This window comes from Streptomyces sp. NPDC058985, from assembly GCF_042740985.1.
Lineage (GTDB): Bacteria > Actinomycetota > Actinomycetes > Streptomycetales > Streptomycetaceae > Streptomyces.
Genome location: NZ_JBHYJX010000022.1, coordinates 56,596 through 113,126, shown reverse-complemented (window position 1 = coordinate 113,126; position 56,531 = coordinate 56,596). Strand labels below are relative to the sequence as shown.

General features: G+C 72.2%; 48 protein-coding genes and 1 pseudogene (2 of these 49 only partly in view). 25 read left to right on the top strand and 24 right to left on the bottom strand.

The window, feature by feature from the left end; all coding sequences use genetic code 11:
* A protein-coding gene (locus ACFW01_RS20790; RefSeq protein ID WP_234958177.1) for a lysophospholipid acyltransferase family protein crosses the window boundary here: on the top strand, window positions 1-903 show its 3' portion. Its footprint begins 162 nt before the window's first position; only the last 903 of its 1,065 coding nucleotides appear in the window; its start codon lies beyond the left edge, outside the window; its stop codon occupies window positions 901-903.
* A gap of 75 nt (window positions 904-978) precedes the next feature.
* Here the strand turns inward: ACFW01_RS20790 and ACFW01_RS20785 are convergent, their stop codons facing one another.
* From ACFW01_RS20785 to ACFW01_RS20775, 3 genes are all read right to left on the bottom strand, one after another.
* The gene (locus tag ACFW01_RS20785; protein ID WP_234958176.1) at window positions 979-2,223 is read right to left on the bottom strand and encodes a DUF5667 domain-containing protein; all 1,245 of its coding nucleotides are present in this window, start codon (window positions 2,221-2,223) and stop codon (window positions 979-981) included.
* Window positions 2,224-2,455: 232 nt separating this feature from the next.
* On the bottom strand, window positions 2,456-3,250 hold the full coding sequence (locus ACFW01_RS20780; protein ID WP_161329793.1) for an ECF subfamily RNA polymerase sigma factor, BldN family: 795 nt from the start codon (window positions 3,248-3,250) through the stop codon (window positions 2,456-2,458).
* Between the two features lie 329 nt (window positions 3,251-3,579).
* Window positions 3,580-4,509 carry an HAD family phosphatase gene (locus tag ACFW01_RS20775; RefSeq protein ID WP_234958175.1) on the bottom strand — a complete coding sequence of 310 codons (930 nt, stop codon included), beginning with the start codon at window positions 4,507-4,509 and terminating at the stop codon, window positions 3,580-3,582.
* A 105-nt stretch (window positions 4,510-4,614) separates the two neighbouring features.
* Here ACFW01_RS20775 and ACFW01_RS20770 point away from each other — a divergent pair, with 105 nt between their 5' ends.
* The 5 genes from ACFW01_RS20770 (at window position 4,615) to ACFW01_RS20750 (ending at window position 10,363) form a co-directional block, all read left to right on the top strand.
* Window positions 4,615-4,965: a glutaredoxin family protein gene (locus tag ACFW01_RS20770; RefSeq protein WP_384505371.1), complete on the top strand. Its 351-nt coding sequence runs from the start codon at window positions 4,615-4,617 to the stop codon at window positions 4,963-4,965.
* A gap of 274 nt (window positions 4,966-5,239) precedes the next feature.
* Window positions 5,240-6,004 (top strand): redox-sensing transcriptional repressor Rex, encoded by a 765-nt coding sequence (locus ACFW01_RS20765; protein WP_234958173.1) that lies wholly within the window; start codon window positions 5,240-5,242, stop codon window positions 6,002-6,004.
* On the top strand, window positions 6,001-7,713 hold the full coding sequence (locus tag ACFW01_RS20760; protein ID WP_234958172.1) for a glutamyl-tRNA reductase: 1,713 nt from the start codon (window positions 6,001-6,003) through the stop codon (window positions 7,711-7,713). Before ACFW01_RS20765 ends, ACFW01_RS20760 begins: the two co-directional genes overlap by 4 nt.
* The gene (gene hemC, locus ACFW01_RS20755; protein ID WP_234958171.1) at window positions 7,710-8,669 is read left to right on the top strand and encodes a hydroxymethylbilane synthase; all 960 of its coding nucleotides are present in this window, start codon (window positions 7,710-7,712) and stop codon (window positions 8,667-8,669) included. The genes ACFW01_RS20760 and hemC overlap by 4 nt, the downstream gene beginning before the upstream one ends.
* Complete coding sequence (locus ACFW01_RS20750) at window positions 8,666-10,363, top strand: uroporphyrinogen-III synthase (RefSeq protein ID WP_384505365.1); 1,698 nt, start codon at window positions 8,666-8,668, stop codon at window positions 10,361-10,363. Before hemC ends, ACFW01_RS20750 begins: the two co-directional genes overlap by 4 nt.
* A gap of 47 nt (window positions 10,364-10,410) precedes the next feature.
* Here the strand turns inward: ACFW01_RS20750 and ACFW01_RS20745 are convergent, their stop codons facing one another.
* Together ACFW01_RS20745 and ACFW01_RS20740 are read right to left on the bottom strand one after the other, a co-directional pair.
* Window positions 10,411-10,620 (bottom strand): DUF397 domain-containing protein, encoded by a 210-nt coding sequence (locus tag ACFW01_RS20745; RefSeq protein ID WP_234958169.1) that lies wholly within the window; start codon window positions 10,618-10,620, stop codon window positions 10,411-10,413.
* A complete protein-coding gene (locus tag ACFW01_RS20740) occupies window positions 10,617-11,450 on the bottom strand; it encodes a helix-turn-helix transcriptional regulator (RefSeq protein ID WP_384505362.1) in 834 nt (277 codons plus the stop codon). Before ACFW01_RS20740 ends, ACFW01_RS20745 begins: the two co-directional genes overlap by 4 nt.
* Before the next feature lie 162 nt (window positions 11,451-11,612).
* Here ACFW01_RS20740 and ACFW01_RS20735 point away from each other — a divergent pair.
* Together ACFW01_RS20735 and ACFW01_RS20730 are read left to right on the top strand one after the other, a co-directional pair.
* Window positions 11,613-12,049: pseudogene (locus ACFW01_RS20735) on the top strand (ATP-binding protein).
* Between the two features lie 65 nt (window positions 12,050-12,114).
* Window positions 12,115-12,720 (top strand): hypothetical protein, encoded by a 606-nt coding sequence (locus ACFW01_RS20730; protein ID WP_384505359.1) that lies wholly within the window; start codon window positions 12,115-12,117, stop codon window positions 12,718-12,720.
* A 94-nt stretch (window positions 12,721-12,814) separates the two neighbouring features.
* On the opposite strand, the gene ACFW01_RS20725 is transcribed toward ACFW01_RS20730, so the two are convergent.
* Window positions 12,815-13,240, bottom strand: a complete 426-nt coding sequence (locus ACFW01_RS20725) for a hypothetical protein (RefSeq protein WP_234958166.1) — start codon at window positions 13,238-13,240, stop codon at window positions 12,815-12,817.
* Window positions 13,241-13,597: 357 nt separating this feature from the next.
* Here ACFW01_RS20725 and ACFW01_RS20720 point away from each other — a divergent pair, with 357 nt between their 5' ends.
* A complete protein-coding gene (locus tag ACFW01_RS20720) occupies window positions 13,598-14,449 on the top strand; it encodes a nitroreductase/quinone reductase family protein (protein ID WP_384505355.1) in 852 nt (283 codons plus the stop codon).
* Here the strand turns inward: ACFW01_RS20720 and ACFW01_RS20715 are convergent.
* Both ACFW01_RS20715 and ACFW01_RS20710 read right to left on the bottom strand, forming a co-directional pair.
* Complete coding sequence (locus ACFW01_RS20715; protein ID WP_234958164.1) at window positions 14,446-14,865, bottom strand: SRPBCC family protein; 420 nt, start codon at window positions 14,863-14,865, stop codon at window positions 14,446-14,448. The genes ACFW01_RS20720 and ACFW01_RS20715 overlap by 4 nt on opposite strands.
* A gap of 55 nt (window positions 14,866-14,920) precedes the next feature.
* Window positions 14,921-15,379 carry a MarR family winged helix-turn-helix transcriptional regulator gene (locus tag ACFW01_RS20710; protein WP_384505351.1) on the bottom strand — a complete coding sequence of 153 codons (459 nt, stop codon included), beginning with the start codon at window positions 15,377-15,379 and terminating at the stop codon, window positions 14,921-14,923.
* A 130-nt stretch (window positions 15,380-15,509) separates the two neighbouring features.
* Between ACFW01_RS20710 and hemB the strand changes: the two genes are divergently transcribed.
* A complete protein-coding gene (gene hemB, locus ACFW01_RS20705) occupies window positions 15,510-16,502 on the top strand; it encodes a porphobilinogen synthase (protein WP_234958162.1) in 993 nt (330 codons plus the stop codon).
* A 49-nt stretch (window positions 16,503-16,551) separates the two neighbouring features.
* Here the strand turns inward: hemB and ACFW01_RS20700 are convergent, their stop codons facing one another.
* Complete coding sequence (locus tag ACFW01_RS20700; RefSeq protein WP_384505346.1) at window positions 16,552-17,253, bottom strand: DUF4232 domain-containing protein; 702 nt, start codon at window positions 17,251-17,253, stop codon at window positions 16,552-16,554.
* Between the two features lie 209 nt (window positions 17,254-17,462).
* Between ACFW01_RS20700 and ACFW01_RS20695 the strand changes: the two genes are divergently transcribed.
* The 4 genes from ACFW01_RS20695 (at window position 17,463) to ACFW01_RS20680 (ending at window position 22,329) form a co-directional block, all read left to right on the top strand.
* A complete protein-coding gene (locus ACFW01_RS20695) occupies window positions 17,463-18,884 on the top strand; it encodes a helix-turn-helix domain-containing protein (RefSeq protein WP_384505343.1) in 1,422 nt (473 codons plus the stop codon).
* A gap of 205 nt (window positions 18,885-19,089) precedes the next feature.
* On the top strand, window positions 19,090-20,322 hold the full coding sequence (locus tag ACFW01_RS20690) for a PLP-dependent aminotransferase family protein (RefSeq protein ID WP_234958159.1): 1,233 nt from the start codon (window positions 19,090-19,092) through the stop codon (window positions 20,320-20,322).
* Window positions 20,323-20,394: 72 nt separating this feature from the next.
* Entirely contained in the window at window positions 20,395-21,234 is an 840-nt protein-coding gene (locus ACFW01_RS20685) for an arylamine N-acetyltransferase (RefSeq protein ID WP_234958158.1), read from the top strand.
* Between the two features lie 135 nt (window positions 21,235-21,369).
* The gene (locus tag ACFW01_RS20680; RefSeq protein WP_384505340.1) at window positions 21,370-22,329 is read left to right on the top strand and encodes a hypothetical protein; all 960 of its coding nucleotides are present in this window, start codon (window positions 21,370-21,372) and stop codon (window positions 22,327-22,329) included.
* 12 nt (window positions 22,330-22,341) lie between these two features.
* Here the strand turns inward: ACFW01_RS20680 and argS are convergent, their stop codons facing one another.
* Window positions 22,342-24,099: an arginine--tRNA ligase gene (gene argS, locus ACFW01_RS20675; RefSeq protein ID WP_234958156.1), complete on the bottom strand. Its 1,758-nt coding sequence runs from the start codon at window positions 24,097-24,099 to the stop codon at window positions 22,342-22,344.
* A 161-nt stretch (window positions 24,100-24,260) separates the two neighbouring features.
* Here argS and lysS point away from each other — a divergent pair, with 161 nt between their 5' ends.
* The gene (gene lysS, locus ACFW01_RS20670) at window positions 24,261-26,009 is read left to right on the top strand and encodes a lysine--tRNA ligase (protein WP_384505335.1); all 1,749 of its coding nucleotides are present in this window, start codon (window positions 24,261-24,263) and stop codon (window positions 26,007-26,009) included.
* Between the two features lie 490 nt (window positions 26,010-26,499).
* Here lysS and ACFW01_RS20665 read toward each other — a convergent pair whose 3' ends face one another.
* The 5 genes from ACFW01_RS20665 to ACFW01_RS20645 all read right to left on the bottom strand — a co-directional run bounded on the left by ACFW01_RS20665 (window position 26,500) and on the right by ACFW01_RS20645 (window position 33,978).
* Complete coding sequence (locus ACFW01_RS20665) at window positions 26,500-26,883, bottom strand: hypothetical protein (protein ID WP_234958154.1); 384 nt, start codon at window positions 26,881-26,883, stop codon at window positions 26,500-26,502.
* Between the two features lie 107 nt (window positions 26,884-26,990).
* The gene (locus tag ACFW01_RS20660; RefSeq protein ID WP_234958153.1) at window positions 26,991-30,374 is read right to left on the bottom strand and encodes an ALF repeat-containing protein; all 3,384 of its coding nucleotides are present in this window, start codon (window positions 30,372-30,374) and stop codon (window positions 26,991-26,993) included.
* A gap of 327 nt (window positions 30,375-30,701) precedes the next feature.
* Window positions 30,702-32,009, bottom strand: a complete 1,308-nt coding sequence (locus ACFW01_RS20655) for a DUF2637 domain-containing protein (RefSeq protein ID WP_234958152.1) — start codon at window positions 32,007-32,009, stop codon at window positions 30,702-30,704.
* Between the two features lie 103 nt (window positions 32,010-32,112).
* Window positions 32,113-33,000: a DUF3558 family protein gene (locus ACFW01_RS20650; RefSeq protein WP_384505331.1), complete on the bottom strand. Its 888-nt coding sequence runs from the start codon at window positions 32,998-33,000 to the stop codon at window positions 32,113-32,115.
* 117 nt (window positions 33,001-33,117) lie between these two features.
* Window positions 33,118-33,978 (bottom strand): DUF3558 domain-containing protein, encoded by an 861-nt coding sequence (locus ACFW01_RS20645; RefSeq protein WP_384505328.1) that lies wholly within the window; start codon window positions 33,976-33,978, stop codon window positions 33,118-33,120.
* A gap of 224 nt (window positions 33,979-34,202) precedes the next feature.
* On the opposite strand from ACFW01_RS20645, the gene ACFW01_RS20640 reads away from it, so the two are divergent.
* A complete protein-coding gene (locus tag ACFW01_RS20640; protein WP_384505325.1) occupies window positions 34,203-35,396 on the top strand; it encodes an RtcB family protein in 1,194 nt (397 codons plus the stop codon).
* A gap of 24 nt (window positions 35,397-35,420) precedes the next feature.
* Here the strand turns inward: ACFW01_RS20640 and ACFW01_RS20635 are convergent, their stop codons facing one another.
* From ACFW01_RS20635 to ACFW01_RS20625, 3 genes are read right to left on the bottom strand one after another with little or no spacing between them, the layout of a single operon-like run.
* Entirely contained in the window at window positions 35,421-36,200 is a 780-nt protein-coding gene (locus tag ACFW01_RS20635) for an SDR family NAD(P)-dependent oxidoreductase (RefSeq protein ID WP_384505322.1), read from the bottom strand.
* 43 nt (window positions 36,201-36,243) lie between these two features.
* Entirely contained in the window at window positions 36,244-36,582 is a 339-nt protein-coding gene (locus ACFW01_RS20630) for a YnfA family protein (protein ID WP_234958147.1), read from the bottom strand.
* Between the two features lie 5 nt (window positions 36,583-36,587).
* On the bottom strand, window positions 36,588-37,442 hold the full coding sequence (locus ACFW01_RS20625) for a DUF6597 domain-containing transcriptional factor (RefSeq protein WP_384505319.1): 855 nt from the start codon (window positions 37,440-37,442) through the stop codon (window positions 36,588-36,590).
* Between the two features lie 79 nt (window positions 37,443-37,521).
* On the opposite strand from ACFW01_RS20625, the gene ACFW01_RS20620 reads away from it, so the two are divergent.
* The 5 genes from ACFW01_RS20620 (at window position 37,522) to ACFW01_RS20600 (ending at window position 42,222) form a co-directional block, all read left to right on the top strand.
* Window positions 37,522-38,112: a TIGR03086 family metal-binding protein gene (locus ACFW01_RS20620; protein ID WP_234958145.1), complete on the top strand. Its 591-nt coding sequence runs from the start codon at window positions 37,522-37,524 to the stop codon at window positions 38,110-38,112.
* 105 nt (window positions 38,113-38,217) lie between these two features.
* Window positions 38,218-39,357, top strand: a complete 1,140-nt coding sequence (locus ACFW01_RS20615) for an LLM class flavin-dependent oxidoreductase (RefSeq protein ID WP_234958144.1) — start codon at window positions 38,218-38,220, stop codon at window positions 39,355-39,357.
* Complete coding sequence (locus ACFW01_RS20610) at window positions 39,354-39,965, top strand: FMN reductase (RefSeq protein ID WP_234958143.1); 612 nt, start codon at window positions 39,354-39,356, stop codon at window positions 39,963-39,965. Before ACFW01_RS20615 ends, ACFW01_RS20610 begins: the two co-directional genes overlap by 4 nt.
* A gap of 61 nt (window positions 39,966-40,026) precedes the next feature.
* Window positions 40,027-40,767 (top strand): response regulator transcription factor, encoded by a 741-nt coding sequence (locus tag ACFW01_RS20605; protein WP_234958142.1) that lies wholly within the window; start codon window positions 40,027-40,029, stop codon window positions 40,765-40,767.
* Complete coding sequence (locus ACFW01_RS20600; protein WP_384505314.1) at window positions 40,768-42,222, top strand: ATP-binding protein; 1,455 nt, start codon at window positions 40,768-40,770, stop codon at window positions 42,220-42,222. It begins immediately after the preceding gene.
* Between the two features lie 82 nt (window positions 42,223-42,304).
* Here the strand turns inward: ACFW01_RS20600 and ACFW01_RS20595 are convergent, their stop codons facing one another.
* The 4 genes from ACFW01_RS20595 to ACFW01_RS20580 form a co-directional block, all read right to left on the bottom strand.
* Complete coding sequence (locus tag ACFW01_RS20595) at window positions 42,305-43,738, bottom strand: macro domain-containing protein (protein ID WP_384505307.1); 1,434 nt, start codon at window positions 43,736-43,738, stop codon at window positions 42,305-42,307.
* A 262-nt stretch (window positions 43,739-44,000) separates the two neighbouring features.
* Window positions 44,001-44,729 (bottom strand): nucleotide-binding protein, encoded by a 729-nt coding sequence (locus tag ACFW01_RS20590; protein ID WP_234958139.1) that lies wholly within the window; start codon window positions 44,727-44,729, stop codon window positions 44,001-44,003.
* Window positions 44,726-46,306, bottom strand: a complete 1,581-nt coding sequence (locus ACFW01_RS20585) for a hypothetical protein (protein WP_234958138.1) — start codon at window positions 46,304-46,306, stop codon at window positions 44,726-44,728. Before ACFW01_RS20585 ends, ACFW01_RS20590 begins: the two co-directional genes overlap by 4 nt.
* 5 nt (window positions 46,307-46,311) lie before the next feature.
* Window positions 46,312-47,061: a hypothetical protein gene (locus ACFW01_RS20580; RefSeq protein ID WP_234958137.1), complete on the bottom strand. Its 750-nt coding sequence runs from the start codon at window positions 47,059-47,061 to the stop codon at window positions 46,312-46,314.
* Between the two features lie 250 nt (window positions 47,062-47,311).
* Here ACFW01_RS20580 and ACFW01_RS20575 point away from each other — a divergent pair, with 250 nt between their 5' ends.
* Window positions 47,312-47,770, top strand: a complete 459-nt coding sequence (locus ACFW01_RS20575) for a DUF4396 domain-containing protein (RefSeq protein WP_234958136.1) — start codon at window positions 47,312-47,314, stop codon at window positions 47,768-47,770.
* Window positions 47,771-47,797: 27 nt separating this feature from the next.
* Here the strand turns inward: ACFW01_RS20575 and ACFW01_RS20570 are convergent, their stop codons facing one another.
* Both ACFW01_RS20570 and ACFW01_RS20565 read right to left on the bottom strand, forming a co-directional pair.
* Window positions 47,798-49,039, bottom strand: a complete 1,242-nt coding sequence (locus ACFW01_RS20570) for a cation:proton antiporter (protein ID WP_234958135.1) — start codon at window positions 49,037-49,039, stop codon at window positions 47,798-47,800.
* Window positions 49,040-49,118: 79 nt separating this feature from the next.
* Window positions 49,119-49,601, bottom strand: coding sequence for a MerR family transcriptional regulator (locus ACFW01_RS20565; protein WP_384505301.1), 483 nt, complete (start codon window positions 49,599-49,601; stop codon window positions 49,119-49,121).
* A gap of 244 nt (window positions 49,602-49,845) precedes the next feature.
* Here ACFW01_RS20565 and ACFW01_RS20560 point away from each other — a divergent pair, with 244 nt between their 5' ends.
* The 3 genes from ACFW01_RS20560 to ACFW01_RS20550 all read left to right on the top strand — a co-directional run.
* Window positions 49,846-51,351, top strand: coding sequence for a SulP family inorganic anion transporter (locus ACFW01_RS20560; protein ID WP_234958133.1), 1,506 nt, complete (start codon window positions 49,846-49,848; stop codon window positions 51,349-51,351).
* A 475-nt stretch (window positions 51,352-51,826) separates the two neighbouring features.
* Window positions 51,827-53,866, top strand: a complete 2,040-nt coding sequence (locus ACFW01_RS20555) for an SPFH domain-containing protein (protein ID WP_234958131.1) — start codon at window positions 51,827-51,829, stop codon at window positions 53,864-53,866.
* A gap of 150 nt (window positions 53,867-54,016) precedes the next feature.
* A protein-coding gene (locus ACFW01_RS20550) for a DNA repair ATPase (protein ID WP_384505297.1) crosses the window boundary here: on the top strand, window positions 54,017-56,531 show its 5' portion. Its footprint extends 2,363 nt past the window's final position; only the first 2,515 of its 4,878 coding nucleotides appear in the window; its start codon is at window positions 54,017-54,019; its stop codon lies off the right edge, out of view.

The following is a 56,531-nucleotide window of genomic DNA, read 5'->3' as shown; positions in this document are numbered from 1 at the left end:
CTGCCCGTGCGGGGGGCCGCGGAGCAGGACGGCGACGTCCCCGTGGAGCCGGAGGACGCGGACGGCGGCCTGGAGCAGCGGATCGCGGGTGGGCTGGCCTTCCTGCGCCGTCGTCTCACCGGGGAGTACGAGGTCGACGACTTCGGGTACGACGCCGAACTGACCGACCAGGTGCTGATGTCGCTGCTGCGGCCGGTGTACGAGAAGTACTTCCGGGTCGAGGTGAAGGGCGTCGAGAACATCCCGGCCGAGGGCGGTGCGCTGATCGTCGCCAACCACTCCGGGACGCTGCCGCTGGACGGGCTGATGATGCAGGTCGCCGTGCACGACCACCATCCGGCGGACCGGCATCTGCGGCTGCTGGCGGCGGACCTGGTGTTCGTGCTGCCGGTGGTCAACGAGCTGGCGCGGAAACTCGGGCACACGCTGGCCTGCGCGGAGGACGCCGAGCGGCTGCTGGCGCAGGGCGAGCTGGTCGGGGTGATGCCGGAGGGCTTCAAGGGCATCGGCAAGCCGTTCGGCGAGCGCTACAAGCTGCAGCGGTTCGGGCGGGGCGGTTTCGTCTCCACGGCCCTGCGGCAGGGGGCGCCGATCATTCCGTGCTCGATCGTCGGGGCGGAGGAGATCTACCCGATGATCGGCAACTCCAAGACCCTGGCGCGGCTGCTGGGCTTCCCGTACTTCCCGCTGACGCCGACGTTCCCGTGGCTGGGCCCGTTGGGCGCGGTCCCGCTGCCGACGAAGTGGACGATCCAGTTCGGCGAGCCGATCCCGACGGACGGGTACGCGCCGGAGGCGGCGGAGGATCCGATGCTGATGTTCAACCTGACGGACCAGGTCAGGGAGCAGATCCAGCACACGCTCTACAAGCTGCTCGTGCAGCGGCGGTCGGTGTTCTTCTGAGCGGAGTTCTCCCGAGCGGAGTTCCTCCGAGCGGCGGTGGGGTGCCCCCTGTTTCCAGGGAGCACCCCACTCGTGTCAGTCCGCGTCCTCCGCCTCGATGCCCAGGCCGGGCAGGAGGCCCGGGAGGAGAGGCGGGAGGGTGACGTCCGGCTCGGCGGGCGGGGTGTTGTCGCCCGTCGACGGGGAGGCGGGGCGGGAGTCCTCCTTGGGCGGGTCGAGCAGGCCGCCGGTGCCGCCGCCGAGGAGTCCGTCGTCCTCGCGGCCGGAGTCGGACGACTCGCTGGGACCGCGGCTGTCGGTGCGGCCGCGGTCGGACGTCCCGGAGTCGCCGGTGCCGGGGGCCGGCGAGCGGTCGGTGCCGGGCGGGTCCGTGGTCGCCGGGCCGGAGCCGCCTGGGCGGCCGTCGGTGCCGCGGTCCTCGTCCGGGGAGGGCGGCCGGGGCAGCATCGACTGCAGCGGGGCCACGTCGTCGTCTATGGCGTCGAACACCGACGACACCTGCTCACTGACGTCCCCCAGCTGCACGGGCAGCCGCTCGCGCAGCGCTCCCCAGGCCTCCCGGTGGGAACGGGAGAAGGAGGAGAGGGCCTGCATGGGGGCCAGCGAGTCGGGGTCGTGGGCGTAGGCCGCGCTGAGCAGGCGGTGTCCCTCGGAGGCGTCGTGCCGCATGCCGGAGAGGGCACGGCGGATCTCGTTGAGCGACTCGTGGTCGAGGGGGCCGCTGCGGCCGCGCTCCATCAGCCGTCGCGCCTCGCTGAGCCGGGTCGACGCCCGGTCCAGGTAGGCGCGGCCGCGCTCGTCGTTGCCGTCGGCCAGGCCGAGGCGGAAGTCCTCTATGCCGCGCTTGAGGCCGTACAGCGAGTCGCCGGGCAGGGCGTCCGAACTGGCGGCGGCGACTCCGCCGAAGGCACCCGCGGCCACGCTCACGCTCAGTCCGCCCGCGGTGAGGCCCTTGGCCAGCCGCGAACGGGGCCGGAACCTGCTCAGCGGGGCCGCCCGGTGGCTGCCGCGCGCCCGGCGTTGCTCCGGGACCGATGTGTCCCCCGCCCCAGCGCCCGCGGTGCCCTCCTGCAGCATGGCCTCGAACGCGGCCACCAGCTGGGCCCGCTGGACGACCTTGACCTCGGGGTCCAGCTGCGGCCGGGGCAGTGTCTCCAGACCCTGCGCGAGGGTCACCAGACGACCCTGCTCGGTCGGATCCGCGGTGGCCCCGGCGGTCGCCGGTCCTCCGGGCTGCTCGGCCGCCCCGGGATCGGACTGCTCCTCCAGAGCCTGGGCGAAGGCGTTCGCCCGCCGGTGTGCCGATACGTTCGCGATCACTGGCGGCACCTCCTCTCGCTCTCGTCATGACGGTCGACTCCCCAGGGGGTCCTGAGGGTTGCACGCCCCGATCGGAACCATCCGATCGGGTGATCGGAGTCGGCCGGGGAGTGACCACAGGGAGCCTGCATCCCGCACAACGAGCGGCGCGGCACTTGGGTTACGGACGGTGGATGATCTGACCGCTGTCCCAACCGACTTTCACCGATGGTGATTTGGAAAACGCGGAGGGTCAGCGGGCGTCGTCCGGGAGCAGCCGGGCGAGGGTGCGCACGGCGCGGTACTGGAGCGTCTTGATGGCGCCCTCGTTCTTGCCCATGACACGGGCGGTCTCGGCGACCGAGAGACCCTGGAGGAATCGCAGCGTGACGCACTCCTGCTGCTGCGGGTTGAGCCGTCGTACCGCCTCCAGCAGGGCGGCGTTGGAGAGCGATTCGAGGACGGAGTCCTCGGGGGACCGCTCGACCTCGTTGGCGTCGAGCATCTCGCCGGTGGTGACCTCCAGCCGGAAGCGGCTGGACTTGAAGTGGTCGGCGACGAGGTTGCGGGCGATGGTCACCAGCCAGGCGCCGAAGTCACGGCCCTGCCACGTGAAGGTGCCGATGCGCCTGAGGGCCCGCAGAAAGGTCTCGCTGGTGAGGTCCTCGGCGGTCGCCTTGCCGCCCACGCGGTAGTAGATGTAGCGGTAGACGGTGTCGCTGTACTGGTCGTAGAGCCGGCCGAAGGCGTCGGCCTCACCGGCCTGGGCGCGTTCGACCAGGTCCATCATGCGGGCGCTGTCGCTGTCCGCGGCGGGGCGGCGGTGGGTGGTGGCGGCGGTCCCGGACGAGGACGACCGCGCGCGTCTGCCGACGGCGGCGCTTCCTTCGGCCAGTGCGTAGCACGGACCGGCGGGCGCGGCGGCGGCGGCGAGGGCGGGGACGGTGTACGCGGTGGGGACGAGGCCGCGCAGGAGGTCTTGGGCCGATTTGACCGTTGCGCGCAGCGTAGCCAGGCCCGAGGCGTCAACCCCGACGTGTGGGTACACGGGACTCCCAGAGGCAGAGCTTGCATCACGTGCAGTTCGGAACCTGTCACCCGTCGTAGCGAAGGTGGGGTACCGGAATGCGTCTGAGGAGAATAACGCTTCGTACAGGCACTGCTACGCCCAGTTGCTCAAATCATCGATTACGTCGCTTCTGTGCCCGATTGACGCTCGATCAGATGCAGCAAAGTGATCAGTGAATGACCGAAACGGTTCGGGTTCCTTGTTGCTACAGAGCGTGTTGTGGCCGATGTGAGGAAGTGTGGGGAACCGGGACTGGAGAGGGCGTCCCGCGGGTACGTCACATGGCTCGGGTCATCACATGACTCGGGTCAGCGGCGGCGGCGGTGCAGCGCGATGGCCGCCGCGGTGCCGCCCGCCACCGCGCCGACGCCCGCGGCCGCGGGGATGCCGACCTTCGCCGCCTTGCGGCCGGTGCGGTAGTCGCGCAGGCGCCACTCCAGATCCCGGGCGTGCTTGCGCAGCTTGGAGTCGGGGTTGATCGCGTACGGGTGTCCGACCAGCGACAGCATCGGGATGTCGTTGTGCGAGTCGCTGTAGGCGGCGCAGCGGGAGAGGTCCAGGTGCTCGGCCGTGGCCAGCGCCCGTACCGCCTCGGCCTTCGCCGGGCCGTGCAGGGGCTCGCCGACCAGCTTGCCGGTGTAGACGCCGCCGATGGACTCGGCCACCGTGCCGAGCGCGCCGGTCAGGCCGAGGCGGCGGGCGATCACCTGGGCGATCTCCACCGGGGCCGCCGTGACCAGCCAGACCTTCTGTCCGGCGTCCAGGTGGGCCTGGGCGAGGGCGCGGGTGCCGGGCCAGATCCGCTCGGCCATGTACTCGTCGTAGATCTCCTCGCCGATCGACTTCAGCTCGGAGACGCGGTGGCCCTTGACGATCGACAGCGCGGAGTCGCGGGCGTCCTGCATGTGCTCCGGGTCCTCGAGCCCGGCCAGCCGGAAGTACGCCTGCTGCCAGGCGAACCGGGCGAGGTCGCGGGTCTCGAAGAACTTCCGCTTGTACAGGCCCCGGCCGAAGTGGAAGATCGCGGCGCCCTGCATCACGGTGTTGTCGAGGTCGAAGAAGGCCGCCGCGCGGTCGTCGCCGTGGACCGGGAACTCCGGTTCCGCGCCGGAGCCGGTCGCGGTCTCCGGTGTGGCCTCGGCGGACTTGCGGGCTGCCTCCGCCGAGGCCTCGCCTGCCAACACGCTCCGCGCCGTGGCGGAGCGCCTACGGGGAGAGAGCCATCCGAGAGCGGCCATGCCCGTGAGCATAGCCATTTTGTTCGGAGGCTTCGGAGTCGAGAGGTTCGCAGGCTGTGAACTCTGGACGACCGGGTCGTTAAAGGGCGCGGGAGAATGGCCGGCATGAGTCCCCTCTTCCGCCGAAAGCCCGCGCAGGCATCGCAGCCCCCGCAGCCCCCGCAGACCCCGGGGGCCCCGCACTCCGCCCAGTCCCCTGAGCATTCCGAGAACCATCTCGTCACCCTCATCCGCAAACCCGGCTGTCACCTGTGTGATGACGCACAGCTCGTCGTGGAGAAGGTCTGTGCCGACCTGGGTGTCCCCTGGGAGGGGAAGGACATCACCCAGGACCGCCGACTGCACGACCAGTACTGGGAGCAGATTCCGGTCGTCCTGGTCGACGGCAGGCAGCACACCTTCTGGCGTGTGAACGAGGAACGGCTGCGCAAGGCACTGACCGACCAGTCCAAGTAGTCCGTATGGTCGCTTAGGATCGATGGTGACCAGGTCTCGGGGGCGTTGATCGTGAGGAGCGTGTACGGCTTTGCCCCCGATGAGTGAGGAACGAGGGTGCGTGTGCGCCGGTTCCCGTCCCGTGCGCCGGGGGCGCGTGACCCCGGTCACGTTGGCCGGGCAAATCGGACACCATCTTTGTGCACGCGTTCACAAAGACATAGCCTGCATTCGACGGGGCGGTCATGTAGGGACGTATGACCGCCTACAGCCCCGCTCTACCCGCAGGAGCACCGTGGCAACTGGCCGAACACACCGACCGGCGACCCGCAGCCGAGGGATTCCCGAGGCCACCGTCGCCAGGCTTCCGCTGTACCTCCGCGCCCTCACCGCGCTCTCCGAGCGCTCGGTGCCCACGGTCTCCTCCGAGGAGCTGGCGGCCGCGGCCGGGGTCAACTCCGCGAAGCTCCGCAAGGACTTCTCCTACCTCGGCTCCTACGGGACCCGGGGCGTCGGGTACGACGTCGAGTATCTCGTCTACCAGATCTCCCGTGAACTCGGCCTCACCCAGGACTGGCCGGTTGTGATCGTCGGAATCGGTAACCTCGGTGCCGCCCTCGCCAACTACGGCGGGTTCGCCTCCCGCGGATTCCGGGTCGCCGCGCTCATCGACGCCGATCCGGGGATGGCCGGAAAGCCCGTGGCCGGCATCCCGGTGCAGCACACGGACGAGCTGGAGAAGATCATCGACGACGACGGTGTGTCGATCGGCGTGATCGCGACCCCCGCCGGCGCCGCCCAGCAGGTCTGCGACCGGCTCGTGGCCGCCGGTGTCACCTCCATCCTGAACTTCGCGCCGACCGTGCTGAACGTCCCCGAGGGCGTCGACGTGCGCAAGGTCGACCTCTCCATCGAGCTGCAGATCCTCGCCTTCCACGAGCAGCGCAAGGCCGGCGAGGAGGCCGTGGCCGACGGCGTCGTACCGCCCGCCGTCGCCCGCAAGCAGCGCCCCACCGACCAGGGACCCGACGGGGACGTACCCGCCGTGATGCCGGCATGAGCCTCCTCGTCGTCGGTCTGAGCCACCGCAGCGCCCCCGTCAGCGTCCTGGAGCGGGCGTCGCTCGGCGAGGACGCGCAGCTCAAGCTGGTGCAGGACACGGTCGCCGCCGAACCGGCCGCCGAGGCCGCGGTGCTGGCCACCTGCAACCGCATCGAGCTGTACGCCGACGTGGACAAGTTCCACGCCGGTGTCGCCGAGCTGTCCACGCTGCTCGCCCAGCACAGCGGGGTCGGCCTGGAGGAGCTCACTCCCCATCTCTACGTGCACTACGAGGACCGCGCCGTCCACCACCTGTTCTCGGTGGCCTGCGGGCTCGACTCGATGGTGGTCGGCGAGGGGCAGATCCTCGGCCAGATAAAGGACTCCCTGGCCCGCGCCCAGGACCTGCACACCGCCGGCCGGCTCCTGAACGACCTGTTCCAGCAGGCGCTCAGGGTCGGCAAGCGCGCCCACTCCGAGACCGGCATCGACCGCGCCGGGCAGTCCCTGGTCACCTTCGGCCTGGAGCAGCTGTCCGCGGGTGCCGACCCGCAGACCTGGGCGCAGGGCAAGAAGGCCCTGGTCATCGGCGCCGGCTCGATGTCGTCGCTGGCCGCCGCGACGCTGGCCCGGGCCGGGGTCGCCGAGATCGTGGTCGCCAACCGCACCTTCGCGCGCGCCGAGCGCCTCGCACAGATCCTCTCCGAGGGCGACGACACGGACGTGCTGGCCCGCGCGGTACCGATGGACGCGGTGCCGTTCGAGCTGACACGTGCGGACGTGGCCGTCTCCTGCACCGGTGCGACCGGTCTCGTCCTCACGGCCGACTCCGTCGCCGCGACGGTGGAGGCCCGTACCGGCGCCCCCGCGGCCGCGGCCGGCCCCATCGGCGTACGGGACGAGCCGGAGGCCGCCGCCACTCCGCTGCCGTCCCCGGGTGCCGCCGCCGACGAGAACTGCCCGCTCGACCTGTCCGCCGTGCCGACCGGTTTCTCCGTCATGGGGGAGGCCGCCGTGGCCGGGATGGACGCGGCGACGCTGGAGCAGCACGGGGCCTGGGCCGCGGGCGGTGCGGCGGTGGACCGGCCGCGCGAGACCGGGCGGCCGGGGCCCGAGGCGGACGCCGAGCTGATCGGCGCGCTGGCCGCGACCGCCGCGAGCGTCGGCCGGATCCCCGAGCGCCGCCGGCCCGAGCCGGTCGCCGAGGTGCCGCGCCCGCAGCCCGTGCTCTTCCTCCTCGACCTCGCCATGCCGCGCGACATCGACGCCGCCGTGCACCGGCTGGCCGGGGTGCGCCTGGTCGACATCGAGTCCCTCGCCGACGCCTCCGCCGACGCGCCGATGGCCGCCGACGTCGACACGGTCCGCCGCATCGTCGGCGACGAGGTCGCGGCCTTCGGCGCCGCCCAGCGCGCCGCGCACATCACGCCCACCGTGGTCGCGCTGCGCAGCATGGCCGCCGAGGTGGTGGCCGGTGAGATCGCCCGCCTCGAAGGGCGGCTGCCCGGCCTCGACGGCAAGCACCGCGCCGAGATCACCCAGACCGTCAAGCGTGTGGTCGACAAGCTGCTGCACGCGCCGACGGTACGGGTCAAGCAGCTCGCGGCCGAGCCCGGCGGCGCCGGGTACGCGGACGCGCTGCGCACCCTGTTCGACCTCGACCAGGAGACGGTGGCCTCCGTCTCCCGCGCCGAGAACAGCACTGAGAAGAACCGAGGGCCGGCATGACTGAGAAGGCACTGAGGCTGGGGACGAGGCGGAGCAAGCTCGCCATGGCCCAGTCCGGGCAGGTGGCGGACGCCGTGAGCCAGGTGACCGGTCGGCCCGTTGAGCTGGTCGAGATCACCACGTACGGGGACGTCTCGCGGGAACAGCTGGCGCAGATCGGCGGCACGGGCGTGTTCGTCGCCGCGCTGCGCGAGGCGCTGCTGCGAGGCGAGGTGGACTTCGCGGTTCACTCGCTCAAGGACCTCCCCACCGCGCAGCACGAGGGCCTGGTGGTGGCCGCCGTACCGGAGCGCGAGGACCCGCGGGACGTGGTCGTCGCCCGGGACGCGCGCAAGCTGACCGACCTCCCGCGCGGGGCGCGCATAGGCACCGGCGCGCCGCGCCGCATGGCGCAGCTCAACGCGTACGCCCGTACCCACGGGACGGAGATCGAGACGGTCCCGATCCGGGGCAACGTCGACACCCGCATCGGATACGTCCGCAGCGGGGAGCTGGACGCCGTCGTGCTGGCCGCCGCCGGACTGAACCGGGTGGGCCGCAGCGACGAGGTGACCGACTTCCTGTCGGTCGACACGGTTCTGCCCGCCCCCGGCCAGGGGGCACTGGCGATCGAGTGCGCGGCGGACAACGCCTCGCTGATCGCCGCGCTCGGCGAACTCGACGACCCGTTCACGCGGGTCGCCGTAACGGCCGAGCGGTCACTGCTCGCCGCCCTGGAGGCCGGCTGCAGCGCCCCTGTGGGCGCCTTGGCCGACCTTCTGGCCGACGGGCAGACTGTCAAGGAAATGCGCCTGCGCGGCGTCGTCGGCACGACCGACGGCTCGACGCTGGTGCAGCTGTCCACCACCGGTCCCGTGCCCGAGACGCACGAGGCGGCGCTGGCATTCGGTCGCGAACTCGCCACCGAGATGCTCGCCCAGGGCGCGGCCGGTCTGATGGGGGAGCGAGCACATTGAGCCCCACCGCCTTTCCCGCCGGTCCGGAACACGGGCACGTCACCTTCCTGGGTGCCGGACCCGGAGATCCGGGACTGCTGACTCTGCGCGCCGTGGAGGCGCTGGCGCACGCGGACGTCCTCGTCGCCGAGCACGAGGTGCTCGACGTCGTACGCACGCATGCGCGGCAGGGCGTGTCCGAAGTGCACACGGATGCCGATCCGTCGGATCCGGGCACAGGCGCGCCCCAGCTGAAGGTAGTTGACGGAGCGTCAACGACCTCGGGCGTCCCCGCTGTGCGGGATGCCGCACATCTTGTCATGGAGGCCGCGCGGGGCGGCAGGCGGGTCGTGCGTGCGGTGACCGGGGACCCCGGGCTCGACGCCTACGCCGCCGAGGAGATGCTGGCGTGCGCCGCGGCCGGGGTGCCCTTCGAGGTGGTCCCCGGTATCGCGAACGCCGTCGGCGTGCCCGCGTACGCCGGTGTGCCGCTGCGGGACGCCGAGGGCGCCGACGTGCGGTTCGTGGACGCCCGTACGGCTTCCGGCCGGTGCTGGACCGAGGTCGGTGCCTCGGACGGCACGGTCGTGGTCTCGACGACGCTGGACTCGGTGGCCGCGGCCGCCGGTGAGCTGGTGTCGGCGGGCCGCAAGCCGGACACGCCGCTGACGGTGACGATCGCCGGTACGACGACCAGGCAGCGCACCTGGACCGCGACGCTGGGCACGATCGCCCAGAGCCTGAAGCAGGCGAAGGTGCTGCCGTCCCCGGACGGTGGCCGCCCGGTGATAGCCGTGGTCGGCGAGCGTTCCGCCGCCGCCCGGCGCGACCAGTTGTCGTGGTTCGAGTCCAAGCCGCTGTTCGGCTGGAAGGTCCTCGTGCCGCGGACGAAGGAGCAGGCGGCGTCGCTCTCCGACCAGCTGACGTCCTACGGCGCCGTGCCGCACGAGGTCCCGACCATCGCGGTGGAGCCGCCGCGCACCCCGCAGCAGATGGAGCGGGCGGTCAAGGGCCTGGTCACGGGCCGCTACGAGTGGATCGCGTTCACCTCGGTCAACGCGGTGAAGGCGGTCCGGGAGAAGTTCGAGGAGTACGGGCTCGACGCCCGTGCCTTCGCCGGGATCAAGGTCGCCGCGGTGGGCGAGCAGACGGCCAACGCGCTGATCGCCTTCGGCGTGAAGCCGGACCTGGTGCCGAGCGGCGAGCAGTCGGCGGCCGGTCTGCTGGAGGACTGGCCGCCGTATGACCCGGTCTTCGACCCGATCGACCGTGTCTTCCTGCCGCGCGCCGACATCGCCACCGAGACCCTCGTCGCCGGGCTGATCGAGCTGGGCTGGGAGGTCGACGACGTCACCGCCTACCGCACGGTGCGCGCCTCGCCGCCGCCGGCCACGACCCGGGAGGCGATCAAGGGCGGCGGCTTCGACGCGGTGCTCTTCACGTCGTCGTCCACGGTCCGCAACCTGGTCGGCATCGCGGGCAAGCCGCACAACGTCACGGTGATCGCGTGTATCGGCCCGGCGACGGCCAAGACGGCCGAGGAGCACGGCCTGCGGGTCGACGTCATGGCTCCGGAGCCGTCGGTGCTGAAGCTGGCGGAGGCCCTGGCCGACTTCGGCAACCGGCGCCGCGCGGCGGCCGTGGAGGCCGGCGACCCGGTGACCCGGCCGAGCGAACGGCGGCCGGGGGCGCGCAGACGGCGGTCTTCGACGTGAGGTGAGGCGGGGCGCTCCTTCGGGGGTGCCCCGCACTGTTCGTTCCGTCAGCGCCCGGAGGCGTACGGCAGGAAGGTCGCCCAGGCGGCTGAGGTGAGGTCGAGGCGGGGGCCTGCGGGGTTCTTGGAGTCGCGGACGAGGACGTGGCTCTCGTCCGGGGTGGCCACCTCGACGCAGTCGGGGCCCTCGTCCGTGCTGTAGCTGCTTTTTATCCACGCGAACGTGGGCTCGGCACTGAAGCAGGGCTTGAGGGTCATGTCTCTCCAAGCACAGTCTCGATGAGGGCCGTTGACTCCCGTGTGCTGAGAGCCTGTGCCCGGATGTTCCCATAACGCATTTCGAGGAGCTGCACTTCCTTCGGGTCCGCGATGACCCGGCTGATGTGCTGCACCTCGACGTGCCCGACCGTCGTGCCGTCCTTCAGCCTGAGCAGTCTGAACGACCCGGCGAGCCCGGGGTTCTCCTCGTGCCCCAGCGGAAGGACTTGCAGGTCGATGTTGGGGTACTTGGCGGCCTCCAGCAATCGCTCCAACTGCCCGCGCATAACCGCTTGGCCCCCCATGGGGCGGCGGAGTGTCGACTCGCACTGAACGAAGGTGAAGAGGGGACGCGCGGCCCCTTCGCCGACGATCTCCTGACGGGCCACTCTGGCCGACAGCCGTTGTTCGAGTTCGTCTGCGGTGAAAGGCGGTCGACGTGCGCTGAATACCGCTCGTGCGTATGCCTGCGTCTGCAACAACCCGTGAACGACCGAGTTGTTGTACGCCCCCAGCTCAACCGCTTCGCCCTCCAACCTCTTCAGATCTCGTACCTTCTTCGGGTACCGGACCTCCGCCACGTCCTGCTTGAGGGCCGCGATCTTTCCGCCCGCACCGAGCGCCTCATCTGCCGCGTCCAGATACTCCGGCCGAGGAATCCGCCGCCCCCGCTCCACCGAGGACACCAGCTCCTCCCCGTACCCGATCGCCACCCCGAACTCCGCCTGGGTGAGCCCGGCCGACTCCCGCCACAGCTTCAGTTGCCGTACGACGGTCCGCATCACCGCCCCGGCCTCTTCGTCGTCCAGCCCCGCTTCCCACTCACTCATGCCGCCGCCCTCCCACCGCGCGCCGTTCCCCGGACCAACTTCCGGCCTCCGCGACCGGTCACCCCGGGCAGCCCGGACGGAACCGGACGCTCCACGGACAGACACCGACCGCACGGGCCACCTGCCTTCACAGCGTATGCGCGCATGAACACGCTGGGTGACATGAATCAAGGGATCTCCACCCAGCGCGTTCCGTTGCGTCAGTTCTCGGTGCCGCTGTCGGCTACGCGCCGTGGCGCGAGACTTGCCCGGCTGCTCGCGACCGAGAAACTGCTCGCGTGGGAGCTGCCGTTGGACCCGGCCGGCTGATCGTGGCCGAACTCGCGACGAACGCCGCCCTGCACGGACGCGTCCCCGGCCGGAGCTTCCGGCTCGCGCTCTCCGTCATCCCGCCGGGCACCCTGCGCATCGAGGTGACCGACACCCGCGGTGACCGCCTGCCGGTCAGCCCCCGGACGACCGTTGGCGCGGACGCGAACACGGACGCGGAGTCGGGTTACGGGCTGCTTCTCGTCGAGGAGCTGGCGGACCGCTGGGGCGTTCGGTGCGGGCCGGTGCCGTCCAAGACCGTGTGGGCTGAGCTGGAAGTTGCACCCTGACACACCGGTATTGATGGGAAGTTGTCTCTCACGACGCCGTGCGACGATCTTCCCCAGGAGATTCGATGTTCCTGCAGCCTCAACTCAAAGCACTGCTGCGAGACGGCTCCCAGGGCGCCGAACAGCATGACGCCCGCAATCTGCAGCGGTCGTGGCGCAAGTTCGCGGCTTTCGCCTACGTTGCCGAGCAGTACGGGTACCGGTACGACGGGCTTTCCTCGCTCTCACCCAAGGGGAGTCCGAACCCGTACTTCGCCTTCCGGCGCCTGCCCGACGCGCCGGAGCGGGCGGCGCGGGCCGCCCAGCTCTGTCCCACGGCTCCGCAAGGGGGACAACTGCCCGGCATGCGGCCCGGTGGGAGTCGTCTGCGTCCGCTGGCCGAGACACAGGGCGACATCGATCTTCTGCACGCCCGCATCATGGTCGACTACTGCCGTACCCACAGGCGAAGAGGGCTGATGGCCCTTCTGGTCATGCCCGTGGCCATGCTCATTCCACTTTCGCAGACCGGCTTCAGCGCCCCGTCGCTTCTCGTGTGTGCGGCGATCTGGCTGCTCTTCGCCGGGCTGTGGATGGCCGGGCTGTACATCGCAAGGCGCCGGTACGCGAAGTACAGCCGCGTCCTCCAGGGCGCGGGCATCGACTGGCCGCCGGCCTCGTCACCTACCTAGAAGCGCGGCCGGGCGCGCGAGCAAGTGAGATGAGGCGGGGCCTTCCTGAGGCGCCCCGCCTCACCGTTCGGCCGGGGTGGTGCGGCCGGTGTTCCTACCAGGCGGTGGCGCCGCAGTCCTGCGCGCCGGTGGTGTAGTTCCACAGGCAGACACGGGAGCCCGCGTCGGTTCCGTTCCAGTGGTAGCCGGTCGATGTCTTGGCGTTCAGGATCCCGTAGTAATAGGAGACGGCCGTCCAGCCGTATCCGCCCGAACCGACGCGCTTGCGCTGGAGCACGAAGTAGCACTCGTTGTTGTTCCACGACTGCCCGACCGCCTGGACGTACCCGTCGGACCGCTTGTTGAGCCACCCCTTGCATTGGCCGGCCACCGCGTCCTTGCCCGGGATGTAGCCCTGGACGGAGACGTCGGACTGGCCGGTCTGCGCGGGGGCGGCCTGCGCGGTGCCGCCGGTGAGGAGCGCGGCGGCGGCGGCCGCGGCGATGCCGATGGCCGCGGAACGGGTGCGGAGTCGAGTCATGTTTCCCCCTTGGTCTCGGACCTCGTCACGGATTGCCGAGGTACGCGCCGATGCTGCCAAGGAGCGCCCGTGAACACGTCAAACGAGGAACTGACTTCCCCTGCAACGAGCGGGGTAGTCCCGGGGCGGTAGCGCAACCCGCCCTGTCCCGACGTGCGTTGACAGGCGGCGGGCGGGTGCGTGTAATGAGGGTGGTGCCGCGTGGCGCCGGTCAAAGAGCAGTGGGCCTGCCGGCGATCGGGCGAGCGCCCTTCACCCAAAGGGTCCGTGATGCGTTCCTACTCCGCGCCCTGACACGACTTAGCCCCTGAGCACGTCGTCGTCCCTCTCGCACTTTCCCGGAGACCCGAGATCCGTATGCCCACACCTTTCCAGCAGCCCGTCACGCACGAGGACGGGAACCTGCTCCTGCTCACCACCACCGGCGCCCGGACGGGGCGCTCGCGCACCACCACGCTCGGCTACGTCCGCCACGGCGGCGCCCTCCTGGTCGTCGCCTCCAACCTCGGTGCACCCCGCCACCCCGGCTGGTACCACAACCTGCTCGCCCATCCCGTCGTCGGCGTGGAGATCGGCTCCCGCTCCTTCGAGGCGCTCGCGGTCCCCGCCGAGGGGCCCCGGCGCGAGGAACTGTTCGCGCACGTCGTACGGGCGGCGCCCGGTTACGGCGACTACCAGGCCCGGACCGTCCGCCCGCTGCCGGTGGTCGTGCTGGAGCGGGCCGAGCCCGAGGGGTGGGAGGCGCCCGGAGAGGTCCGTACCCTCGCCGACAAGCTGCTGGAGGTGCACACCTGGCTGCGGGGGCAGTTGCGGCAGGTGCGGGCCGAGACCGAGGCGCACTTCGCGTCCTCGGGGGCGGTGGGTACGCCGCCGGGGCTCGGGCTTCAGATCAGGCAGCGCTGCCTCGCGTTCTGCCAGGCGCTGGAGTTCCATCACGTGAGCGAGGACGGGCACCTGTTCCCGGGGATCGCCCACCACCACCCCCACCTGGCCGACGTCTTCGACCGCCTCGCCGACGAGCACCGTACGGTCGCCCGCATCCAGGGCGAACTGGCGGCCCTGCTGGCCGACATCGCCGTCGCCGACCCCGGCCGCTTCCGCGCCGAGCTGGCGGAGATGTCCGCACGCCTGAACGCGCATCTCGACTACGAGGAGGAGGCGCTGCTCCCGCTGTTGGCCGAGGTGCCGTGGCCGCCGGTCGCGCCCTAGACGGACTCCAGTACTCCCTTGAGACGGGCCAGGTCGGCGGCGACCGTGGAGGCGTCACGCTCGAAGTCGGCGTCGCTGGTCCCGGGCTGCCGGCGGACGGTGAACACCACCTCGCTGCCGGTGCCGTCGGCGATCACACGGACCGGGTTGTGGACGGTCTCCCCGGACGGCAGCGTGACGTGGTGGTCGAGGACGCCCAGGTCGTTGCGGGGGACGAAGGCGACCTCGACCCGGCCCATGGGGGAGGAGGCGGCGAACCAGCGGCCGTCGACCTGCTCCATGGATCCGCCCAGCCCGTGCGCCCAGCCGGGCAGGTTGGCCGGGTCCGAGGCGTAGGCGTAGACCTCGTCGGCGGTGCGGTCGATGTGGACGCTGACGTGGCGCGATTGCTTGTCTGTCCTGCCTGTGCCGTTCATGGCAGCGACGGTAGTGGGACGCCCCGCGCCCTTTCTTGAACGAATCGGACAGGCCCTAGTGGTGCCAGGCCCTGCCGCCCGTGTTGTGGATGAAGCGCTGGAGCACCTTCAGGGTGGTCAGGTACTTCTCGTCGGAGATCCCGGCGTGGCGCTCCGTCCACAGGTCGCGCTGGAGGGCGGCCGCCTTCGCGTGGAAGGCGCTGCCCTCGGGGGTGAGGGCGAGCCGGCCGTCGGGGGACTGGGTGATCCAGCCCTGGGTGACGGTCGCGTCGATCTCCGACTCCATCACCTCCGGGCCCGCGTCGAGGTAGTTCCGCAGGAGGCGGGAGATCTCGTCGCGGGTCTTCGGGGTGGCGGCGTCGGCGGCCTGGGCGAGGACCCACCACTGGGGCTGGGTCGTGCCGATCTCGGCGAGGGCCGCGCGGGTGCGGGTGACGACTGCCTTGTACGCGGCCCAGCTCCAGTAGCCGATGGGCTGGTGGATCAGGTCGGCGTCGCTGTGTGAGTAGTCCATGGCACCGACCGTAGAAGCTGAAGTTTGGTTGAGGTCAAGGGGGCGAGGGGGGGGCGAGGGGGGCGAGGGGGCTTCCGGTCCGACTGTCCGTCGGCAAAGGCATGCGTGGGGCGGGCGTAGCGTAGGAGCCATGACGACGTACGGATCCTTTCCCGGCACCCGGCCCCGGCGGCTGCGGACCACCCCCGTGATGCGTCGGATGGTCGCCGAGACCCGGCTCCACCCCGCCGACTTCATCCTCCCCGCCTTCGTGCGCGAGGGCGTGCGGGAGCCGGTGCCGGTCGCCGCGATGCCCGGGGTCGTCCAGCACACCCGGGACACCCTCAAGAAGGCGGCCGCCGAGGCGGTCGAGGCCGGGATCTCCGGGATCATGCTGTTCGGCGTGCCGGAGGAGGAGAAGAAGGACGCCGTCGGGACGACGGGGACGGATCCGGACGGGATCCTCCAGGTCGCGCTGCGTGACGTGCGGGCCGAGGTCGGGGACGACCTGCTCGTCATGTCCGACCTCTGCCTCGACGAGTTCACCGACCACGGGCACTGCGGTGTGCTCGACGCCGAGGGGCGGGTCGACAACGACGCCACCCTGGAGCGGTACGCCGAGATGGCCCAGGTCCAGGCCGACGCGGGCGCCCACGTGGTCGGCCCCAGCGGGATGATGGACGGCCAGATCGGCGTCGTCCGGGACGCGCTGGACCAGATCGGGCGGGAGGACGTCGCCGTCCTCGCGTACACCGTGAAGTACGCCTCCGCCTTCTACGGGCCCTTCCGTGAGGCCGTCGGGTCCTCGCTGCAGGGGGACCGCAAGACCTACCAGCAGGACGCAGCCAACGCGCGGGACGCGATGCGCGAGCTGGCGCTGGACCTCGAGGAGGGCGCCGACATGGTGATGGTCAAGCCGGCCGGCCCCTACCTCGACATCCTCGCCAAGGTCGCCGAGGTCTCGGACGTGCCCGTCGCCGCCTACCAGATCTCCGGCGAGTACTCGATGATCGAGGCCGCCGCCGAGAAGGGCTGGATCGACCGCGACCGGGCCATCCTGGAGTCGCTCACCGGGATCAAGCGGGCGGGCGCCCGCAACATCCTGACCTACTGGGCGACCGAGGCCGCTCGCACACTGCGCTGACCGACCGGTGCCGGCCCCGCACGCACGGCGTGCGGGTGCGCGTACCCCTTCAGTACTCGAGCGCGTTCGCGGCGCTGGTCTGCCAGTACGTGACCGTGAGGGCGCTGTCGACGAACACGCCGTCCGAGGGCAGCGTGACCCGGGCGATGGAGCCGTCCTCGAAGGGGATGGTGAGGGTCTGCGTGTCGTAGCCGCCCTCACCGCTGCCGTCGCCGGACGACAGCCGCACGCCCGCGTAGCCGGACTCGCCGGGGGCCAGCGTCGTCAGCGACTGCGGCTTGCTGGACTCCGCGACGGGCGGCACCGACTGGGCCTCGCCGAACCGGGCCGCCGGGTACTCGGGCAGCGCGCAGGTCTTCGAGCCGGTGTTGGTCGCGGTCAGCAGCAGGTGGTTGATCGGGCGGGGCGCGTTCGCCGCGGTGATGCGCACGTCGGAGGCGGAGCACTTGCCGGGCAGGCCCGGGTCGGACTGGTCTTCGCCCGCGCCCGCGCCCGCGGCCGCGCCGGTGGCGGAACCGGCGTCGGCGCCGTTGCCGTTGCCGGAGTTCGGTGCCTGGCCGGTGTTCTCCTTCGCGTCGCCCGAGCCGCCCTTGGCGGACGGCTGGTTGCTGTTCCCGGCAACGGAGGTGTTGGCGGCCGGGGCCGGGGCGCCCGAGTCGACGCCGTCGCCCTCACAGGCCGTCAGGGAGAGCGCGGCCAGCGCCACCGTGGTGGCGGCGAACAGGCGGGTGCGAGTGGTGCGTGCGGACATGGAGTCCCCCTGTGAATCCGGTTACTGAGGTGAGCCGCTCGACCGTTCGCCGGGAGCGGCTGCTTGGATGACCACAGCGTGCGGTCGGGCCCGTCCCGGCCGCCAGCGACCGCGGAGCATACGGGACGGTGGGACGCCCGGAACGCTCTGACCTGCGCAAACAACGTCCCTCTGGGACGCGGTACGGGGATGCGAGAGAGGGTGGAACGGTGGCGGGGGACGACTTCGCGGAGTTGCTGCGGGAGTTGAAGGAGCGGTCCGGGCTCAGCTACGGGGCACTGGGCAAGCGGCTGCACATGAGCGGCTCGACCCTGCACCGGTACGTCAGCGGAGAGGTGGTGCCGGTCGAGTTCGCCTCCGTCGAACGCCTCGCCCGCGTGTGCCGGGCGACACCCGAGGAACTGCTCGAACTCCACCGCCGCTGGATCCGCGCGGACGCGCTGCGCGGCGTGAAGAAGGAGGGGAGCGGGGAGGTCGGCGCGGCCGGGGGGACGGAGGCGGCCGGGGGGACGGAGACGGCCGAAAGGACCGGGGGGACGGAGGCGGCCGAAAGGACCGGGGGGACGGAGGCGGCCGAAAGGACCGGGGGGACCGAGGGGAGCGGGGGCGCCGCAGAGGCCGGGGGGCCGGGGGAAGCCGGAACCCCCAGGGAGCCCAGGGAGCCCAGGGAGCCCAAGGAGTCCGGGGAACCCGAGGAGTCCGGTGGATCCGCCGGAACCGTGGCGGAGACCCCGGCCCGCCGCCGGGTCCCGCGCGCCGCGCTCTACGCCGCGTCCGGCGTCGTGGCCGTCAGCGCCGCCGTCGCGCTCGTGGCCAACCTCGTGCCGGGCACGGACGACGGCACGGGGCGCGGTCGGGCCGGCGCCGTCGCGCAGAGTTCCGCCTCGGTGTCCGGGACGGCCACCGGATCCGTCTCCCCGAGCGCCTCCGCGTCCCCGTCCGGCTCCCCCTCGGGCGACCCGACCGCCTCTCCCTCCGCCTCCCCCTCGCGTCCGGGTACCGCGTCGCCGAGCCGGGAGGCACCCGCCGGCGGCCCCGCGCTGACCGTGTCGACCACCCCGTACTACTGGGACGTGCCCTGCGACCACGCCTTCCTGGTCGACCGCAGCCCGAAGAACGTGCCGAAGCCACCGCCCCAGCAGGACGCCGTCGGCTGGGCCACCCCCCTCAACGCGGTCTCCGCGAACCGGCAGATGACCGTCCTCACCGTGCAGGGCACCGGGCCGGAGACGGTGGTCCTGGAGGACCTGCACGTCCGGGTGGTGGACACCGGACCGGCGCTGGACTGGAACCAGTACGTGATGGGCAACGGCTGCGGCGGCCAGGTGGACGTCACGGCCTTCGACGTCTCCCTCGACCTGGGCACCCCGCTGGCGACGCCGATCGGGGGCCAGCGGGATTTCCCGTACAGCGTCAGCGAGTCCGACCCCGAGGTCTTCCACGTCAACGCGCACACCAGCGGCCAGGACGTCAGCTGGTACCTGGAGCTGGAGTGGTCCAGCGGCGGCCGGCACGGCACGACCCGCGTCGACGACCACGGCAAGCCGTTCCGCACCAGTGCCTCCCGGGACAGCTCCTACTACGCGTACCCCCTCGGCAGTGACGCGTGGGAGTTTGTGGACGGCGAGTGACACCGGGTCGTCGGTCACCACTGGCCCGCGCCGGTGCCCGTCCGTTGCCGGGTGCGGGTCCGCCGTGGTTGCTCGCGCAGTTCCCCGCGCCCCTGGGTGTGCTGCCGAGCCGCATGGCAAGAGGCCCGCGCACCGGGGGCTCACGCGCGTGTCCGCATCACGGAAAGGAACTTGTAGGCGGCACGTACTTCTCTAGGCTGCGGGCATGACCCTGACCGAGACCGCGCCCGCCGACACCGCCGCCCCCCTGCCCCCGCTCGCCGCGCGGGCCCGGTCGATCGGCGGTTCGCCCGTACGGGACATCCTCGCCGTCACCGCCCGCCCCGAGGTGATCAACTTCGCGGGCGGGCTGCCGGCGCCCGAGCTGTTCGACGCGGAGGGCATCGCCGCCGCGTACCGGGACGTCCTCGCGGAGACTCCCGCGCGGGCCCTCCAGTACTCCACCACCGAGGGCGAACCCTCCCTGCGGGCCGCGCTCGCCGCCCGTACGTCGGTGCGCGGACTGGCCACCGACGCCCAGGACATCCTCGTCACCACCGGCTCGCAGCAGGCTCTGTCGCTCCTCGCCACCGCCCTGCTCGAACCCGGCGACACCGTCCTCGTCGAGAGCCCCTGCTACCTGGCCGCGCTCCAGGCCTTCGGCCTCGCGGGCGCCCGGGTCGTCGCCGTCCCCGGCGACGAGGACGGGATCGATCCCGCCGCGCTGGAGGAGCTGGTGGTGCGCGAGCGCCCCAAGCTGCTCTACACGGTCCCCACCTTCTCGAACCCCACCGGGCGCACCATGCCCGCCGCCCGCCGGGCCGCCGTCGCCGAGGTCGCCGGGCGGTGCGGCCTGTGGATCGTCGAGGACGACCCGTACGGGGAGCTGCGCTTCGAGGGCGAGCGGGTGCCGTGGATCGCCTCCTGCGACGGGGCCCGGGACCGGACGGTGCTGCTCGGCTCCTTCTCCAAGGTCATGGCACCCGGCCTGCGCCTGGGCTGGCTGCGGGCGCCCGCCTGCCTGCTCCGGGCCTGCGCGGTCGCCAAACAGGCCGCCGACCTGCACACCCCGACCGTCAACCAGCTCGCCGCGGCCCGGTACCTGGCCGACCGCGACCTGGACGCGCACGTCGCGCGCGTCGCCGCCGCCTACGGTGCCCGCCGGGACGCCATGCTCGCGGGCCTCGCGGACACCCTCCCGGCGGGGTCGGTGTGGACCCGTCCCGAGGGCGGCATGTTCCTGTGGGCCAGACTGCCCGAGGGGTACGACACCACCACCCTGCTGCCCGAGGTGGTCCGGCACGACGTGGCGTACGTCCCCGGCGCCCCCTTCCACGCGGGCACCCCCGACCGTGCCACCCTGCGGCTGTGCTTCGTCACGCAGACGCCGGACGAGATCGCGGAGGGGCTGCGGAGGCTGGGGGCGGGGCTGCGGGAGGCGCCGGTCCCCGGGGCGTAGGTCCCGGGTCGGTCCCGGTACTCCGACCAAGAGCCGAGGCCGCGCCGCCGTACTCGAACGTACGGTGAGGTCATGGCTGACAGCGCAGGGACGACCACATCGTTCGACCTCGACGCGTACCTGACCCGGATCGGCTGGACGGGGGAGCGGCGGGCCGACGCCGCCACGCTCCGCGGGGTGCACCTCGCCCACGCCCGGGCCATCCCCTTCGAGAACCTCGACGCCCTCGGCGGCAAGGCCCCTTCCCTCCAGCTCGCCGACCTGATGGCCAAGCTGGTACACGGCGGCCGGCGCGGCGGCTACTGCTACGAGCACAACACCCTGTTCGCGGCGGCCCTGAAGGCGCTGGGCTTCGGGGTGACCCTGCTCAACGCGCGGGTCGTCCTCGGCGCCGAGCGTTTCGAGGACCGCCCGCGCACGCACATGGCCCTGCTGGTCGAGATCCCCGGCGACCCGCGGGCGTACCTGGCCGACGTCGGCTTCGGCGCCGTCAGCGCCCTGCTGGAACCGGTGCCGCTGACGGCGGACACCGAGTTCCACGACGCCGGACGCCTGCACCGGCTGGTGCACGCGCCGCACCGGGGGCCGCTGGAGATGTGGGTGCTGGAGACGTACGGGGCCGAGGGCTGGGCGGCGCAGTACGCCTTCACCCTCGAGCCCTTCGAGCAGGCCGACTTCGAGGTCGTCAACTGGCACGTCGCCACGAACCCCCGCTCCCCGTTCACCCACGGCCCTTACATCCAGTGCCTCACCGCGGACGCCCATCTGCTCCTCGAATCGGGCCGCGTCACCACGACCCGCGCCGACGGCACGGTCACCGAGCACAAACCGGCCGACGAGACGGAGGCCCGCCGCGTACTGGCGGAGGACTTCGGCATCGACGCGCCGGAGGGACTGCGGCTGCTCGGCTGACCCCCTGTCGGGTACGGATGGGGAATGTGTGCTTCCAGTGGTTTGTGTGAGGTAACGGTGGATAGCCAACTGGTCGTTGTGCGACACCAGTTCGGGCGCCGATTCGGCGTCCGTCTCACGAAGGGGGAGGCATCCGTGCGTACCCGCACCGGATGGCGACGCGCCCTGCTCGGCGCGCTCGCGAGCCTGACCGCGACCATCGGCCTGACGGCCGGCCTGTCCGCACCCGCCGCGGCCGCCGCCGGCACACCGGCGGCCGTCACGAAGTACAGCCACAGCAGCAAGGCCGGTGACTACATCGGGCAGGGTGCCAAGGCCGCCTACACGCCCGCGACGGCGACCATCACGGCCGGCGGGGACGCGGAGTACGTGCGCTTCCGGGTCTGGGTGGAGACCGAGGAGGACATCACCTGGTGGGACGTCGACCTCGCCGCGCCCAAGGGGGAGAAGCTGCGGCCGGGCGTCTACCGGAACGCGGAGCGGGCCTCGTTCCGCACCGGCCGCTCACCGGGGCTCGACGTGTCGGGTGACGGGCGGGGCTGCAACGAGGTGTGGGGCCAGTTCTCGGTCAACCAGATCGAGACGGACGCCACGGGTGCCATCTCCGTCCTGGACGCGAGCTACGTCCAGCGCTGCGAGAGCGCGGACGCACCGGCCCTCCGCGGCGTCGTCAAGTACCAGGCATACCCGCTCAGTTACCAGTACACCAGCGACGCCGGGGACTACATCGGCCAGGGCGGCGGCGCCACCCACCTGGGCGCCACCAGCACCTTCTCGCTCAGCCCGTACGGCGACGGCGTCCAGTACGGCGTCTCCGGCAAGCGGGAGGACTGGAGCGCCATCCTGACCCCGCCCGCCGGCGAGCGGTTCGAGGCCGGCCGCACCTACCGGGCGGAGCGCGGCAGCGGAGAGGGCGTGGCCGGGCTGGACGTCTTCGGCAACGGGCGTGGCTGCAACGAGGTGAGCGGCGAACTGACCGTCCAGCGCCTCGCGTTGGGCGAGGACGGCACGGTCGAGGCGTTCGCCGCCACCTTCGTCCAGCACTGCGAGGGTGCCGGGCCGGCGTTGCGCGGAACGATCCGCTACCACGCCTGACCCGGCCCGTCGTCAGAGGCGCTCGGGCGTCCTGATCCCCAGCAGGGCCATGCCCTGGTGCAGGGTGCGGGCCGTGACGTCGCACAGGAAGAGGCGGTTCTCGACCTGCTGCGGCGTCTCGGCCTTCAGGACCGGGCACTTGTCGTAGAACGACGTGAACAGTGACGCCGCCTGGTACAGGTACGCCGTCAGCTTGTGCGGGGCGTACTCCGCGGCCGCCTCGAAGACCGTGTCGCCGAACGCGTCCAGGTGCAGGCCCAGTGCCCGCTCCGCCGCGTGCAGCTCCAGCTCCGGGTGGGCGGCGGGGGCGACCTCGCCGGCCTTGCGGAGGATGGACCGGATCCGGGCGTAGGCGTACTGGAGGTACACGCTGGTGTCGCCGTTGAGCGAGACCATCTGGTCCAGGTCGAACTTGTAGTCGCGGCTCGGCGACGTCGACAGGTCCGCGTACTTCACGGCGCCGATGCCGACCTGGGCGGCCCGCTCCTGGATCTCGTCCTCGGTGAGGTCCCGCGCCTTCTCCCGTACGACCTCGGCCGCCCGCTGCACCGCCTCGTCCAGCAGGTCCTCCAGGCGCACGGTCTCGCCCGCCCGCGTCTTGAAGGGCTTGCCGTCCGCGCCGAGCACCGTGCCGTAGCCCATGTTGTGCGCGGTGACGTCGTCGTTCAGCCAGCCGGCCCGGCGGGCGGTCTCGAAGACCATCCTGAAGTGGAGCGACTGGCGTACGTCGACGACGTACAGCAGCGTGGTGGCGTCCAGGTCCTGGACGCGGTTGCGGATCGCCGTCAGGTCGGAGGCCGCGTAGCCGAAGCCGCCGTCGGCCTTCTGGACGATCAGCGGGACCGGCTGGTCGTCCTTGCCGCGGATCTCGTCGAAGAACACCACGAGCGCGCCCTCGGAGCGCACCGCGACGCCCGTCTCCTCCAGGATGCGGGCGGTCTCGGGCATGCCCTCGTTGTACGCGGACTCGCCGACGATCTCCTCGTCGCGGATCTCCATGTCGAGCTTCTCGAAGACCGAGTAGAAGTAGACCTTCGACTCGTCCACGAACTGCTGCCACAGCTCGAGCGTCTCCTTGTCGCCGGACTGCAGGGCGACGACCCGCTTGCGGGCCCGCTCCTTGAACTCCTCGTCCGCGTCGAAGACCGCACGCGACGCCTTGTACACCCGGTTCAGGTTCGACATGGCCTGCTCGCCGTCGACCTCTTCGGCCGGGGCCAGCTCGCCGGGGTGCTCGAACAGGTACTGGATGAGCATGCCGAACTGGGTGCCCCAGTCGCCGATGTGGTGCCGGCCGATCGTCTTCTCGCCGGTGAAGTCGAGCATGCCGCGCAGGGCGTCGCCGATGACCGCGGAGCGCAGGTGGCCGACGTGCATCTCCTTCGCCACGTTCGGCTGGGCGTAGTCGACGACGGTGACGCCGGCGTCCTTCTTCAGCGGCACACCGAGGCGCTCGCCGTCCGCGTACCGCGCGGCCAGGTTCTCGGTGATCGCCCGGTCGCCGACGGTGATGTTCAGGAAGCCGGGGCCGGAGACCTCGACGTCCTTGACCAGGTCGCCGGTGGTGATGTGCGCGACGACCTCGGTGGCCAGCTCCCGCGGGTTCGCCTTGGCCTTCTTGGCCAGCGCGAGGATGCCGTTGGCCTGGTAGTCCGCCCGGTCGCTGCGTCGCAGCAGCGGGTCTGCGCCGGCGGCCTCCGGCCGGGTGGCCGTGAGGGCGGACGCGAGCTGCTGCTGGACGGAGTCGGTGAGGGACGTGACCGAGGCCATGGAGTGGCTGCCGTTCTGCTCGGGTTCGTGGAGTAGTACAGAAGCCGAGTATCCCACGCGGTGAAAAGCGGTTTTCGCGGATGCGGGCCGGGCTGGGAGAATGGAGCGGTCAGCCGTGCGACCGTACCGGCTGCCCGAGCAGAACCATCAGGAAAGAGGACGTGCCGATCGTGGCTCAGAGCACAGAGACCACCGACTGGGTCTCCCGTTTCGCGGACGAGGTCATCGCCGAGTCGGAGCGCCGTGCCCCGGGCAAACCTGTGGTCGTCGCGTCCGGCCTTTCCCCGTCGGGCCCCATCCACCTGGGCAACCTCCGCGAGGTCATGACCCCGCACCTGGTCGGCGACGAGGTGCGCCGCCGCGGGCACGAGGTCCGGCACCTGATCTCCTGGGACGACTACGACCGCTACCGCAAGGTCCCCGCCGGGATCGCGGGCGTCGACGAGTCCTGGGCCGAGCACATCGGCAAGCCGCTCACCTCCGTCCCCGCCCCCGAGGGCTCCCCGTACCCGAACTGGGCCGAGCACTTCAAGGCCGCGATGGTCGAGTCGCTCGCCGAGATGGGTGTGGAGTTCGACGGGATCAGCCAGACCGCGCAGTACACGTCCGGCGTCTACCGCGAGCAGATCCTGCACGCTCTGAAGCACCGGCGGGACATCGACGCGATCCTCGCCCAGTACCGGACCAAGCCGAAGACCGCGGGCGGCGCCAAGAAGTCGCAGAAGCCCGTCGACGAGGCCGAGCTGGAGGCCGCCGAGGGCTCCGGCGCCGCCGCCGAGGACGACGGCAGCCAGGGCTCCGCCGGGTACTTCCCGTACAAGCCGTACTGCGGCAACTGCGAGAAGGACCTGACCACGGTCACGGCGTACGACGACGACTCGACCGAGCTGACGTACGCCTGCACCGCGTGCGGCTTCTCCGAGACGGTCCGGCTCAGCGAGTTCAACCGCGGCAAGCTGGTCTGGAAGGTCGACTGGCCGATGCGCTGGGCGTACGAGGGCGTCGTCTTCGAGCCCAGCGGCGTCGACCACTCCTCTCCCGGGTCGTCGTTCCAGGTCGGCGGGCAGATCGTCGGGATCTTCGGCGGCGAGCAGCCCATCGGGCCGATGTACGCGTTCGTCGGCATCAGCGGCATGGCGAAGATGTCGTCGTCGAAGGGCGGGGTGCCCACCCCGGCCGACGCGCTCAAGATCATGGAGCCGCAGCTGCTGCGCTGGCTGTACGCCCGCCGCCGCCCGAACCAGTCCTTCAAGATCGCCTTCGATCAGGAGATCCAGCGGCTCTACGACGAGTGGGACCGCCTCGACGCCAAGGTTGCCGACGGCAGCGCGCTGCCCGCCGACGCCGCCGCGCACGCGCGTGCCGTGGGCACGGCCACCGGTGAGCTGCCGCGGACGCCCAGGCCGCTGCCGTACCGCACGCTCGCCTCGGTGGCCGACATCACCGCCGGGCACGAGGACCAGGCGCTGCGCATCCTCAGCGAGCTGGACCCGGCCGACCCCCTGGCGACGCTGGCGGAGGCCCGGCCGCGCTACGACAAGGCCGAGGCGTGGATCAACAACCACGTCCCCGCCGACCAGCGCACCATCGTGCGCGAGGAGCCCGACGCCGAGCTGCTGAAGTCGCTGGACGAGGCGAGCCGGCAGTCGCTGCGGCTGCTCCTCGACGGGCTGGCCGGGCAGTGGTCCCTGGACGGGCTCACCCACCTCGTGTACGGCGTGCCCAAGGTCCAGGCCGGATTCTCGGCGGACGCCACGCCCAAGGAACTGCCGCCGGAGATCAAGACGGCCCAGCGGACGTTCTTCGCGCTGCTGTACCACCTGCTCGTGGGCCGCGACACCGGCCCGCGGCTGCCCACCCTGCTCCTCGCGGTGGGTCAGGAGCGGGTGCGGACCCTGCTCGGGGAGTAGGGCGTCCGAGCCGTCGGGGGTCGGCGGGCCTGCCGGGTCGCTGGGCCTGCCGGTCTGCGGGTCGGCGGACCTACGGGTCGCTGGGCCTGCCCGGTGTCGCCGGACCTGCTGGTCCTGCCCGTCTGCGGGTCTGCGGGTGCGGGTCTGCCGGTCGCTGGGGTCCAGCTCGCCGAGCTGCCGGGCCGCGATGCCGGTGCGCCGCTGGCCAAGGCGGCGGACGTGCACGTGCGGGGCTGTGCGAGCCTTCGCGGAGGCGTACGGCGAGACGCCCGGCCAGTACCTTACCCGCCGCGACCAGGTGCTCTACCCGGCCGCCGCCGGGCCGCCGGGCCTGCCCGGCCTGCGGGTCGGCGGGCCTGCGGGGCCACCGGACCTGCTCGGCCTGCGGGTCGGCGGGCCTGCGGGCCACCGGACGTGTCCGACCTGCCCGGCCTGCGGGGCGTCGGGCCTGCCGGGCTGCCGGGCCTGCCCGGCCTGCCGCGCCTGCCGGTCAGCGGGTCAGGGCGAAGCCTGCGAAGAGTACGCCGACCACGGTGACGGCGAGGAGGGCGAGGTGGCTGCCCCGGGGGGTGAGGTGCTCCGTGGGCTCGCCGCGGCGCCACCGCTCCAATACCTCGCGGAACAGCTTGCGCTGGGGAAGCAGGCCGAGGGTCAGGCCGATGTGGGCGAACGAGTACATGACGAGCGCCTCGCTCAGGCCGAGGCCGTTCAGCTTGCAGACGAGGACCAGCAGGACGCCGCCGGTGACCATCGTCACCGGGTAGGCGATGCGGAACTTCCGGAACGGGATCCAGCTGCCCAGCAGCCAGCTGGAGAGCGCGGTGGCGGCCACGGCCAGCAGCACCAGCCAGACGACGGGCACGGACGTGAGCATGGTGTGTGTCCCCCCTGACCGGGGGCGGGTACCGGCCTCGTGGGCCCGGTACCCGCCCCGGTCGGATCAGCGGTCTGCGGTCATCCCGTGATCACCCGGAGACGTGATCACCCGAAAAGGGAACCCAGCGTACCGGTGATGGGCGAGATGATGTCGCTGCCCAGCTGGGTGACCCGCTTGGCCACCGGCGACGCGACGCCCTCCAGCGTGGCCCCGATCCACTTGGACTGGCCGAACGTGAGCAGCCCCAGGCTCGTGCCGACGAGGGACCCCGCGAACTCGGAGCTGCCGAAGCCGTGTTCGATGCCCGTGAACAGCGTGCTGAGCCCCGCCGAGGCCAGGGAGACCCAGCCGAGCACCCCCGCCGCCGCGGCGACGGCCGGAGCGAAGGGTCCGGTCCACGGCGCGATGAAGGCGGCTCCCGCGGCGAGGAACCCGGAGCCGATGCTGATCCAGTTGAACGCGTCGGCGTAGAACTGGGCGTCGTTCCACCACTCGTCCTTGTCGCCCTGCGAGCCGCCCGAGTTGGTCTTGTCGTGCGTGGGGCTGTCGGCGGGGTTGCGCCCCTCCTCCTTGGCCCGGCGCGCCGCCTCGGCCGCCTTGCGGGCCGCCTCCGCGGCCTCCGCCCTGCGCTTCTGGGTGACGATGCGGCGGGCATCGGTGGCCGCCGCGGCCGCCTCCTGCGCGTTCTTGCCCGCGGCGATCGCGGACTGGCGCGCGCTGTTCGCCGACGCCTGGGCGCTGTAGGAGGAGCGCATGGCGCTGCGGGCCGAGTCGATCGCCCGGTTCGCCGAGTAGTTGGCCGAGCGGCCGGCCTTGCGGGCGGTCGCCGCCGCGGCCTTCGCCCGGTTCGCGGACGCCTGCGCGGCCGCGGCGGACGCGTCGGCGTCGTCGGCGTTCTGGTCGGCCTGCGCCGCGTAGGTGTCCGCCTGCTTCGCGGAGGCGAGCGCCTTGTCCGCCCACTCCTTGGCCTTGTCCGCCGCGTTGCGCGCCTCCGCGGCCGCCTTCGAGGCGAGCTGCGCGTCCTCCTGCGCCTTGTAGGCGATCTTCGCGGCGGCGGCGATCGCACCCCGGACCGCCGCGATGTGCGTGGCCGAGTCGTGGTCGAGCTGGGCCGCCTTGTGCTGGACGAGGGCGATGAAGTTCCGGCGCATCCACGTCGGCCCCTCCAGGGCGACCTCCGCGTACGCCTTGGTGTACATGCCGCCGGTGTTGAGCAGCGAGGCGGTGGCGACGCCGTCGTCGTCCCGGACCGCCTCGGGGTAGTCCTTGTCGAAGAAGTCCCGCAGCGCCTGGGCGGTGTTGGCGTCCAGGGCGGCGTTGGCCGCCGCCTTGACGGCGGGGCCGGGGTCGGTGGAGAGGATGGAGGCGATGCTGACCCGGCTGTCCTCGGCCGAGGCCGTGATCAGTCCGTCGGTCAGGAAGGTCTTCACCGCGTCGGCGAGATCGCTCGTCAACGCCGTGTGCACGGCTTCGCCCACGATGGCCGAGGACACCTCCGCGATGTGCAGCGCGGTCTCCCGGTCGTCCTGGTCCTCGGCGATCGCCCGGTCGGCGTCGATCCAGGCGTGCACGTCCGCGTCCGCGCCGGCCAGCGCGAACTGGGCGGCCTCACGGGCCCAGGCGCCCTTCGAGGCGGCCATGCCGACGGCCGCCTTGCGGCCCAGGGTCGCGGCCAGTGCCAGGTCGCCGTCGGCCAGCGCCTGCTCGGCGCTCGCGATCCGGTCCTTGAGGTCCTGGGAGGTCTGCTCGTCCTGGGTGCGCCGGTTGGCCTGCGCGGCCCGGTCCTCGGCCTCCAGCTGGGCGAGCAGCCTGGCTTCCTCCAGGCCGTCCTTCCTGTCCTCCTCCAGGCGCGCCGTCTCCGCGGCCCGGGCCGCCTCCTCGACCGCCCTCGCGTCCTCGACGGCCTTGGTCGCGGTCTCGGCCGCCTTGATCGCCTCGGCCGCGTGCGCGGTGGACTTGTTGGCGTAGTCGATGGCCTGGCCGGCGTACTTGTACGCCTCCTCGGCCGCGTCGGCGGCCTTGTCCGCGTGGTCCGCCGCGGAGTTGGCGGCGTCGCGTGCGGTGCGCGCGGCGGACGCGGCCTTGTTGGCCAGGGCCTGTGCGGTGGAGGCCGCGTTGGTGGCGCGGTTGGCGGCGCTGTTCGCGATCGCGGCCTGGCGCTTGGCCTCGGCGGCCTCGGACTGGGCGGCGCCCGCCGCGGCGGCGGCCTGGGCCGCGGAGTTGGCGGCGGAGGCCGCGTTGCGCGCGGCGGAGGCGGCGGCGGAGCCGGCCCCGGCCGCCTGGGAGGCCGCGGTGGCCGCGTAGTCGGCGGCCTTGGCGGCCGTACGGGCCCGCGCGGCGCCGTTGCGCGCCGCGATGGCCGCGTTCTTCGCCGCTTCGGCCCTGCGGTCGTCCTTGGAGGCGGCGATGGCCGCGTTGTACGCGTGCGCCGCCGCGTTGCCCGCGGTGGCGGCGGCCTGCGCGGCGGCGGCCGCGGCGAACGAGGCGCGGCGGGAGGCGGTGACGGCGGTCTGGGAGGCGCTGATGGCGCTGCGGGCGGCCTTGGCGGCGCCCTGGGCGGCGCTCGCGGCCTTGCGGGCCGCCGCACCGGACTTCGCCACGTCGTCCTTGGCCGCCGCGGCCTCGGCGGCCGCCTTCTCGGCAGCCTGCTTCGCCTTCTCCGCGGCGGTCTTGGCCCGCTCGGACGCCTCGACGGCGAGGTCGGTCTCCGCCTGGGCGCGCTTGCCCTCGCGCTCCACGACGGCGACGAGTTCCTCGATCTTCGCGGTCTCCTGGTCGCGGGCGCGCGCGATGTGCTGCCCGGTGTCCAGGAACCACTCCACCTCCTGGCGGCCCCCGCTCATCGCGCGGTCCGCGTACTTGCGCACCTCCGCGCCGCCGGAGGTCAGCATCGTGGCGACCTCCACCCGCATGTCCTCCTCACGGGCCGTGAAGCGGTCCTCGGAGAGGAACGCCACGAGGTCCTGCTCGGTACCGCCGTCCAGGGCGGCGGACGCCTCGCGTCTGACCGCCTTGCCGCCGGTGGCGGAGACCGTGGCCGTGGACACCTGGAGGTCTTCGAGCAGGCCGGGTCTGAAGCCGCCGTCGAGGAAGGCGGCCACCGCGGCGTCGCCGCCGTCCAGCGCCGCGGACGCCTCGCGGCGCAGCCCGACGCCGGATCTCGCGAGGTAGGCGGCCACGGCGACGCGGTTGTCCTCCGCCGTCACCGTGGCGAGCGTCGTGCCGAGGAACGTCCGTATGTCCGCGTCCGTGCCGTACATCGCGTCCGCCGCGGCGGCCTTGGTGGCCTTGCCGCCGGTCAGCCAGGCCCTGACGACCTTCGCCCGATCGGTGTCCGGCAGCTCGAACGGTGTGGGCGGCTCGTCCGCCGCCGCCGTGGCGGCCCCGGCGCGGGCCGGCGCGACCAGGACGCCGGGCGTGGCGGCGACGGCCGTGACGGCGGCGAGGGTGCCGAGCAGGCGCCGTCGGCTCCAGAACACTGTCTCCATAGGGATTTCGTCCTCCAGGTAAGTGCCGTACGGCACTCGGCGGAATCATTCATGATGCAATCGCTTAGCAATTCACATTTCTGATGTGCCGTCAATTGACCCTGGAGAAACAGAACATCGCGGATGATCAATCATCACGATCTCTTCACATGTGTGGCTACAACCTTCCGCCCAGGTGACAGGTGTCACACGCTCTGTTGAACTGTCGTCCGCTTTGGGGTGGTTGGCGGTGTGGACATCTCATGAAGAGATGGATTTCATGAAGAGGCGAAGGTGATCGGAAATCCCCGCGGCTGAATCCGCGGAATTCCCGGAAAGGCGCCGCCGCTACGCGATGTGCTCGTCCTCGAGTTCCGCCGTGTGGCGTTCCTGAAAACGCATGACCATCCGCTTCGCATCCGCGTCCAGCACGGAAACCCCGTACGTCGCCTCGACGTTGTAGCCGAACTCCCGCGGCGTCGGGTAACCGCTGCCGCTGATCGACTGCTTGAACACCTGGTAGTACGCGTCCTCGTCCGGCTCCGCCTGCGGGCTGCCGCCCCCCTCGCCCAGCTCACGGGTGCGGTGCGGCCCCACCGGAATGGGGAAACTGCCCGTGTCCTCCCCAGGGGGCTCCTGGACGGGCGGCGGCTCCTCGAACTGCTGCCGGTACTCGTCCGCCTGCTGCTGCTCCGCGTACCACTGCGCGTACTGGTCGTCCGGGTCGTACGCGGGGTCGTAGTCACCGCGGTACTCGACGGACTGCGGATCCCGGGCGTGCAGCCACTGGTTCTGGTCCGGCTCGGGCTCCGGCTCCTCCCACACCGGCTCCGGCTCCCGGCCGTCCGTCAGCTCGGGACGCCGCTCCGCGGCCGGCTCGGCCTTGCGCAGCGAAGGCGTCGAAGACGGGCCCCCGGGGCTCTCGGCAGACTCCTCGGTACGCGGCGCCGGCGGCAGCAGGGCCGGTTCGATACCCGCCGCCGCCAGACCCGCCGGAGCGGTCTGCGCGAGCGGGACGCCGTAGCGGGCCAGGCGCAGCGGCATCAGGGACTCGACGGGCGCCTTGCGGCGCCAGGAGCGGCCGAAGCGGGAACGCAGCCGGGCCTGGTAGACCAGCCGCTCCTGCTCCAGCTTGATGACCTGCTCGTAGGAGCGCAGCTCCCACAGCTTCATCCGGCGCCACAGCAGGAACGTCGGCACCGGGGAGAGCATCCACCGGGTGAGCCGGACGCCCTCCATGTGCTTGTCGGCGGTGATGTCGGCGATCCTGCCGATCGCGTGCCGGGCGGCCTCGACGGACACCACGAACAGGATCGGGATCACGCCGTGCATGCCGACCCCCAGCGGGTCCGGCCAGGCCGCCGCGCCGTTGAACGCGATCGTCGCCGCCGTCAGCAGCCACGCCGTCTGGCGCAGCAGCGGGAAGGGGATGCGGATCCAGGTCAGCAGCAGATCGAGGGCGAGCAGCACGCAGATGCCCGCGTCGATGCCGATCGGGAAGACGTAGCTGAAGTTCCCGAAGCCCTTCTTCAGCGCCAGTTCCCGCACCGCCGCGTAGGAACCCGCGAAGCCGATCCCGGCGATGATGACGGCACCGAAGACGACCATGCCGATGAGAACGCGATGCGTCCGGGTCAGCTGTAGTGGCGCGGCCACCCGTACTCCCCTCCATGTGCCTGTTGTTGCGCGCAACAGAGTGGCACATGTGTGCGGGGAACGGGTGGCCGGTGGTCGATACGGTCCCTCAGCCCGGCTTCGGCTAGGACTTCGACGACGAGTTCGACGACGACTTCGACGACGGCTCCGACGCCGCCGAGGACGGCTTCTTCGACGCCGGATCCGACGGCGAGGCCGAGCCGCCCGCCCCGCTGCCGTTGGCCTTCACCACCGCGGCCACCGCCTCCTTGGCCGCCTTCTGCGCGTCCTTCACCAGGTCGTCCGCGTCCGGCGTCTTCTCGCCGGCCAGACCCGCGCCGTTGTAGTCGAGGGTGACGACGACGTTCTCGACGCGCGCCACGACCGTCTGCTGCTTGAAGGTGCCTTCCTTCTTCTTCAGGTCGTAGCGCACGACCGAGGCCTCGTCACCCGTGCCGCTGACCGGCGTGGTCTTGAGGCTCTTGGCACCCTCGGTGCTCTGCGTGTCCGCGAGCTGCTTCGTGTAGTACTTGTGCGCCAGCGCGTCGCCCGCGCCGCGCGTCTCGTCCGACTCGAAGCGCAGCATCGACACGCTCAGCCAGCGGAACTGGGAGCCCTTCACACCGTTGTCGTCGAGGCTGTCCCAGGAGCAACTGACGCGAGTGGCGGTGTCATTGGAGGCGCCCTCCTTCCCGGAGTCGCCCTTCGGGACCAGGTCCTCCAGCGACTTCTCCGACAGCACCGAGCACGGCTCCGGAAGCTTCGCGTACGCCGCCGCCCGCACCGTCGGGGACGGGCTCGCGGACTTGGACGCGGCGGACTTCTCGGCGGCGGCCTTGTCCGTCCCGTCGCCGGATCCGGAGTCCGAGGAGCAGCCGGCCACCACCAGCACGGCGGGGACGGCGGCCGCGCAGACGGCGACGCGGGTCAGCCGCGACGCTTTCCGCTCTCGCTGCTCTCGCTTGTCTCGCTGGTCACGCTGGGCTCGTAGCTGCATGGTTCCTTCACTCATGACGCTCGTGGTTCCTGCGGTCGGAACGGGTCCGAGGAGCCACCGTACGCGGTGAAGAAATCGTGCGGGCCCGCTTCGGGCCCACCGCGCGCGCACGCGCCGGGGCCCGGACGGGGCTCAACCGCCGAGCGAATCCGCCAGCTGGGAGGCGAGTTTCCGGGCCATGTCCTGCATTTCCTCGCTGTCCGGCACGGATCCGAGCGTCGCCGACTGCTCCGCGTACTCGATGGTCACCATGACGTTCGACGTGCGGAACGCCACAGTCACGGTGCGCTGTTTCGCGGTCGAACCGGAGTCGCTCAGCTCGTCGTCGAGGTATCCCTCGTCGCCGAGGTCGTCGAGGAGCCGGGGCTGGAGATCGGCGGGCGTGGCACCGGCGGAGGGGCTCGACGAGGCGTCGCCGGACGGTGCGGAGCCCGAGGGCGAGCCGGACGGGGTGGCGCCGGACGGGGACCCCGACCCCGACTCGGGCGAGGAAGAGGACGAGGAGGAGGACGAAGGCGAGGACGCCGACTCGGAGACCACCGGCTCGGGCAGGTCCGCGGCCTCCACCTGCTTGGCGAAGAGCTGTTCGGCCTGGCTGTCGTCGCTCACGGAGTTGTCGTACGACACCACGCGCTCGAAGTCGACGAAGAGGTGGTTGGTGGCCTCCGCCGACTCGACCTTCCAGCGGCAGCCCACCTTGCGGTCGGTGTCGTACGCGAGCGTCGGCTCCCCCTTGTACGCCTTCTCGCGCTGCGCCTCGTCCGGGATCTCCTCGATGCCGGGCAGCAGCGAGTCGAGCGTCTTGTCGCCGACCGCGCCGCACGGCTCCGGCAGGGTCTTGTACCTGCCCGGCTCGGCGGCCTCGGTGGTGACGCCCGGCCGGCCCGGGTTGGAGTCGTCCGACGTGGCGCCGTCGCCGGAGCCGCCGGTGCAGCCGGCCAGCACCACCGCCAGGCAGGCGGCGACGCCGGGTACGTAGGCCTTCCGCTGCACGGTGCGGCTCCTCTCGCCGGGGTGGCTGTGGTTCGGGACGCTCGGATCGCTTCGGGACTCCAGTGTCCCCGCTGGTTAATCGCTTGCCGCACGGGGGCGCCCCCTGGAGACAATGTGTATCGCACGCGCTGCCGTGAACGCCGGTCAGTTGCCCTTTTGACTGTCATTGGCTCCGGTTTTTGCGCTTCGATACTTCTGTTGGTTTCCGGGGGAATGAGGGCGATATGTCGTACGTGGAGATGCCGGGCGCGAAGGTGCCGATCCGGATGTGGACCGACCCGGCGACGGTCGAGGAGGGCGCGCTGCAGCAGCTGCGCAACGTCGCGACCCTGCCGTGGATCAAGGGCCTGGCGGTCATGCCGGACGTGCACTACGGCAAGGGTGCGACGGTCGGCTCCGTGATCGCGATGCGGGGCGCGGTGTGCCCGGCGGCGGTGGGCGTCGACATCGGCTGCGGAATGTCGGCGGTGAAGACGTCCCTGACGGCGAACGACCTGCCCGGCGACCTCTCCCGCCTCCGCTCGAAGATCGAGCAGGCGATTCCGGTGGGGCGGGGGATGCATGACAGCCCCGTCGAGCCGGGGCGCTTCCACGGGCTCGCGACGGGCGGGTGGGACGACTTCTGGGGGCGGTTCGACGGGGTCGCGGAGGCGGTCAAGTTCCGTCACGAGCGGGCCGGGAAGCAGATGGGAACGCTCGGATCCGGAAATCACTTCATTGAGTTCTGCACGGATACGACCGGTTCTGTCTGGCTCATGCTGCACTCCGGCTCCCGCAACATCGGCAAGGAACTCGCCGAGCACCACATCGGCGTCGCCCAGAAGCTCCCGCACAACCAGGGCCTGATCGACCGCGACCTCGCGGTGTTCGTCGCGGACACCCCGCAGATGGCGGCGTACCGCAACGACCTGTTCTGGGCGCAGGAGTACGCGAAGTACAACCGCACCCTGATGATGGCGCTCTTCAAGGACGTGGTCCGCAAGGAGTTCAAGAAGGCCAAGCCGGTCTTCGAGCCGGAGATCTCATGCCACCACAACTACGTGGCGGAGGAGCGGTACGACGGGATGGACCTGCTGGTGACCCGTAAGGGCGCGATCCGCGCGGGTTCCGGGGACTACGGGATCATCCCCGGTTCCATGGGCACGGGTTCGTACATCGTGAGGGGCGTCGGGAACGACAAGTCCTTCAACTCCGCCTCCCACGGCGCGGGCCGACGCATGAGCCGGAACGCGGCCAAGCGGCGCTTCTCCACCAAGGACCTGGAGGAGCAGACGCGGGGCGTGGAGTGCCGCAAGGACTCGGGCGTGGTGGACGAGATCCCGGGCGCCTACAAGCCGATCGACCAGGTCATCGACCAGCAGCGCGACCTCGTGGAGGTCGTGGCGAAGCTGAAGCAGGTCGTCTGTGTGAAGGGCTGACCGGCCGGTCCGCCCCCCCCGGTCCTACGCCTCCCGGTGCACCTTCGTGTTGGAGGCCTGGGCCCGGGGCCGGACCACCAGGAGGTCGATGTTGACGTGGGCGGGGCGGGTGATCGCCCAGGTGATGGTGTCGGCGACGTCGTCGGCGGTCAGGGGGGCGGCGACGCCCTGGTAGACCTTGGCCGCCTTGTCCTGGTCGCCGGCGAAGCGGGTCAGTGCGAACTCGTCGGTCTTGACCATGCCGGGCGCGATCTCGACGACGCGGACCGGGCGGCCGACGATCTCCAGGCGCAGTGTCTCGGCGAGGACGTGTTCGGCGTGCTTCGCGGCGACGTAGCCCGCGCCGCCCTCGTAGGTGGCGAACCCGGCGGTGGAGGAGACGACGACCACCGTGCCGTCGCCGCTCGCCTCCAGCTTGGGGAGCAGGGCCTGGGTGAGATTGAGGGTGCCGAGGACGTTCGTCTCGTACATCCGGCGCCAGTCCTCCGGGTCGCCGGTGGCCACCGGGTCGGCGCCGAGCGCGCCGCCGGCGTTGTTGACCAGGACGCCGACCGTCTTGAAGGCGGTGGCGAACTCGTCGACGGCCGCGCGGTCGGTGACGTCGAGGGGGTACGCCGTGGCCTTGTGCCCGGCCGCCTCGATCTCCTCGGCGAGCGCCTCGATGCGGTCCTTGCGGCGGGCGGTGAGGACGACCCGGTAACCCGCCGCGGCGAGCTGCCGGGCCGTGGCGGCGCCGATGCCGCTGCTCGCACCGGTGACGACGGCGATGCGCGAGGCGGCGGACGGGGCGGCTGCGGTGGCCATGGGCTGCTCCTTGATCGGTGCTGGACGTCGCCGTCCAGGGTAGTCAGCCGCCGTTGCGGGGTGCCCACATGATCACGGCCATCCCGGCCAGGCAGACCAGCGCGCCGGTGATGTCCCACCGGTCGGGGCGGTAGCCGTCGGCGACCACGCCCCACAGGATCGAGCCGGCCACGAAGACGCCGCCGTACGCGGCGAGGACGCGGCCGAAGTGGGCGTCGGGCTGGAAGGTCGCGACGAAGCCGTACGCGCCCAGCGCGAGGACCCCGCCGGCCGCCCAGAGCCAGCCCCGCTGCTCGCGCACCCCCTGCCAGACCAGCCAGGCACCGCCGATCTCGAAGAGGGCGGCGACGACGAAGAGGGCGGCCGAGCGGAGAATGACCATGGCGGTCAGCTTCGCATGCCGCCGTCCGCGTCTCCGGAGCCGGCCGGATCCGTCTCCGCCACGTACGCCGTCGGCGGCACCCCGACCGTCGTCGTGAAGTCGCGCACCAGATGGGCCTGGTCGGCGTAGCCGAGCTCGGCGGCGAGGGCGGCCCAGTCGATGCCGGTGCGGGTGCCGGCGCGTTCCAGGGCCTCGTGGATGCGGTACCGGAGGATGACCCACTTCGGGCTGACGCCGACGTGGGTCGAGAAGAGCCGCTGCAGGGCCCGCACCGACAGTCCCTCCGCCCGGGCGAGGTCGCCGACGCGGCGCACCGTGCGGTCGGAGCGGATGCGGTCGACGAGGTCCACGGCGTGGTCGGCCTGGGGGTCCGCGACGCGGGGCAGGGTGAGCAGGAAGGCGTCGAGGGCGGCCACCCGGCCCCGGTCGTCGGCGGGGGTGACGACGGCGTCGGTCGTGGCGTCCGTCACCTGGGGGAACACCTCCCGGGCGGGCAGGGCGCGCCCCGTCCATCGCGACACCGGTGTCCCGGGGGTGTACGGCCGGAAGCCGCCGGGCCGGAACTTTGCCCCGCAGACCCGGCCCCGCCCGGTCAGCTTCCGGGTGTACAGGCCGAGGGCGACGCCGGTGACCTCGGCGTAGGGCGGGCCCTCGTCCTCGTCCCACTGGAAGGTGAGGTTGACGCAGGGGTGCGGTACGACGTGGGAGGCGTAGGGGGTGGGCAGGTCCCAGTCGATGAGCCAGTACCACTCGACGTACCGGCGCAGCGGCTCGGCGGGCGCGTACCGACGGAATCGCACGCGGTGGAGCAGCGCGGTCGGGTCGACGATCCCGCGGGTGTCGTGGCGGGGTGCCTCCATGGCCGGATCGTACGTCGCGCTTCCCCGGGTGTCGCGTTTCTTCAAGAAGGGCGGCCCCGGAGGTCCCTACGGTCGGGGCATGGACACGAACGGTGTGAAGACGTACGGCATCGGTGAGCTGCTGGCCATGGCGCGCGAGCGGGCGGTCCCGGTGGTGCGGGGCGTTCCGGACGCGGCGCTCGCCGCTCCCACGCCCTGCGCCGAGTACGACGTGAAGGCGCTGGTCAATCATCTCTTCCAGGTGATCGAGCAGTTCCAGCGGCTGGCCCGGAAGGAGGCTTCGGACTTCGGTGAGACCCCGGACCGGGTCGCCGGGAGCCCCGAGTGGCGTGAGCGGCTGGTGGTCGAGGCGGACCGGTTGGTGGCGGCCTGGTCGGCGCCCGGTGCCGAGGAGGGCACGACCGGCGGAATGGACATGCCCGCGCGGCTGGTCGGCTCGATGGCGCTGCTCGACCTGACCGTGCACGTGTGGGACCTGGCGCGGGCGACGGGCCAGGAGGACCCGGGTGCCGACGAGGCGGTCGTGGCGGAGCTGGCGGGCGCGGTGGCGGAGCTGGCGCCGACGGCCAGGGAGATGGGCATGTTCGGGGTGCCGGTCGAGCCGGCCGAGGGCGCGTCGGGGTTCGAGCGGCTGCTCGCGGGGACGGGGCGGGATCCGTACTGGCGGTGAGGGCCCCGCACGGCTCCGCACGGGGGGAACCGGGGGGAATAGTCCCTGGTCGTTCTCCGTTCTCCGGTATAGTTGAAGTGTCAACAAACCGGAGGTTGAGCGACCATGCAGTTCGGCATTTTCAGCGTCGGCGACGTCACGCCCGACCCGACCACGGGCCGTACGCCGACGGAGCGCGAGCGGATCAAGGCCATGGTCGCCATCGCGCTGAAGGCCGAGGAGGTCGGGCTCGACGTGTTCGCGACCGGCGAGCACCACAACCCGCCGTTCGTCCCCTCGTCGCCCACGACCATGCTCGGTTACATCGCGGCCCGCACCGAGCGGCTGGTCCTCTCCACCTCCACCACCCTCATCACCACCAACGACCCGGTGAAGATCGCCGAGGACTTCGCGATGCTCCAGCACCTGGCCGACGGCCGGGTGGACCTGATGATGGGGCGCGGGAACACCGGGCCCGTCTATCCCTGGTTCGGCAAGGACATCCGGCAGGGCATCAACCTCGCCGTCGAGAACTACGCCCTGCTGCACCGCCTGTGGCGCGAGGAGAGCGTGGACTGGGAGGGGAAGTTCCGCACGCCGCTCCAGGGCTTCACGTCCACGCCCCGGCCGCTGGACGGCGTCGCGCCCTTCGTCTGGCACGGCTCCATCCGCTCGCCGGAGATCGCCGAGCAGGCCGCGTACTACGGCGACGGCTTCTTCCACAACAACATCTTCTGGCCCGCCGAGCACACCAAGCGGATGGTCGAGCTGTACCGGCAGAGGTACGCGCACTACGGGCACGGCACCCCTGAGCAGGCGATCGTCGGCCTGGGCGGGCAGGTGTTCATGCGGAGGAACAGCCAGGACGCGGTGCGGGAGTTCCGGCCGTACTTCGACGTGGCGCCCGTGTACGGGCACGGACCGTCCCTGGAGGAGTTCACCGAGCAGACCCCGCTCACGGTCGGCTCGCCGCAGCAGGTGATCGAGAAGACGCTGGCCTTCCGCGACTACGCCGGCGACTACCAGCGCCAGCTGTTCCTGATGGACCACGCCGGCCTGCCCCTGAAGACCGTCCTGGAGCAGCTCGACCTGCTCGGCGAGGAGGTCGTGCCGGTGCTGCGGAAGGAGTTCGCCAAGGACCGTCCGGCTCACGTGCCGGACGCGCCGGCCCACGCGTCCCTGCTGGCCGCCGCCCGCAAGGACGCCCCCAAGGACGCCCGCGAGGTCGACCCCAAGGGCGCCCGCGAGGAAGGAGTGCGGGCATGAGGCTCGTCGTCGTCTCGGCGGGACTGGGCGTCCCGTCGTCCACCCGGCTGCTGGCCGACCGGCTGGCCGCCGCCACCGCCGGGCAGACGTCGGCGGAGGTCCAGGTGATCGAGGTGCGCGACCTCGCCGTGGAGATCGCGCACACCTTCACCAACGGGTTCCCGGGGCAGGACCTCGCCGCCGCCTTCGAGTCGGTGGCGGGGGCGGACGGCCTGATCGTCGTCACCCCCGTGTTCTCGGCCTCGTACAGCGGGCTGTTCAAGTCGTTCTTCGACGCGCTGAGCGTCACCGACGAGGACGCCCTCGCCGGGAAGCCGGTGCTGATCGGCGCCACCGGCGGTACGGCCCGGCACTCGCTGGTCCTCGACCACGCCCTGCGGCCGCTCTTCGCGTACCTGAAGGCCGTCGTCGTCCCCACCGGGGTGTACGCCGCCTCCGAGGACTGGGGCGCCGAAGGGCTCGACGGCCGGACCGCGCGGGCCGCGGGTGAACTGGCCGCGCTGATGACGGGCCTGTCCGAGGCCGCCCGCCCGCGGCCCCGGCGCGACTCCTTCGAGGAGGTCGTGCCCTTCGAGGAGCGGCTCGCCGCGCTGCGGCCCGCCGGGTGAGATCCCGGTGAGCGGCCGGGCCGTCGGATCACGCCGCCGCCGGCCTTGGCAGACTGGACGGGTGCCCCGGACTGTTCTGCTCGCCGAAGACGACCGCGCCATCCGGCACGCCCTGGAGCGCGCCCTCACCCTGGAGGGGTACCGGGTCACCGCGGTCGCCGACGGCGCCGAGGCGCTGGCGCAGGCCCACCGCGGCCGGCCCGACGTCCTGGTGCTGGACGTGATGATGCCGGGCGTCGACGGCCTCCAGGTCTGCCGGGAGCTGCGCGCCGAGGGTGACGCCACCCCCATCCTGATGCTGACCGCGCTGGTGGAGACCGCCGACCGCATCGCGGGCCTGGACGCGGGCGCCGACGACTACGTGGTGAAGCCCTTCGACGTCGAGGAGGTCTTCGCCCGCCTGCGCGCCCTGCTGCGCCGCACGGACCGCCCCGACCCCGCCGAGCGCGCGGAGGCCGGCGCCGCCGACCGGGCCGTGGCGCCCGGGGAGACGCCGGACGACCGGTACCCGGAGGCCGCCGGCCTGCGCATGGACCCGCGGGCCCGCCGCGCCTGGCGCGACGGACGCGAGCTGGAACTGACCCGCACCGAGTTCGGACTCCTCGAACTGCTGGTCCGCAACGCGGGCACCGTGCTCGACCACTCCACGATCTACGACCGCATCTGGGGCTACGACTTCGGTCCCGGCTCCAAGAACCTCGCCGTCTACGTCGGCTACCTGCGCCGCAAACTCGACCAGCCGGGCGCCCCGCAGCTGATCCAGACCGTGCGCGGCGTGGGTTACGTCCTGCGGGCCGACTGAGTGGGCGCCGCCCCGCTCGGGCGCCGGCCCCGGCTGCTGTCGCTGCGGACGACCTTCGCGGTGTCCTTCGCGACGATCACCGCCGTCGTCACGCTCCTCGTCGGGGGGCTGTCCTACAACGCGGCGGCCCGCCTGGTCCGGGTCGACCAGGAGTCCGTCTTCGAACAGGCCGCGCGGGACCTGCGGGCCGAGGTGCGCCGGCTGCGGCTGTCGCCGGGCGACTTCTCCTCCTCCGCGCCCGGCCACGACATCGTCCGCCCCGCCCGCACCGACGTACAGGTCCTCGGGCCGGACGGCGCCGTCCTGGACCCGGCCGAGCCGCGGCTGCCGGTGACCGGCGCCGACCGGCGGGCCGCCGGTGCCGCTGAGGCCGGGCGGGTGGTCCAGCACGACGACGTCGACGTCGGCACCGACGTCTTCCGGGTGGCGACCGTCTCCCTCGGCGGCGGCCGGGGCGCGGTGCAGGTGGCGCAGGAGTTCAGCGACACCGAGGACCTGCTGCGCGCCCTGCAGCGGCGGACGCTGGTCCTGATGGCCGCGGTGGTGCTCGCCGCGGGCCTGTTCGGCTGGTGGCTGGCCCGGCGCATCACCCGGCGTCTGGTGGTCCTCACCTCCGCCGCCGAGAACGTCGCCCGCACCCGCCGGCTCGGCGTCCCGGTCCCGGTCACCGGACCCGACGAGGTGGGGCGCCTCGGCCGCGCCTTCGACCTGATGCTGGGCCGCCTCGCCCAGTCGGAGGAGGACCAGCGGCGCCTGGTCCAGGACGCCGGACACGAGCTGCGGACGCCGCTGACCTCGCTGCGGACCAACATCTCGCTGCTGCGCCGGATCGACGAACTCCCGCCCGCCGCCCGGGAGGAACTCGTCGCCGACCTGGGGCAGGAGGCCCGGGAGCTGACCGACCTGGTCAACGAACTGGTCGAGCTGGCGGCCGGCCAGTCCGCGGGCGAGCCCCCGCAGCCGGTCGACCTGGCGGACCTCGCGTACGACGTGGCGGCGCTGGCCCGGCGCCGCACCGGCCGCGAGATCGGCGTACGCGTCTGCGGCGAGACCACGGCCGAGGGGCGGCCCGCGATGCTGACCCGCGCGCTCTCCAACCTGGTCGAGAACGCGGCGAAGTTCGACCCGGACGGCACCGGTCCCATCGAGCTGGCCGTCGCCGGACCCGCCCGGCCGGGCCCGATCCGCGTCGAGGTCCTGGACCGCGGCCCCGGCATCGCCGACGCCGACCTGACCCGCGTCTTCGACCGCTTCTACCGCGCCGCCGACGCCCGCTCCCGCCCCGGTTCTGGCCTCGGCCTGTCCATCGTGCGCGAGGTCGCCCTGGCCCACGGGGGCGCCCCGTTCGCGTACCGGCGGGACGGCGGCGGCACGGTGATCGGCTTCACGGTGGTCCCGTCGAGGTCGGCGGGCGGTGCGTCGGACGCGGCGGGGGGAGCGGACCGGCACCCGTAGGCCCGGCGCCGGAAGCCCTTCGGAAGCGGATCGCCGCTGGTGCCGGAAGCGGGCGCGCTGGTGCGCTGGACCCATGCCGACGTCACCGGTGGCCCTGGGCCCCACCGCTGTCGCCGGCGCCGGCACCGGTGTCGCGGATCCCGGTGCCGGCGCCGACGTCGGTGCTGGTGCCCGACGCCCCCTGGGCGCGGAGGAAGGCGCCGAGGGCGGACAGGTCGGTGCGTTCGAGGTCGGCCGGGCGGATCACGACGCGCAGTTCGGGGGCGGTGGCCGGGTCCCGGCGGCAGTGCGCGGCGAAGCTCTCGACGATCATGAAGAGCAGCTGGGTGCGGTCGAGTTCGACGATCCGGGCGAGGCCGGAGCCGATCAGGGGGATCGCGACCGGCTTGTACATGCCGTACCGGGCGACGGCCGGCCAGAGGGTGTCCAGGCTCGCCCGCAGCTCGGCCGGTCCCGAGCGGGCGACGAGGTCGTTGCCGAGCCGGGAGTAGGCCACGGCGAAGACCCGGCGGCCGTCCACCGTGAGCGGCACGGTGGTGCCGAGCGGATAGCGGACCCGGCGGCCGCGCGGCTTGTCCTGGGGCCGCTCCGTGCGCAGCGGGGTGAGCCCCCGCAGCCCGGCCTGGAGCCGGTCGTCGAGGAGCTTGCGCTCGCCGCCGAACAGCCGCTGCACCAGCTGCCCCTGCACGCTGTCCCGGCTGATCACCAGGTCCTGTTCGGTGGCGGTGTCGAAGGTGTCGGTGAACCCGACCACCAGATTGGCGTCCTCCTGGTCGAACAGGTCGCCGCGCACCACGACCAGGTCTCCGGCACCGGGGACGGGCTGACGCAGCAGTTCCTGCCCGTGCCGTTCCCGCAGCCGCGCCCGCAGCGAGCCGAGCAGCTCGGCGACGTCCTGGTCGTCGGGCCGCTCCCGGGCCATCTGCTGGGCGACCGGCAGGGCGAGGTCGTGGCGGCCCAGGTCCATCCGGCTGCGGATCAGCTGGCGGCAGGCCGTCTCGCGCAGCGCGAGCAGTCGGCGGACCAGCGGCCGGGCGAAGTCCTCGTCGCCCGCCTCGGCCAGGGGACGGCCGCGGACCAGGGCCAGCGCCGCGGCCAGCCGGTCGGCGGCCGACGCGGGCGCCGCGAGCAGCGCCGAGTTGACCAGGTCGGTGAATTCCGCGCAGTCCAGCTGCTCGGGCGTGAGCACCAGCCGGTACGCGGTCTCGGGCGCCGGTGCGGCCAGCAGCTGCTCGGTGCGCAGCACCCGGGCGCCGTCACCGTTCTGGGCGGGGTCGAGGGCGCGGCGCAGTTCGAGGACCCGCTTCTGCACCTCGTTGCGGTGCCGCCCGGACTGGTGCGGCTGCTCGCCGCCCACCGCCCACACGTCGCGGTGCAGTGTGCGGACCGGTACGGACTCTCCCTCCGCCGCCACCAGCCGGACCAGCAGCCGTGTCGTCAACGGCGTCAACCGGGCCGGTGAGCCGTCGACTTCAAGACCCGCCGGGCCCAGGACCCTCACACGGATGCGCGCCATACAAGTGGTCTCCACTCGTTTCGCCCGCTTCCGCCGAGTGGTCACGGGGGAGGTTTCGGCAGCGTATCAATTGTCCGTTTGGGGGAGTTGGGGATTCCGGCGGTTCAGGCGGTTCGGGCGGTTCGGGTGGCGCGGTGGACCGGGTTCCTCCGACGGAGCCGGCGGCGGGCATGGGTCGGCCCCCGGGACGCGTTCCGACGTGCGGGACGCGTCCCGGGGGCCGCCTGCGCCGGTCCCCCGAACGGCGCGCGGATCCGCCGGGCTACGGCCGGCGGTGGTAGGCGGACAGGTGCTGGAACGGGTAGGTGTGGCGCCAGTCCGAACCGGTGTCGTTGACCGTGCAGCCCGCCAGCTTCAGCCGTTCCACGATCTTGCCGAGCGCCGTCCCGGAGCCGTCGAAGCGGATGACGTTGCGCCCCGCGATGTCGGCGATCGGCCGCAGGCCGCCCACCTCGACGATCAGGGTGCGCTCGGGGTACGCCATCAGCACCATGCCCAGCTCGATCAGCACGTTCGGGCGCGGCTGGCACACGGGCCGGGTCTCGTACTCCGGCTCGTCGTGCCCCCGCAGGTCCCGGTGGAGGCTGACGACGTCGTCCGGGGTGAGCAGTACGAGCGCCGCCTGGGCCTGCGCCGGGGCGCCGGCGACCACGTCACCGAGGAAGGGGGACGCATGGCCGGTCGCTCGGACCAGGTCCTCCCACTCCTTGGGGCGCAGGTCGAGCCGGCGCAGCAGCTCGAACATCTCCCGCCGCACCTGGTCGTCCCGGCCGTGCACGACGAAGACGCTCCGGGCCCGGTCGGCGTCCGAGGGCATCGGCACCGCGTTGCGCCGGACGCCGCCTGCGTACGGCTGCCCGGACGGCGCGGCCTGTACCGGGGAGTTGTCGCCGAAGGTCTGGGTGCCGCCGTTGCCGACGCTCTGGTTGCCCCCGAAGTTGTTGGTGCTGCCCTGGCCGAAGTCGTTGCCTTGGAACTTCTGGGCGCTCATGCCGGTCGTGCCTCTCTTGTGATGCCGGAGTTGTTGCCGAAGGTCTGGGTGCCGTTGTTGCCGACGCTCTGGTTGCCGCCGAAGTTGTTGGTGCTGTTGGCCCCGAAGTTCTGCTGGAGGATGTTGGTCTGGTTCGCCTCGTGCTCGCGGGTGTCGACGTCGTGGTCGCGCAGGAAGTCACCGACGATCTGCAGCAGGTGGCGCTCGATGATCTGGATGTACTTGATCGCGTCCGACTCCTGGAAGAAGTGGTGGAAGTCGTTGCCGGGCGCCAGTTCGCGGACGCTGGTGAGCGCGCCGCAGTCCACGGAGGTGAGCGCGTAGCGGCCGAGCCGGAACTCGCTGGTGTCGTTGGGCTGGCCCACCAGGGTGCGTACGGTGTCGGTACCGAAGCGGCTGGGCAGCCGCTCGCGCAGCGGGTTGAAGACCAGGCGCAGCAGTTCGCCGGGCGCGCTGCGGGTCACGTCCCAGGCGATGCGCAGCATGAGCCGGCCGTCGATGGCGGCGGGCAGCCGGTCGGCGAGGTGGAAGCTCTCCGGCACGGGTCCGAGCACGTAGGTGTAGAACTCGGTGTGCAGGGTGCTGCCCTTGATGTCGAAGCCGATGAACACCGAGGTGACCAGCTCCTGTTGCCAGGCTCCGATGCGGATGCACAGGTACTCGCGCCGGGCGTCGTAGTCCTCCCGCCAGTGCTCGTCGCCGCCGTCACCGGGGTCGGGCGCGTCCAGGAGTACGGCGACGGAGTCGCTGCCCTCGGCCGTCCGGACCGCCTTGGTGAACCTGCGCCGGTCGACGGAGAGCAGCTGGATCCGGTCGCTGGGCGCGGGATTGTCACGCAGCTCGGCGAGCATCTGCTCGCTGACGCGCCCGGTGATGTCCTCGACGGTGAACGGGATGATCGGCTTGCGCTCGGCCGGGGCGTGGTCCCCCGCGCCGTCCACCGGGCCGTGCTGGGCGGGGAAGTGCCCGTTGAGCAGGGAGCCCGGGCCGGTGAGCGCACCGTTCCGGGAGATCGGGGCGCCCAGCAGCAGCTCGGCGTTGGCCCAGCGGCGGATGGAGCTTCCGGCGCCGACGAACGGCTTGTAGCCGCCGTAGTAGACGGTGTCGGAGGCCTGCTGCCGGTTGATCTTGCCGACCAGCTCCGGGGTGAAGCGCGAGGTCATCGGGTAGGCGCCGTCGAATCCCGGGCGGTCCTCCGCCGCCGGTGCGAGGTGCTCGGCGAGGGTCTGGAGGATGGCCAGGCGGCGCAGGAACATGGTGGCCCAGGCGACCCAGAAGAACAGCAGCGCCGCACCGAGTCCGCTCAGCACCCCTGTGGCGTACAGCAGGACGACGACGGCGGTGCCCGCGCCGAGGGCGGCCAGCTGGTTGCGGCGCAGGTTGTGGGCGGCGAGGGCGTGCGCGAGCACGGGTGCGGCGTCGTAGCCGTAGGAGGGGGCCACCATCCGGTAGGAGTGGGTCAGCAGCTCCCGGATCACCGCCTTGCGGTAGACGGGGTCGAGGTAGGTGCCGGCGCAGAGCAGGCGGGTGACGTTGCTGGTCGCGTCCGGGGGCGGCGGGGCGGCGTGGGTGGTCATGGTCCTCAGTTCCCTTCCCGCACGTCGGCGGCGGTGATGACGCCGTCGCTCACCGTGTAGGTGCCCTCGAACGTGGCCGACGTGCCGTCGGTGTCCCAGGCCACGACGGTGACCGACACCTCGTCGCCGGTCGTCGAGTTCACGGTGACGTCGTCGCGGTCGGTCGTCTCGAAGCCGGCGACGAAGTGGTCGTAGTCCGGGTCGAGGTTCTTGCCGCCCAGCTCCCAGGCGGTCGCGAAGTCGCGGGCGTTGATGGCCTCGAAGTACGCGGTCACCGTCGCCTCCGGCCCGCCCTCGTCGGTGAGGGCGGGGTCGGCGGAGGGGTCGTCCGTCGGGTCGTCGGCGGCGGTGCCGTCCGTGCCGTCGTCGTAGGTGCCGTCGCCGTACGGGTCGTACGGGTCGTCGCTCGTGCCGTCGTCCCACAGGCCGGTGTCGTCGCCGGTCGTGCCGCCGGAGCCGTCGGGGGTGGTGCCGTCGTCGTACGTGCCGTCGTCGTAGGTGTCGCTGTCGGAGGTGCCGTCGTCCGAGGTGCCGGAACCCCAGTCGGGCAGTGCTCCGCTGCCGTAGAAGTCGTCGGTGGCGGGAGCGCCGTCGTCGCGGCCGGCCGTGGCGAGCACGACGGCCAGCACGACTATGAGGACGAACGGGATCGCGATGACGGTCAGGGCCTGGTTGCGCACCTGGCCGGGCGTGAGTGCGAGTCCCGGTGCCGGGTAGGAACCACGGGCGCCGGGCGGAACGCGGGTATTACTCATCTGTCACCTCATTGCCGCCGGTATCCGGTCGGGCGGATACGGCACGCGCCCCGAGTGGGCCGATGTGCCTTGTGCATCGACCGATCCGATCAGGGGCGGCGCTTCCGGAACCAGATTTCTGGCGTTCCGATGCGCTTCCGATCGGCTTCCGGTATGGGGGAGGCGGGCGCTCCGACCTGGAGGGAATATACCCCCTGGGGGTATGGTTGACTCAGATGACCGCGATACGCCGAGGGAAGGGGAGACCGCCATGGATCACACGGCCCACCACGCGTCCTGGGGGACCGCCGCCAGGGCGACGCTGCACTGCCTGACCGGCTGTGCCGTCGGCGAGATCCTCGGCATGGTCATCGGCACCGCGCTGGCCTGGGGAAACGCGCCGACCATGGCGCTGGCCATCGCGCTCGCGTTCCTCTTCGGCTACTCGTTCACCCTGTTCTCGGTGGTGCGGGCCGGCCTCGACCTCAGGTCCGCGGTCAAGGTCGCGCTGGCCGCCGACACCGTCTCCATCGCGGTGATGGAGCTGGTCGACAACGGGATCATCGCCCTCACGCCGGGCGCCATGGACGCCCACCTGTCGGACGGCCTGTTCTGGGGCGCCCTGATCGGCGGGCTCGCCGTCGCCTTCGTGCTCACCACGCCGGTCAACAAGTGGATGATCGGCCGCGGCAAGGGGCACGCCGTCGCGCACGCCCACGCCCACCACTGAGCCGCGCTGGGCCGTCCGCCGGGCCGGTCACCACGTCTCCGAGTCGTCGGGCGCCCCGGCTCGTGACCGCCCCGTCCCCCCGGCCTCCGTCACCTCCCTCTCCGCCCCCGCCCGGCGCAGCCGCATCGCCGCCAGCGGCAGCACCAGCACGGAGATCATCGCGGCGCCGACCAGGGAGGCCGCCTCGTCGGAGCCGATGAGCCGCTGGTCCACCCCGATGGTCGTGATCGCCACCACCAGCGGCAGACACGTGGACGCGAACAGGGCCAGCGCGGCCCGGTCCGGCCGCCCGAGGTCCTTCGGCGCCAGCACGTACACGGGTGCGCCGCGCACCAGCAGGACCAGCAGCAGGAACCCCGGTACGAGCAGCAGGGCGCCCGGGTCGTGGAGCAGCGCGTCCAGGTCGAACTCGATGCCGGTGACGACGTAGAAGAGCGGCACGAGGAAGCCGAACCCCATGGCCTCCACCTTGCCGAGGACCTCCCCGCTGCTGTCGGGCGCCGCCCGGTGCAGGACGAGGCGGGTGAGGACGCCGGCCGCGAAGGCGCCCAGCAGCACGTCGAGCCCGAAGACCTCGGCCAGGCCCAGCATGCAGGCCAGCAGCAGCATCACGAACCGCACGGCGAACTGGGCGCTGCTGTGCAGGGTCCGCTCGGTCAGCCGGCCGAACCAGGGCGGGCGCGGGCGCAGCGCCCAGAAGACGGCGAGGGCCGTGATCGCCCCGAACGCGGCCAGCAGCGCGGCCGACTCGGCCGGCCGGCGCCCGCTGAGCAGCAGCGCCACGGCGACCACGGGCCCGAACTCGCCGACCGCCCCGAACGCCGAGACCACGGTCCCGAACCGCCCGCGCAGCTCCCCGCGGTCCCGCAGCATCGGCAGTACGGTGCCGAGCGCCGTACTGGTCAGCGCGGTACCGATGACGAACGCCTCGAAGACGTCCCCACCGCTGATCAGAAGGGCCAGACCGATCCCGAGGAGCAGCGACAGCAGCCAGGACCGCACGGACCGGCGCAGCGTGTCCCCGCGCACCGCCGCGAAGTCGATCTCGTACCCGGCCAGGAAGATCAGCATCGACAGCCCCAGATCGGCGAGCGTGTCGACGACCTCGTCGGGCCGCGCCCACCCGAGCACGTCCGGCCCGACCAGAATCCCCAGCCCGATCTCGAAGATCACCAGCGGCACCCGCACCCGCCGCCCGGCGACGTACACGAGCAGCGGGGCCAGCACGGCGATGCCCATGATCAGCACGAGCGTGCCCGGATGGGTCATGTCTCCCTCACCGGCGGAGTGCGGAGGCCGGCCGCACGCGGCGGCCCGCTGCCACCCTCCCCCAGGGGGCGGGCACGGACTACCGCATGTACTCCGTCGGAGGGACCTCCGCCGCCGGGGTCTCCGCTGCAGGGACCTCCGCCGCCGGGGCCTCCGCGGCCGGGGGAGCGGACTCCGGGAGGCGTCCGCGGAGGGTGGCGGCGAAGTCCTCGGCGCGGCGCAGCTGGACGCGCAGCTTCTCGACCTGCGCGGTGGCCTCCCGTTCGTACCCGCGGACGCGGTCCACCAGCGCCTCGCGCTCACCCGCGTCCAGCGGGTCGCCGCCGTCCAGGCGGTCGGTGGCCCGGAGCAGGTCGCGCATCTGGTCCAGGGTGAAGCCGAGCGGCTTCATCCGGCGGACGACCATGAGCCGGGCCACGTCCTGCTCGGTGTAGAGACGGAAGCCGCCCTGGGAGCGGGCGGAGGGGATGACCAGTCCGGTGTCCTCGTAGTGCCGGATGGTGCGCAGGGACAGCTCGGTCCGCTCGGCGACCTCACCGATCTGCATGTGCTTGTCGTCCACGCCCTGTGACCCGGCCCTTCGTTTCATGGCGGGCGGCGCCGCCATGGACCCCGCCCATCTCTACCCTAACGTCAGGGTAGAGTTGTGGTCGGTGAGGGCGGCCCGGCCGCTCCGCCACCGCTGTCTCCGGGACCGATGACGCCCCCGCGAAGAGCCGATTCTCGCAGCCGCCCGGCCCCGCACGTCCTTTCCGCGCACCCGGTCCCGCACGGGGTGTGCCCGAGCACGACAGGTACGCATCTCCTTGTCTTCTGCCGCTGTCAGCCCCGCCGCACGGCTGCGCGCCCTCAAGCCCGACTGGCTGAACGACCCCCGGGTCTGGCGCACCGAGGTCCTCGGCGGGCTGGTCGTCGCGCTGGCCCTGATCCCGGAGGCGATCTCCTTCTCGATCATCGCCGGGGTCGATCCGGCGATCGGGCTCTTCGCCTCGTTCACGATGGCCGTCACGATCTCCGTCGTCGGCGGACGCCGCGCGATGATCTCCGCGGCCACCGGCGCGGTCGCCCTGGTGATCGCGCCGGTCAACCGCGAGCACGGCCTGGGGTATCTGGTCGCCACCGTCATCCTGGCCGGCGTCTTCCAGATCGTCCTCGGGGCCGTGGGTGTCGCCAGGCTGATGCGGTTCGTGCCCCGCTCGGTCATGACCGGCTTCGTCAACTCCCTCGCGATCCTGATCTTCATGGCGCAGGTGCCGGAGATGCGCGACGTGCCCTGGCCGGTCTACCCCCTGATCATTGGCGGGCTCGCGCTGATGGTGTTCTTCCCGCGGATCACCCGGGTCGTCCCGGCGCCCCTGGTCTCCATCGTGATCCTCACCGTGATCACCGTGGCCGCGGGGATCGCCGTGCCCACCGTCGGGGACAGGGGCGAACTTCCCTCCTCGCTCCCCGTGCCTGGCTTGCCCGACGTGCCCTTCACCCCGGACACCCTGACCACCGTCGCCCCGTACGCCCTCGCCATGGCGCTGGTCGGCCTGATGGAGTCCCTGATGACCGCGCAGCTGGTCGACGACATCACGGACACCCGCTCCTCCAAGACCCGCGAGTCCATCGGCCAGGGCGTCGCCAACATCGTCACCGGTCTTTTCGGCGGCATGGGCGGCTGCGCCATGATCGGCCAGACGATGATCAACGTGAAGGTGTCCGGCGCCCGTACCCGCGTCTCCACGTTCCTCGCGGGCGCGTTCCTCATGGTGCTGTGCGTCGTCTTCGGCCCGGTCGTCTCCGACATCCCCATGGCGGCCCTGGTCGCCGTCATGGTCATGGTCGCCTTCGGCACCTTCGACTGGCACTCCGTCTCGCCGAAGACCCTCAGGCGGATGCCGGCGGGGGAGATCGCCGTCATGGCCCTCACGGTGGCCGTCGTGGTCGCCACCCACAACCTCGCGATCGGCGTCGTCGCCGGCAGCGTCACGGCCATGGTCGTCTTCGCCCGGCGCGTGGCCCGGCTCGCCCACGTCACCGCCGTCACCGACCCCGACGGGACCCAGGTCGTCTACGCCGTCACGGGCGAGCTGTTCTTCGCGTCCTCCAACGACCTCGTCCACCGCTTCGACTACGCAGGCGACCCCGACGACGTCGTCATCGACCTTTCCGCCGCCCACATCTGGGACGCCTCCTCGGTCGCCGCCCTCGACGCCGTCGAGACCCGGTACGCGCGGCGCGGCAAGACCGTCCGGATCACCGGCCTGAACACCCCGAGCGCCGACCTGCACGGCAGGCTCACGGGTGAGGTGACGGGCGGCCACTGAGCCGTGGATCCTGCGCGTCACCTCGGCCCGCTCATGGCGTCGCTCGGAATCAAGAAGGCGTAAAGATTGCCGACTTACGGCAATGCAGTCCTGGGTGTACCTCCGTCAGGATGAGGGTGGCAGAAACACGGGGAGCGACCCGGTGCCAGGTCCCGGCAACGGGCACCGGCACCGGGTCCGGCCGATCGGTTCGGGGGTGAGGACGTGGCACGGACAGGCGTCGTCCTCGTGCGGAACCTCACCCGCCGCCGCATCGCCGTCCTGAGGACCGCACCCTGCGCGGGGCCGCGGCACGGACGCCGCGGGCGGCGACGACCGGACACGGCGAGCGGTTCCCCGTACGACCCCGGCAGTCGCCACTCCTGCGGCTGAGCCGCAGCCGACCCGCGTCACCCCGGCCGTGCCCGCTCGTGGCCGTGGGCCGCCCCGCCTCGTCGCGCGGGCGCCGACACTTCGCAGACTTCGAGGACTCCCTATGGATTACCGCACCCTGGGCATCGGCGTGCTCGTTTGCCTCCTGCTCGCCGCCGCCGTGCTGTTCGTCGTGGCCCGTCTGTTCCGCAAGGTGGAGCAGGGCAAGGCGCTGATCGTCTCCAAGATGCGCAAGGTCGACGTGACCTTCACCGGGCAGGTCGTGCTGCCGGTGCTGCACAAGGCCGAGGTGATGGACATCTCGGTGAAGACCATCGAGATCACCCGGGCCGGCAAGGAAGGCCTGATCTGCCGGGACAACATCCGCGCCGACATCCGCATCTCGTTCTTCGTCAAGGTCAACAAGACCGCCGAGGACGTCGTCAAGGTGGCCCAGGCGGTCGGCACCGCGCGGGCCAGCGACCGGAACACGCTCCAGGAGCTGTTCCACGCGAAGTTCTCCGAGGCGCTGAAGACCGTCGGCAAGCAGATGGACTTCACCGACCTGTACACCAAGCGCGAGGAGCTGCGGTTCCGGATCATCGAGGTCATCGGCGTCGACCTCAGCGGGTACCACCTGGAGGACGCGGCGATCGACTTCCTGGAGCAGACGCCGCTGACCCAGCTCGACCCGGCCAACGTCCTGGACGCCCAGGGCATCCGGAAGATCACCGAGCTGACGGCCGTGGAGCACGTGCGCACCAACGAGGCCCAGCGCACGGAGGAGAAGGAGATCACCCGCCAGAACGTCGACGCCCGGGAGGCGATCCTGGAGCTGGAGCGCCGCCGGGTCGATGCCGAGACCAAGCAGAAGCGGGAGATCGAGACCGTACGCGCGAGGGAAGAGGCCGAGACGGCCCGGGTGGTGGAGGAGGAGCGGCTGCGGGCGCAGTCCGCCTTCCTCAAGACCGAGGAACACCTCGGCATCCAGCGCGAGAACCAGGGACGCGAGGTCGCGGTCGCGCAGAAGAACCGCGAGCGGGTCATCGCCATCGAGAACGAGCGCATCGAGAAGGACCGCCTGCTGGAGGTCATCGCCCGGGAGCGCGAGACGCAGCTGACGCGGATCGCCGCCGAGAAGGAGGTCGAGGCGGAGAAGCGGGAGATCGCCGACGTCATCCGCGAGCGGGTGGCGGTGGACCGGACGGTCGCCGAGCAGGAAGAGGGCATCAAGAGGCTGCGCGCCGTCGAGGAGGCGGAGCGGCAGCGGCAGGCCGTCGTCATCGCCGCCGAGGCCGAGGCGCAGGAGCGGCTGGTCAAGGACATCAAGGCCGCCGAGGCCGCCGAACAGGCCGCCACCCACCGTGCCGCCGAGGAACTCACGCTCGCCGAGGCCCGGCTGAAGAGCGCCGACCTCGACGCGCGGGCCAAGCTGCGGCTCGCCGAGGGCATCCAGGCGGAGAGCGCGGCCCAGGGGCTGGCCGAGGTCCAGGTCCGCGACAAGGAGGCCGAGGTCGTCGAGAAGGCCGGCCGCGCGGAGGCCGGGGCCACCGAGGCCCGGCTGCGGGCGGAGGCCGAGGGTGCCAAGGCCAAGGCACTGGCCGAGGCCGCGGCCGTCGGCGAGAAGCTGAGGGCGGAGGCGGCCGGCCTCACCGAGAAGGCCGCGGCGATGGCCGCGCTGGACGAGGCGTCCCGCGGCCACGAGGAGTACCGGCTGCGGCTGGAGGCCGAGAAGGACGTCCGGCTGGCCGGGCTGGACGTGCAGCGGCAGGTGGCCGAGGCACAGGCGACGGTCCTCGCGACCGGGCTGGAGAACGCCGACATCAACATCGTCGGCGGCGAGTCGGTCTTCTTCGACCGGCTGGTCGGGGCGATCGCCCTCGGCAAGGGCGTCGACGGCTTCGTGCAGCACTCCGAGACCGCCCAGGCGCTGGCCGGGCCCTGGCTGGACGGAACGTCGAGCTTCACCGACGACCTCGGCCGCGTCCTCGGCTCGGTCTCCACGGCCGACGTGCAGAACCTGACCGTGTCCACCCTGCTGATGAAGCTCATGAAGACGGGCGGAGCCGACTCCGGGGCCCTGGAGCAACTGCTCAGCAAGGCCGGTGAGCTGGGCCTCGCCGACACCCGGCTGACCGCCGTGAACGGCAGCGCCAAGGGCTGACACACCGCGGTCGTGGAGCTGCCGCGCGGGGGGCGGCGCTCCCCCCCCCCCCCCCGCCCCCCGCCCCCGCCCGCGGGGGGGGGGGGCCCCCCCCCCGGGCCCCCCCCCCCCCCCCCCCACCGCTCTTTCCGACTTCCTGAGAGGGACCTCATGACCACCGCCCTGGACACGGGTACGTACGAGGTGCTGCGCGACCGCCTCACCGCTCAGGCGGCCGAGCTGGCCCGCCGCGCCGAGGCCCTGAACGCCCGCCGCGTCGAGGAGTTCGGCTCCCTGCGCCTGGAGCTGGACGGCACCGAGCACCTGCGCACCGGGCAGGCGTGCGTGCCGCGCGACCTCGTGTCCGTCGGCGACGTCCTGCTCTTCGGGTACGACACCGTCCCCGGCCGGGGGCCCGAGACCGCCGTGGGCGACGTCCTCGCGCTGCACGACCGGGCCCTGAACCCGCTGCCCGAGGACGCCGTGCCCGGCCTGCTCGACGACCCGGCCTTCGTGCGCGAGTTCGCCGCCCTGCACCGCTACTTCCACCAGGCCCGGCTCCTTCAGCTGCGGCGCGTCGAGGACAAGGTGCTCGCCGTCTTCCGGACCGGCGAGAAGGCGGACGACATCCGGGTCCTGCGCTGGGCCCTGTCCGACGACGGCCGGGCGTCCTTCCTCGACGCGCGCGGCGACCGCGACCACGTCCTGCCGCCCGCCCACGACTTCGCCTGGACCCCGACGACCCGCGAGGACCACGTCCTGGGCCGCCATCCGCACGTCTCCGTCGAGGGCGAGGTGTTCGTCGCGACGGTGGGCGGGACCCTGACCGTCAAGGTCGAGGACGACACCGGGACGGGCGAGGGCGTGTACGCCGAACCGGTCGACGAGCCGCTGCAGTCGCTCGCCGACGCGCACATCGCGTACGCGCGGGTGGGCGCCCTGGTCCTGGTGGACGTCCTCCCCTACAAGGAGGACGTCCACCGCTACCTGGTCTTCAACACCCTCACCAGAACCGTCGTCCGGCTCGACGGCATCGGGCAGGGGTGCCGCCGGCTGCCCGAGGACCAGGGCATCGTCTTCCCCGGCGGCTACTGCCTGAGCACCGGCACCCACCGGACCTTCGACGGCGTCGACACCGAGGGCCTGGAGTTCGAGCGGGCGGTCCGCTCCCCGAACGGCGAGGACGTCCTCTTCGCCTTCCACGCCAGGGTGGCGGGCCGCAGTCTGCTGCTGCCCTACAACGTGATCCGCAAGGAGGTCGCCACCCCGCTGTCCTGCCACGGCTGGGCGCTGTTCGACGACGGAGCCCTCCTCGCCCTGCGGGCGGCCGACGCCGAGCCGCAGCGCGTCCACCCCGTGCAGCGGTGGACCTCCCCGTACGTCTCCGACACGCACGCCGCCGCCCGCCCGGCCGGCACCGGCCCGCTCGCCCGGGTCGGCAACGCCGACCTCGTGCGCGGCATCTCCGACTGCCTGGCCGTCACCCGCACCGCCACCGGGACGACCCCGACGGGCGAGGTCTACGAGGCGCTCGTGGCGGCCTGCGTACGGACCGCCGACACCCACCACTGGCTGGCCGAAGCGGACCTCGGCGCCCTGCACGAGCCGCTCACGCAGGTGCGGGCCACCGCCGCACAGGTGCTGGCCGAGTTCGAGACGGTGCAGACGCTCACCCGGCAGGCGGCCGACGCGCTCACCGCGGCGGCGGCCCGCATCGCCGCCGTCGTACGGCGGCTGCGCGGCGAGGCACCCCGAACCGCCGCGGCCTGGGTGTCCGGGCTCACGGAGCTGCGGCAGGCCCAGGGCCATCTGCTCACCCTCAAGGACATGCGGTACGCGGACACCGGCCGCGTCGACGAGCTGGCCGCCGACGCCGAGCGCGACCTCGCCTCCTTCGGGCAGCGGGCCGTGACCCACCTGGCGCACCAGGACGCCTTCGCCGACCACCGGGCCGACATCGAGCAGCTCGTCGCCGACGCCGAGGCGATCACCACGGTGGCCGAGGCGGAGCCCGTCGCGGCCCGCCTCGACGAGCACGCCGGCGACCTGCGCACGGTCACCGACGTCGTCTCCGGCCTGGACATCGGCGACGCCACCGTCCGCACGTCCGTCCTGGAGCGGATCGCCGAGGTCCTCGGGGGCGTCAACCGCGCCCGTGCCACGCTGGACGGCCGCCGCCGCGCGCTCCGGGAGAGCGAGGGCCGGGCCGAGTTCGCCGCCGAGTTCGCCCTGCTCGGCCAGGCGGTCACCGGTGCGCTCGCGGCGGCCTCCACCCCCGAGGACTGCGACGAACAACTGGCCGGCCTGCTCGTGCGGGTGGAGAACCTGGAGTCCCGGTTCGCCGAGTCCGACGCCTTCCTCGCCGAGCTGGCGGACAAACGCGACGAGGTCCACGAGGCGCTCTCCGCCCGCAAGCAGACCCTCGCCGACGCCCGAGCCCGCCGCGCCGAACGCCTGGCCGAGTCGGCCGGCCGGGTCCTCGCCACGGTCGCGCGCCGGGCGTCCGCACTCGCCGACGCGGACGCCGTCACCACGTACTTCACCTCCGACCCGATGCCAGCCAAGGTCCGCCGCACCGCCGACGAACTGCGCGGACTCGGCGACCCGGTCAGGGCGGAGGAACTGGACGGCCGCCTGCGGTCCGCCCGTCAGCAGGCCCTGCGCGCGCTGCGTGACCGCACCGACC

What these genes read in the sequence shown, in the direction of transcription:
- argS (WP_234958156.1), bottom strand. Translation starts at nt 24,099, where the DNA reads ATGGCCTCGGTCACGTCCCTCACCGACTCCGTCCAGCAGCAGCTCGCG.
- ACFW01_RS20700 (WP_384505346.1), bottom strand. Translation starts at nt 17,253, where the DNA reads ATGTCCGCACGCACCACTCGCACCCGCCTGTTCGCCGCCACCACGGTG.
- ACFW01_RS20595 (WP_384505307.1), bottom strand. Translation starts at nt 43,738, where the DNA reads ATGGCGCGCATCCGTGTGAGGGTCCTGGGCCCGGCGGGTCTTGAAGTC.
- hemB (WP_234958162.1), top strand. Translation starts at nt 15,510, where the DNA reads ATGACGACGTACGGATCCTTTCCCGGCACCCGGCCCCGGCGGCTGCGG.
- hemC (WP_234958171.1), top strand. Translation starts at nt 7,710, where the DNA reads ATGACTGAGAAGGCACTGAGGCTGGGGACGAGGCGGAGCAAGCTCGCC.
- ACFW01_RS20660 (WP_234958153.1), bottom strand. Translation starts at nt 30,374, where the DNA reads ATGGAGACAGTGTTCTGGAGCCGACGGCGCCTGCTCGGCACCCTCGCC.
- ACFW01_RS20610 (WP_234958143.1), top strand. Translation starts at nt 39,354, where the DNA reads ATGAGGCTCGTCGTCGTCTCGGCGGGACTGGGCGTCCCGTCGTCCACC.
- ACFW01_RS20650 (WP_384505331.1), bottom strand. Translation starts at nt 33,000, where the DNA reads ATGAGTGAAGGAACCATGCAGCTACGAGCCCAGCGTGACCAGCGAGAC.
- ACFW01_RS20760 (WP_234958172.1), top strand. Translation starts at nt 6,001, where the DNA reads ATGAGCCTCCTCGTCGTCGGTCTGAGCCACCGCAGCGCCCCCGTCAGC.
- ACFW01_RS20620 (WP_234958145.1), top strand. Translation starts at nt 37,522, where the DNA reads ATGGACACGAACGGTGTGAAGACGTACGGCATCGGTGAGCTGCTGGCC.
- ACFW01_RS20640 (WP_384505325.1), top strand. Translation starts at nt 34,203, where the DNA reads ATGTCGTACGTGGAGATGCCGGGCGCGAAGGTGCCGATCCGGATGTGG.
- ACFW01_RS20590 (WP_234958139.1), bottom strand. Translation starts at nt 44,729, where the DNA reads ATGAGCGCCCAGAAGTTCCAAGGCAACGACTTCGGCCAGGGCAGCACC.
- ACFW01_RS20685 (WP_234958158.1), top strand. Translation starts at nt 20,395, where the DNA reads ATGGCTGACAGCGCAGGGACGACCACATCGTTCGACCTCGACGCGTAC.
- ACFW01_RS20770 (WP_384505371.1), top strand. Translation starts at nt 4,615, where the DNA reads ATGAGTCCCCTCTTCCGCCGAAAGCCCGCGCAGGCATCGCAGCCCCCG.
- ACFW01_RS20725 (WP_234958166.1), bottom strand. Translation starts at nt 13,240, where the DNA reads ATGACTCGACTCCGCACCCGTTCCGCGGCCATCGGCATCGCCGCGGCC.
- ACFW01_RS20625 (WP_384505319.1), bottom strand. Translation starts at nt 37,442, where the DNA reads ATGGAGGCACCCCGCCACGACACCCGCGGGATCGTCGACCCGACCGCG.
- ACFW01_RS20615 (WP_234958144.1), top strand. Translation starts at nt 38,218, where the DNA reads ATGCAGTTCGGCATTTTCAGCGTCGGCGACGTCACGCCCGACCCGACC.
- ACFW01_RS20730 (WP_384505359.1), top strand. Translation starts at nt 12,115, where the DNA reads ATGTTCCTGCAGCCTCAACTCAAAGCACTGCTGCGAGACGGCTCCCAG.
- ACFW01_RS20690 (WP_234958159.1), top strand. Translation starts at nt 19,090, where the DNA reads ATGACCCTGACCGAGACCGCGCCCGCCGACACCGCCGCCCCCCTGCCC.
- ACFW01_RS20710 (WP_384505351.1), bottom strand. Translation starts at nt 15,379, where the DNA reads ATGGACTACTCACACAGCGACGCCGACCTGATCCACCAGCCCATCGGC.
- ACFW01_RS20585 (WP_234958138.1), bottom strand. Translation starts at nt 46,306, where the DNA reads ATGACCACCCACGCCGCCCCGCCGCCCCCGGACGCGACCAGCAACGTC.
- ACFW01_RS20555 (WP_234958131.1), top strand. Translation starts at nt 51,827, where the DNA reads ATGGATTACCGCACCCTGGGCATCGGCGTGCTCGTTTGCCTCCTGCTC.
- ACFW01_RS20715 (WP_234958164.1), bottom strand. Translation starts at nt 14,865, where the DNA reads ATGAACGGCACAGGCAGGACAGACAAGCAATCGCGCCACGTCAGCGTC.
- ACFW01_RS20745 (WP_234958169.1), bottom strand. Translation starts at nt 10,620, where the DNA reads ATGACCCTCAAGCCCTGCTTCAGTGCCGAGCCCACGTTCGCGTGGATA.
- ACFW01_RS20580 (WP_234958137.1), bottom strand. Translation starts at nt 47,061, where the DNA reads ATGAGTAATACCCGCGTTCCGCCCGGCGCCCGTGGTTCCTACCCGGCA.
- ACFW01_RS20635 (WP_384505322.1), bottom strand. Translation starts at nt 36,200, where the DNA reads ATGGCCACCGCAGCCGCCCCGTCCGCCGCCTCGCGCATCGCCGTCGTC.
- ACFW01_RS20570 (WP_234958135.1), bottom strand. Translation starts at nt 49,039, where the DNA reads ATGACCCATCCGGGCACGCTCGTGCTGATCATGGGCATCGCCGTGCTG.
- ACFW01_RS20665 (WP_234958154.1), bottom strand. Translation starts at nt 26,883, where the DNA reads ATGCTCACGTCCGTGCCCGTCGTCTGGCTGGTGCTGCTGGCCGTGGCC.
- ACFW01_RS20740 (WP_384505362.1), bottom strand. Translation starts at nt 11,450, where the DNA reads ATGAGTGAGTGGGAAGCGGGGCTGGACGACGAAGAGGCCGGGGCGGTG.
- ACFW01_RS20630 (WP_234958147.1), bottom strand. Translation starts at nt 36,582, where the DNA reads ATGGTCATTCTCCGCTCGGCCGCCCTCTTCGTCGTCGCCGCCCTCTTC.
- ACFW01_RS20775 (WP_234958175.1), bottom strand. Translation starts at nt 4,509, where the DNA reads ATGGCCGCTCTCGGATGGCTCTCTCCCCGTAGGCGCTCCGCCACGGCG.
- ACFW01_RS20720 (WP_384505355.1), top strand. Translation starts at nt 13,598, where the DNA reads ATGCCCACACCTTTCCAGCAGCCCGTCACGCACGAGGACGGGAACCTG.
- ACFW01_RS20575 (WP_234958136.1), top strand. Translation starts at nt 47,312, where the DNA reads ATGGATCACACGGCCCACCACGCGTCCTGGGGGACCGCCGCCAGGGCG.